Annotated in this window: 57 protein-coding genes and 1 tRNA gene (2 of these 58 running past the window's edge); 31 read left to right on the top strand and 27 right to left on the bottom strand. The window is 50.4% G+C overall.

Annotation, left to right across the window (positions count from 1 at the left end; genetic code table 11):
• Both uhpT and OGY62_RS03820 read left to right on the top strand, forming a co-directional pair.
• Positions 1-1,182 carry the 3' portion of a hexose-6-phosphate:phosphate antiporter UhpT gene (gene uhpT / locus OGY62_RS03825; RefSeq protein ID WP_012000765.1) on the top strand. 210 nt of this gene lie to the left of the window's left edge, so only the last 1,182 of its 1,392 coding nucleotides appear in the window; the start codon falls outside the window, past its left edge; it ends in the stop codon at positions 1,180-1,182.
• Positions 1,183-1,309: 127 nt separating this feature from the next.
• Positions 1,310-1,762 carry a DUF1198 domain-containing protein gene (locus OGY62_RS03820; RefSeq protein WP_012135814.1) on the top strand — a complete coding sequence of 151 codons (453 nt, stop codon included), beginning with the start codon at positions 1,310-1,312 and terminating at the stop codon, positions 1,760-1,762.
• Positions 1,763-1,822: 60 nt separating this feature from the next.
• Here the strand turns inward: OGY62_RS03820 and OGY62_RS03815 are convergent, their stop codons facing one another.
• Both OGY62_RS03815 and OGY62_RS03810 read right to left on the bottom strand, forming a co-directional pair.
• Positions 1,823-2,146: a helix-turn-helix domain-containing protein gene (locus OGY62_RS03815; RefSeq protein ID WP_047460187.1), complete on the bottom strand. Its 324-nt coding sequence runs from the start codon at positions 2,144-2,146 to the stop codon at positions 1,823-1,825.
• Positions 2,130-2,489: a type II toxin-antitoxin system RelE/ParE family toxin gene (locus tag OGY62_RS03810; RefSeq protein ID WP_104867989.1), complete on the bottom strand. Its 360-nt coding sequence runs from the start codon at positions 2,487-2,489 to the stop codon at positions 2,130-2,132. The genes OGY62_RS03815 and OGY62_RS03810 overlap by 17 nt, the downstream gene beginning before the upstream one ends.
• Positions 2,490-2,715: 226 nt before the next feature.
• Here OGY62_RS03810 and nepI point away from each other — a divergent pair, with 226 nt between their 5' ends.
• On the top strand, positions 2,716-3,909 hold the full coding sequence (gene nepI, locus OGY62_RS03805; protein ID WP_286459133.1) for a purine ribonucleoside efflux pump NepI: 1,194 nt from the start codon (positions 2,716-2,718) through the stop codon (positions 3,907-3,909).
• A 39-nt stretch (positions 3,910-3,948) separates the two neighbouring features.
• Here nepI and OGY62_RS03800 read toward each other — a convergent pair whose 3' ends face one another.
• Complete coding sequence (locus OGY62_RS03800; RefSeq protein ID WP_024131070.1) at positions 3,949-4,242, bottom strand: YicS family protein; 294 nt, start codon at positions 4,240-4,242, stop codon at positions 3,949-3,951.
• A gap of 188 nt (positions 4,243-4,430) precedes the next feature.
• On the opposite strand from OGY62_RS03800, the gene dagR reads away from it, so the two are divergent.
• The 14 genes from dagR (at position 4,431) to OGY62_RS03730 (ending at position 20,100) form a co-directional block, all read left to right on the top strand.
• Complete coding sequence (dagR, locus tag OGY62_RS03795; RefSeq protein WP_286459130.1) at positions 4,431-7,229, top strand: transcriptional regulator DagR; 2,799 nt, start codon at positions 4,431-4,433, stop codon at positions 7,227-7,229.
• A gap of 226 nt (positions 7,230-7,455) precedes the next feature.
• Complete coding sequence (locus OGY62_RS03790) at positions 7,456-7,881, top strand: PTS sugar transporter subunit IIA (protein WP_024131069.1); 426 nt, start codon at positions 7,456-7,458, stop codon at positions 7,879-7,881.
• An 11-nt stretch (positions 7,882-7,892) separates the two neighbouring features.
• Entirely contained in the window at positions 7,893-8,378 is a 486-nt protein-coding gene (locus tag OGY62_RS03785; RefSeq protein ID WP_042323421.1) for a PTS sugar transporter subunit IIB, read from the top strand.
• A gap of 23 nt (positions 8,379-8,401) precedes the next feature.
• On the top strand, positions 8,402-9,151 hold the full coding sequence (locus OGY62_RS03780; RefSeq protein ID WP_012135807.1) for a PTS mannose/fructose/sorbose/N-acetylgalactosamine transporter subunit IIC: 750 nt from the start codon (positions 8,402-8,404) through the stop codon (positions 9,149-9,151).
• Complete coding sequence (locus OGY62_RS03775) at positions 9,148-10,008, top strand: PTS system mannose/fructose/sorbose family transporter subunit IID (protein ID WP_012135806.1); 861 nt, start codon at positions 9,148-9,150, stop codon at positions 10,006-10,008. The genes OGY62_RS03780 and OGY62_RS03775 overlap by 4 nt, the downstream gene beginning before the upstream one ends.
• 3 nt (positions 10,009-10,011) lie before the next feature.
• The gene (dgaE, locus tag OGY62_RS03770; RefSeq protein WP_286459128.1) at positions 10,012-11,121 is read left to right on the top strand and encodes a D-glucosaminate-6-phosphate ammonia lyase; all 1,110 of its coding nucleotides are present in this window, start codon (positions 10,012-10,014) and stop codon (positions 11,119-11,121) included.
• On the top strand, positions 11,108-11,851 hold the full coding sequence (gene dagF, locus OGY62_RS03765) for a 2-dehydro-3-deoxy-phosphogluconate aldolase (protein ID WP_071259151.1): 744 nt from the start codon (positions 11,108-11,110) through the stop codon (positions 11,849-11,851). Before dgaE ends, dagF begins: the two co-directional genes overlap by 14 nt.
• A gap of 160 nt (positions 11,852-12,011) precedes the next feature.
• Positions 12,012-12,830: a lipoprotein NlpA gene (gene nlpA, locus OGY62_RS03760; protein WP_049008078.1), complete on the top strand. Its 819-nt coding sequence runs from the start codon at positions 12,012-12,014 to the stop codon at positions 12,828-12,830.
• A 901-nt stretch (positions 12,831-13,731) separates the two neighbouring features.
• Positions 13,732-14,289 carry a fimbrial protein gene (locus tag OGY62_RS03755; RefSeq protein ID WP_012135801.1) on the top strand — a complete coding sequence of 186 codons (558 nt, stop codon included), beginning with the start codon at positions 13,732-13,734 and terminating at the stop codon, positions 14,287-14,289.
• Positions 14,290-14,341: 52 nt separating this feature from the next.
• Complete coding sequence (locus OGY62_RS03750) at positions 14,342-15,088, top strand: fimbria/pilus periplasmic chaperone (RefSeq protein WP_012135800.1); 747 nt, start codon at positions 14,342-14,344, stop codon at positions 15,086-15,088.
• A 94-nt stretch (positions 15,089-15,182) separates the two neighbouring features.
• Positions 15,183-17,603: a fimbria/pilus outer membrane usher protein gene (locus tag OGY62_RS03745; RefSeq protein ID WP_223849112.1), complete on the top strand. Its 2,421-nt coding sequence runs from the start codon at positions 15,183-15,185 to the stop codon at positions 17,601-17,603.
• Positions 17,604-17,617: 14 nt separating this feature from the next.
• Positions 17,618-18,703, top strand: coding sequence for a fimbrial protein (locus tag OGY62_RS03740; RefSeq protein WP_115614297.1), 1,086 nt, complete (start codon positions 17,618-17,620; stop codon positions 18,701-18,703).
• A gap of 10 nt (positions 18,704-18,713) precedes the next feature.
• Positions 18,714-19,445, top strand: a complete 732-nt coding sequence (locus tag OGY62_RS03735) for a fimbrial biogenesis chaperone (RefSeq protein WP_286459125.1) — start codon at positions 18,714-18,716, stop codon at positions 19,443-19,445.
• A gap of 16 nt (positions 19,446-19,461) precedes the next feature.
• On the top strand, positions 19,462-20,100 hold the full coding sequence (locus OGY62_RS03730) for a helix-turn-helix domain-containing protein (RefSeq protein WP_286459123.1): 639 nt from the start codon (positions 19,462-19,464) through the stop codon (positions 20,098-20,100).
• A 44-nt stretch (positions 20,101-20,144) separates the two neighbouring features.
• Here the strand turns inward: OGY62_RS03730 and OGY62_RS03725 are convergent, their stop codons facing one another.
• The 3 genes from OGY62_RS03725 to OGY62_RS03715 all read right to left on the bottom strand — a co-directional run bounded on the left by OGY62_RS03725 (position 20,145) and on the right by OGY62_RS03715 (position 23,364).
• Positions 20,145-21,047 (bottom strand): carboxylate/amino acid/amine transporter, encoded by a 903-nt coding sequence (locus tag OGY62_RS03725; protein WP_024131066.1) that lies wholly within the window; start codon positions 21,045-21,047, stop codon positions 20,145-20,147.
• Between the two features lie 93 nt (positions 21,048-21,140).
• Positions 21,141-22,229: an AAA family ATPase gene (locus tag OGY62_RS03720; protein ID WP_286459122.1), complete on the bottom strand. Its 1,089-nt coding sequence runs from the start codon at positions 22,227-22,229 to the stop codon at positions 21,141-21,143.
• 127 nt (positions 22,230-22,356) lie between these two features.
• Complete coding sequence (locus OGY62_RS03715) at positions 22,357-23,364, bottom strand: zinc-binding alcohol dehydrogenase family protein (protein WP_286459120.1); 1,008 nt, start codon at positions 23,362-23,364, stop codon at positions 22,357-22,359.
• 111 nt (positions 23,365-23,475) lie between these two features.
• Between OGY62_RS03715 and OGY62_RS03710 the strand changes: the two genes are divergently transcribed.
• Positions 23,476-24,384: a LysR family transcriptional regulator gene (locus OGY62_RS03710; RefSeq protein ID WP_286459118.1), complete on the top strand. Its 909-nt coding sequence runs from the start codon at positions 23,476-23,478 to the stop codon at positions 24,382-24,384.
• Positions 24,385-24,528: 144 nt separating this feature from the next.
• Here the strand turns inward: OGY62_RS03710 and OGY62_RS03705 are convergent, their stop codons facing one another.
• From OGY62_RS03705 to gmk, 9 genes are all read right to left on the bottom strand, one after another.
• Entirely contained in the window at positions 24,529-25,566 is a 1,038-nt protein-coding gene (locus tag OGY62_RS03705; protein ID WP_115626097.1) for a virulence RhuM family protein, read from the bottom strand.
• 392 nt (positions 25,567-25,958) lie between these two features.
• Positions 25,959-26,053 (bottom strand) — tRNA-Sec (locus OGY62_RS03700).
• Positions 26,054-26,302: 249 nt separating this feature from the next.
• Positions 26,303-28,012: an AsmA family protein gene (locus OGY62_RS03695; RefSeq protein ID WP_219936413.1), complete on the bottom strand. Its 1,710-nt coding sequence runs from the start codon at positions 28,010-28,012 to the stop codon at positions 26,303-26,305.
• Between the two features lie 121 nt (positions 28,013-28,133).
• Positions 28,134-29,525 carry a xanthine/proton symporter XanP gene (gene xanP / locus OGY62_RS03690; protein WP_024131065.1) on the bottom strand — a complete coding sequence of 464 codons (1,392 nt, stop codon included), beginning with the start codon at positions 29,523-29,525 and terminating at the stop codon, positions 28,134-28,136.
• A gap of 103 nt (positions 29,526-29,628) precedes the next feature.
• Positions 29,629-31,710, bottom strand: coding sequence for an ATP-dependent DNA helicase RecG (gene recG, locus OGY62_RS03685; protein ID WP_286459117.1), 2,082 nt, complete (start codon positions 31,708-31,710; stop codon positions 29,629-29,631).
• A 4-nt stretch (positions 31,711-31,714) separates the two neighbouring features.
• Positions 31,715-32,404, bottom strand: a complete 690-nt coding sequence (trmH, locus tag OGY62_RS03680) for a tRNA (guanosine(18)-2'-O)-methyltransferase TrmH (RefSeq protein ID WP_049011031.1) — start codon at positions 32,402-32,404, stop codon at positions 31,715-31,717.
• Between the two features lie 4 nt (positions 32,405-32,408).
• Positions 32,409-34,520: a bifunctional GTP diphosphokinase/guanosine-3',5'-bis pyrophosphate 3'-pyrophosphohydrolase gene (gene spoT / locus OGY62_RS03675; RefSeq protein ID WP_012135784.1), complete on the bottom strand. Its 2,112-nt coding sequence runs from the start codon at positions 34,518-34,520 to the stop codon at positions 32,409-32,411.
• An 18-nt stretch (positions 34,521-34,538) separates the two neighbouring features.
• Complete coding sequence (gene rpoZ / locus OGY62_RS03670; RefSeq protein ID WP_000135058.1) at positions 34,539-34,814, bottom strand: DNA-directed RNA polymerase subunit omega; 276 nt, start codon at positions 34,812-34,814, stop codon at positions 34,539-34,541.
• A gap of 54 nt (positions 34,815-34,868) precedes the next feature.
• The gene (gene gmk, locus OGY62_RS03665; protein WP_071259166.1) at positions 34,869-35,492 is read right to left on the bottom strand and encodes a guanylate kinase; all 624 of its coding nucleotides are present in this window, start codon (positions 35,490-35,492) and stop codon (positions 34,869-34,871) included.
• A gap of 256 nt (positions 35,493-35,748) precedes the next feature.
• Between gmk and ligB the strand changes: the two genes are divergently transcribed.
• Complete coding sequence (gene ligB / locus OGY62_RS03660; RefSeq protein ID WP_286459116.1) at positions 35,749-37,431, top strand: NAD-dependent DNA ligase LigB; 1,683 nt, start codon at positions 35,749-35,751, stop codon at positions 37,429-37,431.
• Here the strand turns inward: ligB and OGY62_RS03655 are convergent.
• The 3 genes from OGY62_RS03655 to OGY62_RS03645 form a co-directional block, all read right to left on the bottom strand.
• Entirely contained in the window at positions 37,428-38,045 is a 618-nt protein-coding gene (locus OGY62_RS03655) for a trimeric intracellular cation channel family protein (RefSeq protein WP_012135781.1), read from the bottom strand. The genes ligB and OGY62_RS03655 overlap by 4 nt on opposite strands.
• A gap of 303 nt (positions 38,046-38,348) precedes the next feature.
• A complete protein-coding gene (locus OGY62_RS03650) occupies positions 38,349-39,416 on the bottom strand; it encodes a hypothetical protein (RefSeq protein ID WP_286459114.1) in 1,068 nt (355 codons plus the stop codon).
• A gap of 152 nt (positions 39,417-39,568) precedes the next feature.
• The gene (locus tag OGY62_RS03645) at positions 39,569-39,799 is read right to left on the bottom strand and encodes a helix-turn-helix transcriptional regulator (RefSeq protein ID WP_186412857.1); all 231 of its coding nucleotides are present in this window, start codon (positions 39,797-39,799) and stop codon (positions 39,569-39,571) included.
• 231 nt (positions 39,800-40,030) lie between these two features.
• On the opposite strand from OGY62_RS03645, the gene OGY62_RS03640 reads away from it, so the two are divergent.
• The 6 genes from OGY62_RS03640 to OGY62_RS03615 all read left to right on the top strand — a co-directional run bounded on the left by OGY62_RS03640 (position 40,031) and on the right by OGY62_RS03615 (position 45,428).
• On the top strand, positions 40,031-40,615 hold the full coding sequence (locus OGY62_RS03640) for a hypothetical protein (protein ID WP_186412858.1): 585 nt from the start codon (positions 40,031-40,033) through the stop codon (positions 40,613-40,615).
• A 709-nt stretch (positions 40,616-41,324) separates the two neighbouring features.
• The gene (locus OGY62_RS03635) at positions 41,325-41,909 is read left to right on the top strand and encodes a hypothetical protein (protein WP_186412859.1); all 585 of its coding nucleotides are present in this window, start codon (positions 41,325-41,327) and stop codon (positions 41,907-41,909) included.
• Positions 41,910-41,937: 28 nt separating this feature from the next.
• Positions 41,938-42,750 (top strand): lysozyme inhibitor LprI family protein, encoded by an 813-nt coding sequence (locus OGY62_RS03630; RefSeq protein WP_286459109.1) that lies wholly within the window; start codon positions 41,938-41,940, stop codon positions 42,748-42,750.
• A gap of 71 nt (positions 42,751-42,821) precedes the next feature.
• Positions 42,822-43,181, top strand: a complete 360-nt coding sequence (locus tag OGY62_RS03625) for an acyl-CoA dehydrogenase (protein WP_286459108.1) — start codon at positions 42,822-42,824, stop codon at positions 43,179-43,181.
• 290 nt (positions 43,182-43,471) lie between these two features.
• A complete protein-coding gene (locus tag OGY62_RS03620; protein ID WP_286459107.1) occupies positions 43,472-44,551 on the top strand; it encodes a hypothetical protein in 1,080 nt (359 codons plus the stop codon).
• Between the two features lie 316 nt (positions 44,552-44,867).
• On the top strand, positions 44,868-45,428 hold the full coding sequence (locus OGY62_RS03615) for a hypothetical protein (protein WP_286459105.1): 561 nt from the start codon (positions 44,868-44,870) through the stop codon (positions 45,426-45,428).
• Between the two features lie 175 nt (positions 45,429-45,603).
• On the opposite strand, the gene OGY62_RS03610 is transcribed toward OGY62_RS03615, so the two are convergent.
• From OGY62_RS03610 to OGY62_RS03595, 4 genes are all read right to left on the bottom strand, one after another.
• Positions 45,604-47,181, bottom strand: a complete 1,578-nt coding sequence (locus OGY62_RS03610) for an LA2681 family HEPN domain-containing protein (protein ID WP_286459104.1) — start codon at positions 47,179-47,181, stop codon at positions 45,604-45,606.
• 180 nt (positions 47,182-47,361) lie between these two features.
• Positions 47,362-48,153: a DUF4393 domain-containing protein gene (locus tag OGY62_RS03605; protein WP_286459103.1), complete on the bottom strand. Its 792-nt coding sequence runs from the start codon at positions 48,151-48,153 to the stop codon at positions 47,362-47,364.
• 227 nt (positions 48,154-48,380) lie between these two features.
• Complete coding sequence (locus OGY62_RS03600) at positions 48,381-49,649, bottom strand: tyrosine-type recombinase/integrase (RefSeq protein WP_186412866.1); 1,269 nt, start codon at positions 49,647-49,649, stop codon at positions 48,381-48,383.
• Positions 49,650-49,842: 193 nt separating this feature from the next.
• Positions 49,843-50,706, bottom strand: a complete 864-nt coding sequence (locus OGY62_RS03595; protein WP_012135780.1) for a YicC/YloC family endoribonuclease — start codon at positions 50,704-50,706, stop codon at positions 49,843-49,845.
• Positions 50,707-50,831: 125 nt separating this feature from the next.
• Between OGY62_RS03595 and rph the strand changes: the two genes are divergently transcribed.
• Together rph and pyrE are read left to right on the top strand one after the other, a co-directional pair.
• Positions 50,832-51,548, top strand: coding sequence for a ribonuclease PH (rph, locus tag OGY62_RS03590; protein ID WP_012135779.1), 717 nt, complete (start codon positions 50,832-50,834; stop codon positions 51,546-51,548).
• Between the two features lie 64 nt (positions 51,549-51,612).
• Complete coding sequence (gene pyrE, locus OGY62_RS03585; protein ID WP_024131063.1) at positions 51,613-52,254, top strand: orotate phosphoribosyltransferase; 642 nt, start codon at positions 51,613-51,615, stop codon at positions 52,252-52,254.
• Positions 52,255-52,329: 75 nt separating this feature from the next.
• Here pyrE and slmA read toward each other — a convergent pair whose 3' ends face one another.
• The 3 genes from slmA to coaBC form a co-directional block, all read right to left on the bottom strand.
• Positions 52,330-52,926, bottom strand: coding sequence for a nucleoid occlusion factor SlmA (gene slmA / locus OGY62_RS03580; RefSeq protein ID WP_012135776.1), 597 nt, complete (start codon positions 52,924-52,926; stop codon positions 52,330-52,332).
• A gap of 109 nt (positions 52,927-53,035) precedes the next feature.
• On the bottom strand, positions 53,036-53,494 hold the full coding sequence (gene dut / locus OGY62_RS03575; protein WP_006687626.1) for a dUTP diphosphatase: 459 nt from the start codon (positions 53,492-53,494) through the stop codon (positions 53,036-53,038).
• Positions 53,472-54,692: a bifunctional phosphopantothenoylcysteine decarboxylase/phosphopantothenate--cysteine ligase CoaBC gene (gene coaBC, locus OGY62_RS03570; protein WP_286459169.1), complete on the bottom strand. Its 1,221-nt coding sequence runs from the start codon at positions 54,690-54,692 to the stop codon at positions 53,472-53,474. Before coaBC ends, dut begins: the two co-directional genes overlap by 23 nt.
• 173 nt (positions 54,693-54,865) lie before the next feature.
• Between coaBC and radC the strand changes: the two genes are divergently transcribed.
• The 4 genes from radC (at position 54,866) to mutM (ending at position 57,077) form a co-directional block, all read left to right on the top strand.
• Complete coding sequence (radC, locus tag OGY62_RS03565; protein WP_275376105.1) at positions 54,866-55,528, top strand: RadC family protein; 663 nt, start codon at positions 54,866-54,868, stop codon at positions 55,526-55,528.
• A 216-nt stretch (positions 55,529-55,744) separates the two neighbouring features.
• Positions 55,745-55,981, top strand: a complete 237-nt coding sequence (gene rpmB, locus OGY62_RS03560; protein WP_003024071.1) for a 50S ribosomal protein L28 — start codon at positions 55,745-55,747, stop codon at positions 55,979-55,981.
• A gap of 20 nt (positions 55,982-56,001) precedes the next feature.
• A complete protein-coding gene (rpmG, locus tag OGY62_RS03555) occupies positions 56,002-56,169 on the top strand; it encodes a 50S ribosomal protein L33 (protein ID WP_001051798.1) in 168 nt (55 codons plus the stop codon).
• 98 nt (positions 56,170-56,267) lie between these two features.
• On the top strand, positions 56,268-57,077 hold the full coding sequence (gene mutM, locus OGY62_RS03550; RefSeq protein WP_012135772.1) for a bifunctional DNA-formamidopyrimidine glycosylase/DNA-(apurinic or apyrimidinic site) lyase: 810 nt from the start codon (positions 56,268-56,270) through the stop codon (positions 57,075-57,077).
• 51 nt (positions 57,078-57,128) lie between these two features.
• Here mutM and coaD read toward each other — a convergent pair whose 3' ends face one another.
• Positions 57,129-57,608, bottom strand: coding sequence for a pantetheine-phosphate adenylyltransferase (coaD, locus tag OGY62_RS03545; protein ID WP_012135771.1), 480 nt, complete (start codon positions 57,606-57,608; stop codon positions 57,129-57,131).
• 8 nt (positions 57,609-57,616) lie between these two features.
• Positions 57,617-57,671, bottom strand: partial view of a lipid IV(A) 3-deoxy-D-manno-octulosonic acid transferase gene (gene waaA, locus OGY62_RS03540; RefSeq protein WP_012135770.1) — the final stretch only. The gene runs 1,223 nt beyond the window's last position; 55 of the gene's 1,278 nt are visible here — the last part of the coding sequence; its start codon lies beyond the right edge, outside the window; the stop codon is at positions 57,617-57,619.

Below are 57,671 nucleotides of genomic sequence, written 5' to 3'. Positions count from 1 at the left end.
GGTCTGGGCTTCTCGATCACCTATGGCGTAGGCAAAACGCTGGTTTCCTACTATGCCGACGGCAAAAACACCAAGCAGTTCCTGCCGTTTATGCTGATTCTTTCCGCTATCTGTATGCTGGGCTTCAGCGCCAGCATGGGGAGCGGTTCCGTTAGCCTGTTCCTGATGATCGCCTTCTACGCGCTGAGCGGTTTCTTCCAGAGTACCGGCGGGTCGTGCAGTTACTCCACCATCACCAAATGGACGCCCCGTCGTAAGCGCGGCACCTTCCTCGGCTTCTGGAATATCTCCCACAACCTCGGCGGCGCTGGCGCGGCAGGCGTGGCGCTGTTCGGCGCGAACTACCTGTTCGACGGCCATGTGATCGGCATGTTTATCTTCCCGTCGATCATCGCGCTGATTGTGGGCTTCATCGGCCTGCGCTTTGGCAGCGACTCCCCGGAATCTTATGGTCTTGGTAAGGCGGAAGAGTTGTTCGGCGAAGAGATCAGCGAAGAGGACAAAGAGACCGAAGAAAATGAGATGACCAAGTGGCAGATCTTTGTGGAATACGTCCTGAAAAACAAAGTGATCTGGCTGCTGTGCTTCTCCAACATCTTCCTGTACGTGGTGCGTATTGGTATCGACCAGTGGTCTACCGTTTACGCATTCCAGGAACTGAAACTCTCAAAAGAAGTGGCGATTCAGGGCTTTACCCTGTTTGAAGTGGGCGCGCTGGTCGGCACGCTGCTGTGGGGCTGGCTGTCGGATCTGGCGAACGGTCGTCGCGCGCTGGTGGCCTGCGTTGCGCTGGCGCTGATTATCGCCACCCTCGGCGTTTACCAACATGCCAGCAACCAGTACGTCTACCTGGCGTCCCTGTTCGCGCTCGGTTTCCTGGTGTTTGGCCCGCAGTTGCTGATCGGCGTGGCGGCAGTCGGCTTCGTTCCGAAAAAAGCGATCGGCGCGGCGGACGGCATTAAAGGCACCTTCGCTTACCTGATCGGCGACAGCTTCGCCAAGCTGGGGCTGGGGATGATTGCCGACGGTACGCCAGTCTTTGGTCTGACCGGCTGGGCGGGCACCTTTGCCGCGCTGGATGCCGCTGCCATTAGCTGCATCTGCCTGATGGCGATGGTCGCGGTGCTGGAAGAACGTAAAATTCGCCGCGAGAAAAAAATACAGCAACTGAAAGTCGCTTAAGTGTGTATTGGTAACGTTTTGCCCGGCCTGGCGCCGGGCTTTTTTATTGCGCGCAGGGTGATGCTCCACATTGCCTGTCGAGAATTTGTCGTTATGATGGACGTCCTGTTGAGTAACGGATGTGCGCATGATTTGGATTATGCTGGCCACGCTGGTCGTGGTGTTTATTGTTGGCTTCAGGGTGCTCACCTCGGGGGCCCGGCGTGCGATTCGTCGGTTAAGCGAGCGTCTGGGCATCAGCGTGGTGCCGGTGGAATCAATGATCGACCAGATGGGCAAAGCGCCTGGAGAGGCGTTTTTACAGTACCTGCATCGTCCTGATGAATCACATCTGCAAAATGCCGCCCAGATATTGCTAATCTGGCAGATCGTGATTGTGGATGGCAGCGATCAGAACCTGCAACAGTGGTATCGTCAGCTGCAAAAAACGCGTCTGGCCGCGCCAATTACTGACGCGCAGGTACGCCTGGCGCTGGGGTTTCTGCGCGAAATAGAACCGGATATGCAAGAGATTAACGCCTTCCAGATACGCTACAACGCCCTTTTTCAACCTGAAGATGGCGTGCACTGGTTGCATTGAGAACGGTATGTGCCATTTTGCATATAACGAATGGTGTTAATTGCTTATCAGCGAGACTCATCAGGCCAGCACTTTTAGTCCGTGCTTTTGCACAATGGTAAGAAGCTTCAACGCTATACCGCCGGGGCGCTTTGCGCCGCTCTCCCATTTTTGCACTGTAGAAACGCTGGTATTCAGATAGCGCGCGAAAACGGGCTGGCTGACGTTCAGCTTCTCGCGTAGTGCTTTGATTTCAAGCGGCTGAAGATCCTCCACGCTACTGAGGCATGCTTTGTCAAAGTTGCGCATCGTTTCCTGGGGAATGGCGTCAACGCTGAATAATCCAGAAGCTGCGCTGTGAATAGCTTCAAAAGCAGGGCTTTTGAATTTATTTTTTGCAGTCATGGCAAATCTCCACCAATTCTTTACTTTTAATCAATGCCGTCATTTTATCTTCAGCGAGACCAGCATAATGCTTTGCTAACTCGCGGAACCCGGCTAATTCACCGTTGTCGATGTTTGCCATATCCTGTTTGGCATATAAAAATGTATAAAACCAATGTATACCGCCTTTTGCGAGGATGATCGCGCGATCGCGATTCTGATTGAGGCGTTTTTTGTAAACCCCACCACCGAGATCCTCCACTTTTCCCTGCATTGCTGCTGCAATAACCTTACATAACTCTTCGTCTTTGATTGCATGGGACTTTGCTTCCCTGGCAAACCATTTGGTTTTAAATACACGCATCGGGTTGACATCCTGTAACCGTAAATATAGCACTTGGTGCTATATTATGTCCTTTTCTTCCCACTGTGAATGCGAAGGCGCGCGAATATCATGGCGCATTTTTCATCATGCGATCGGGTAAGCATATTTCCCTGCAACAAAGGAAAGTTGCTAAAACGTTAAATGCGTCACACTTTAGATGTTACACTGCACGGCTTTTCTGGCAGAGAAAGACGCAGGTAACGAAATGAGTGCAAGAATCGAAGAACAATCCCATGCTGAGACGATTATCCGGCCAAACTGGTCGGCTGTTTTCGCTGTGGCGTTCTGTGTTGCCTTCCTGATCACCGTTGAGTTTTTGCCCGTCAGCCTGCTGACGCCGATGGCGCAGGACCTCGGAATCTCTGAAGGCGTCGCCGGGCAGTCGGTAACGGTAACGGCGTTTGTCGCCATGTTTGCCAGCCTGTTTATCACCCAAATTATTCAGGCGACCGATCGTCGCTATGTGGTGATCCTGTTTGCCGTTTTATTAACGCTTTCCTGTCTGCTGGTCTCGTTTGCAACTTCCTTCACGCTGCTGTTGGCCGGGCGTGCCTGCCTGGGGCTGGCGCTGGGGGGATTCTGGGCGATGTCGGCTTCGTTGACGATGCGTCTGGTGCCGCCGCGTACCGTGCCTAAAGCGTTGTCGGTTATTTTTGGCGCGGTCTCCATCGCGCTGGTGATCGCCGCGCCGCTGGGCAGTTTTTTAGGTGGGATTATTGGCTGGCGTCATGTTTTTAACGCGGCGGCGGTGATGGGCGTACTGTGTGTTATTTGGGTAGTGAAATCGTTACCTTCGCTGCCTGGCGAACCGTCTCACCAAAAACAAAATATCTTCAGTCTGTTGCAACGTCCCGGCGTAATGGCGGGGATGATCGCCATCTTTATGTCCTTTGCCGGACAGTTCGCGTTCTTTACCTACATCCGCCCGGTGTATATGAATCTGGCGGGCTTTGATGTCGATGGCCTGACGCTGGTGCTGCTGAGCTTTGGCATCGCCAGTTTTGTGGGAACGTCGCTCTCCTCTTTTATTCTTAAACGCTCGGTCAAACTGGCGCTGGCAGGCGCGCCGTTGGTTCTGGCCGTCAGCGCGCTGGTGCTGACGTTGTGGGGAAGCGAAAAAGTGGTGGCGGCAGGGATCGCGATTGTCTGGGGGCTGTCGTTTGCGCTGGTGCCGGTAGGGTGGTCAACGTGGATCACCCGTACGCTTGCCGATCAGGCGGAAAAAGCCGGGTCCGTTCAGGTTGCGGTGATCCAGCTTGCCAATACCTGCGGTGCGGCTGTTGGCGGTTATGCGCTTGATAACCTTGGTCTGCTGTCGCCGCTGGCGCTCTCCGGCAGCCTGATGTTGCTGACGGCGCTGCTGGTGACGGTAAAAGTTCGCATACAAACGACGCGATAATACATCAAAAGGGGTGACGATTCGGTCACCCATGACGTTTTACATATCCGGGCATTCGACTTTGCCGAGCGCTTCCCAGTAGTTATTCTGGTTGTTCCTTTCTATCGCCACGATGGCTTCGCGGATGTGCTGTTGATTACTCTCATTCGACATGATCATCTTCTCCCATGCCTCATCCGACAGCGATGCCTGCGGCGTACACATTTTGCGTAGCTCTTTCAGGACGGTGCTTTTTTCGTTAGCGGTCTGAAGCGAGCTATAAGGCGAGTTAGCCAACGCAATGCCTGGCAGCGCGAGAAGGGCGGTAAAGAGCAGCAGAGCGGTTTGTTTCATCGTCATCATCCAGTATTCAAAGTTTAAGCATAAGTATAGACAGAACACGACTCTCTCAGCGGTCCGCATTACTTCGCAAAACCGTCTCGTCTGTAAGTTGTAGGCGGATTCTCCCCGCTCTCTCACTTTCTTGCGCAGCAGAATAGTGTATGTTCTGAACAATCATTTATTTCTTAAGCGGTAAAGAGATGAGACGGATTGAGGTAATACTGGGGGAACTCGAACGGCTGACGCGCGGGCTGAATCTTGCCGATCTGGCGCAGGAGACGGCATTTACGGCGGAAGCCATTGGCTTTAACCTCGGGCTGGCGCGCAACTCGGTCAGTAAAGATCTCAATCAACTCTGCAATGATGGTCTGGCGATCAAAAGCCGGGGCCGCCCGGTGTTTTTCCTGCACCGTCAGGCGCTGGAAACGCTGCTGGGGCGTAAGCTGGATGACGCCGAACGTGAAGTACGTACGATTGCCGATCTGTTGCCGCGTCAGCAAGGACACACAATCGACGATCCCTTTACCGGTCTGATTGGCTACGATCGCAGCCTGCGCGATGCAGTAGAAAAAGGCCGCGCCGCAGTGCTTTACCCCCACGGGTTGCATGTGTTGCTGACCGGACCTTCCGGCGTTGGTAAAACCTTCTTTGCTGAACTGATGCACCGCTTTGCCTGCGAGCACGCCGCAGGCCCCCTGCCGCCGCTGGTCTATTTTAACTGTGCGGAATATGCCCATAACCCGGAACTGCTCTCTTCGCACCTGTTCGGTCATCGACAGGGGGCGTTTACCGGAGCAAGCGAGAATAAACCCGGCCTGGTGGAGCAGGCGGACGGCGGCTATCTGCTGCTGGATGAGGTACACCGTCTGCCATATGAAGGGCAGGAAAAGCTGTTCTCCATTCTCGATAAAGGTGAATACCGTCCGCTGGGGGCAAGCAGCAAGGCGCGTTCGATATCGGTACGCCTGATTTGCGCGACGACAGAACCGGTAAGTTCGGCGTTGTTACGTACTTTTCAGCGGCGTATTCAGGTCTGTATCGATCTGCCGGGCATTCGCCAGCGTTCAATCGAAGAACAGGTGGAGCTGATTGTCGGCTTTTTGCAACGTGAAAGTCGCAAAATTGAGCGCACGGTGAGTATCGACAAGACGCTGTTGCTCTGGCTGCTGAATAAGCCGCTGGAAGGCAACATCGGCCAGCTCAAGAGTGATATCCAGTTCCTCTGCGCTCAGGCGTGGGCGTCGGGGATGACGGAGCATAACGATACGCTGCAACTGGATAAACGGCTGGCGGAAATGCCGTTTAACGCCACGCCGGAGCAACGTCTGCTGGTGGACACGCTGTTTGATGGCAAAGAGCGCTTGAACGTTGACGCGCGCACGTTGCCCGCCTTGAAAACGTCGCTGGCGACGGGTGCCGAGATTGAAGAGAGCGATCTCTTTTACAGCTTCCTGACCCGCGAATACGTCAATCTGCGCAACAGTAACGTGCCTCCGGCGGAAACGCTGGCGATCCTGAAAAATAAGCTCAGCTCGATTTTTGAATATGGCCTCTACAGTCGCGACAATATTGCGCATCCGCCGCGTTATGGCGACCAGATTGAGGAACGCGTGACGCTGCTTATTGGCTGCGTGGAGCAGGTGCTTACGTTTACGCTGCCGGAGAACCTGGTAAATCCGCTGCGTAAACATTTTCTGGCGCTGATTGGCTACGTTCAGCGCGGCCTGATTCCGCAGCTTTATTCTTCCAGCCTGATCCTCGATCGTTGCAAAGATGAGTACGACAACGCCACATTGTTGTGCCGAAAAATCAATGAATTGCTGCATATTCAGTGTCCGGCGACGGAAGTGGTCTGGCTGTGTCTGTTCCTCAAAGAGTGTCGTCATTATCGTCAGCGTATCGACGCCAGCCCGGACTGCGGGGTGATCCTGATTGCTCACGGCGCAACGACGGCCACAAGCATGGCGCAGTATGTGAATCGGGTGCTGGAGCGCGAGTTGTTCAGTGCTATCGATATGCCGTTTGAGCAGTCGGTGCATGACACGCTGGAAACCCTGACCCAGATGATTCAGACCCGACGTTATCAGCGGCTGATCCTGATGGTGGACATCGGCTCGCTGGTACATTTTGGCAGTACGATCAGCAAATTATTCCAGATTGACGTTCTGCTGATGCCAAATATAACCCTGACCAGCCTGCTGGAGGTGGGGCTGGATTTAAGCTATGAAACCAGCGACCTGCCGCAGCTGGCGGCGTTAATGCAGGGTAAAAGCATCCCCTGCCAGCTTTGTACGCCACAGCAGGAAAACGGCGGCAAAGTGCTGGTTATCTCCTGTATTACCGGCATGGGCACGGCGGAAAAAATCAAAAAGGTGCTGGAGGAGAGTTTTGGCGAGCTGATGTCGCAGGACACGCGGATGGTGATCCTCGATTACAACGATGTTCGCAGCCTGGAGCGCGTCCAGCAGCCGCTGCATGCCAGTGAACGACTGGCGGGTATTGTTGGCACCTTCCAGCCGGGGCTGCCGGATATTCCATTCATTTCGCTGGAGGAATTGTTCTCTGAGCAGGGGCCGGAACTGGTGTTGAGCCTGTTAACGCCGGACCTCACCAGCGCTGAACGTCGCCTGGAAATGGAACGCAGCGCAATGCGCTTTATCAGCGCGCTGACGATGGAGAGCATTATCAACCATATTTCAGTGCTTAACCCGCAGCGTATTCTGAAAGAAATGGAAGGGGTGCTTAACCATCTGACCACCGCGCTTTCGCTGAAACCAAGCCGCCAGGTGACACTGCGCTTCCTGATCCACTGCTGCTGCATGGTCGAGCGTATCGTGATTAACCGAAAACCGTTACAGATGGCGCTGGAAAACAAACCGGATCTGGATGCCCGCGCTTTTAGTGTCATCAAATCGGCTTTCCTGCCGATTGAAGAGGCTTATGCCATCCGTTTATCGGACGCGGAATATTTTTATATCTACGAATTACTCTATAGCTGATCCCTTATCTGGCGTGGCGCTGCGCCTCGCCAGACCTCTCTTCTCCCCTCGCGTGACACTAATCCTGGCACAGCCTTTGCTCTTACTTTGATGAGTTTTGCCGGATGGCGTTTGCTATTCGTAGGCCCGGTTCGTAGGCCCGGTAAGCGTAGCGCCACCGGGCAATGTGTGCCGGATGGCGCTATCGGGCATTGCCAGTCTCATGTAATCGAGCCAGGAGGCCATTTTGACTACCACTGAATCCTTGCCCCAGATCCTGCTGCTGACGCATGGCGGCTGGGGACAACAGCTCTGCAACAGCCTTCGCATGGTGATGGGGGAAATTAAAGGCGTAACAGAAATTGCGCTCATGCCCGTGGATACGCTGGGCGAGTTTTATCAACGTGTCGAAGCCGTGGTGAAAACCATGCCGGAAGGCTCACTTATTCTGACCGATTTTGTTGGCGGCACGACCTCCAACGTGGCGGCACGACTGAGTGCAGATTATCCGGTAGCGGTGGTTTCCGGGCTGAACGCCTCGCTGCTGCTGGAGGCGCTGGACCGGCGCGAACACGGCCCGCTTACCGCCTGCGTGAGCGGTCTGGTGGAAGCCGGGCGCAGCAGTTGTCTGGATGTCGTCGCCCATGTTCGTCAATTACAACAATCACAATAAGGAAAATCATTATGGCAAACATCGTGTTATGTCGCATCGACAGCCGTCTGATTCATGGGCAGGTCGTGACGAAGTGGGTCGGACAATCCCAGGCGAACCGGATTGCCGTGGTCAGTGACGAACTGGATGCCGATCCGTTTATGAAAAACATCTACCTGATGGCCGCGCCGCCAAACATCAAAGTGGATTGCTACAGCAACCAGAGCTTTGCGGCATCGTGGAAAGAAAACCAACTCGGCGACGGCAATGTGCTGGTGTTGTTCCCGTCTCTGGCGGCCATTCAACAGGCCGTGCAGCAGGGATTTGATGTCACCACCATTCAGGTTGGGGGCTTAGGCGGTGGGCCAAACCGCAAAGCGGTTTTCCAGAACATTACGCTCGATGAAAAAGACGTTGGCATTCTTAACGACCTGAAAAGTCGTGGGATTCAGGTGTTCTTCCAGACTATCCCGGAAGATAAACCACAGTCGCTGGACGATATCCTGAAAAAATTCTAACCCTCTGATAATGGGATAACACTATGGATACTTTAGTCTTTGCAAGCCTGATGGGGTTGTATTACTGGTTTGCCCGATTACGCCTTGGCTACACCTTCTCCGCCATGCTGCTTCAGCCGGTGGTTGTCGCGGTCTTTGTGGGGCTGCTGCTCGGGAACATGCAGACGGCGATGATCATCGGGGCGGGTATGCAGCTCGTCTATCTGGGCGTGACCTCGACGCCGGGCGGTAACGTGCCGTCAGATCCGGCGCTGGCGGCCTGTATCTCGATCCCCATTGCGGTTAAAGCCGGAATGGACCCCAACCTGGCGATTGCGCTGGCGATTCCGTTTGGCGTGATCGGCGTATTCCTCGACCAGCTACGCCGTACGCTGAACGCCGCCTGGGTACATATGGCCGACAAACACGCGGAAACGGCAAACATGGCGGGCATTATGCGCTGCGCTTTCCTTTACCCGGCGTTACTCGGTCTGGCGCTGCGTTTCCCGGTGGTGTTCGCCGCCAACTATTTCGGCCAGAACGTAGTAGAAAGCTTCCTCAAGCTGATGCCGCACTGGCTGACCCACTCCTTTGAAATCATGGGCGGGATCCTCCCGGCGCTGGGCTTCGCCATCACCATTATGGTGATCGGCAAAAAGAGTCTGCTGCCGTGGTTTATCGGTGGATTCTTCGCGGTGCTGTACCTCAAGGTCGACATCATGGCGATGGCAATCTTCGGCACCTGTGTGGCCTTCCTGATTAAAGGCCTGGCGAAAAATGAAGGAGCAGCATGATGAGCAGCGACGTAATGCAACATGAACTGGTTGAGCGTGCGCGGGAAACCGGAGCGCTGACCAAAGCGGACATCACCAGGGCGTGGTTTATCTACTGGCTGGGTGCGGAGGTTTCTAACTCCTATGAACGTTTACAGAGCCTGATTTTCTGCGCCTCGATGACGCCGATCATCAAAAAACTCTACCCGCAAAAAGAGGAACAGGTGGAAGCGCTGAAGCGCCATCTGAACTTCTTTAACTCAGAACAGACCTTTGGCGCGGTGATCCAGGGCATCTCCATCGCTATGGAAGAGCAGAAAACGCGTGGCGAACCGATCAGCGACGCCTCCATCACCGGGATTAAAACCGGCCTGATGGGGCCGCTGGCCGGGATGGGCGATTCCATCGTCTGGGCGGCGGTGATGCCGCTGTTGATTGCGATTTTTATTCCGTTCGCCGCCAATGGCAGCGCATTCGGGGGTATTGCGCCGCTGATTCTCTATCCGGCCATTACGCTGGCGATCAGCTACGGCCTGATTCACAAAGGCTATACGCTGGGGCGTGATTCCATCGTCGGGCTGTTGCAAGGGGGGCGAATCAAGGAACTGATCTACGGCGCTAACGTGCTGGGGCTGATCATGATGGGGGCGCTGTCGGCGAGCTACGTCAAGATCACCACCCCGCTAAAAATCAGCGCCCTGAAAGGTTCTGAAGTGGTGGTTCAGCAGATCCTCGATTCGATTGCGCCTGGCCTGCTGCCGCTGGCGGCAGTATTTGCCATCTATATCTTTCTGGTGAAGAAAGGGCCGCGTTATACCACCATTCTGCTGTCGATTGTGGCGCTTAGCGTGGTCTGCTCGCTGCTGGGAGTGTTGTAAGCCATGACACAGAATATCTATCAACAGCTGGGGCTAAAGCAGGTGATTAACGCCTGCGGCAAGATGACGATTCTTGGCGTTTCCAGCGTCGCGCCGGAGGTGATGCACGCCACGGCGCGTGCGGCCTCCGCTTTTGTCGAGCTCGACAAGCTGGTGGAAAAAACCGGTGAGCGGGTCTCCCGCTATACCGGCGCTGAAGACAGTTATGTCACCTCATGCGCCTCGGCGGGAATTGCGATTGCCGTTGCCGCCGCCATTACCCGTGGCGACCCGTTCAGGGTGACACTAATGCCGGACAGTACCGGTATGGCCAATGAAGTGGTGATGCTGCGTGGGCATAATGTGGATTACGGCGCGCCGATCACCAGCGCGATCCGTCTGGGTGGCGGGCGCGTAGTGGAAGTGGGGTCGAGCAACCTGGCCGCGCGCTGGCAACTGGAGAGTGCGATTACCGATGACACCGCCGCCCTGCTGTATGTGAAATCACATCACTGCGTGCAGAAGGGGATGTTGGGCATTGAGGACTTCGTCCAGGTGGCGCAGATTCACAACCTGCCGTTAATTGTTGATGCCGCTGCCGAGGAGGATTTGCACGTCTGGGTGGCGAGCGGCGCGGATATGGTTGTCTACAGCGGCGCGAAAGCCTTCAATGCGCCAACCTCTGGATTTATCACCGGCAAGAGAACGTGGATCGCCGCCTGCAAAGCGCAGCATCACGGCATCGCCAGAGCGATGAAGATCGGTAAGGAGAATATGGTCGGGCTGGTATATGCGCTGGAGAATTATCACCAGGGGCAGACGATAGTCACCGCCGAACAGCTTCAGCCGGTAGCCGACGCCATTTCAGCGATTCGTGGGTTGAGTGCGGATATTGAGCAGGATGAGGCCGGGCGCGCGATCTGGCGTATTCGTATTCGGGTGAATGCCCGTGAACTGGGGCGGGATGCCCGCGAAGTCGAAGCTCAGCTGCGCGGCGGCGATATCGCCATTTATGCCCGTCGCTATAACCTCCACCAGGGCGTTTTCAGCCTCGATCCGCGAACGGTCGCAGAAGGGGAAATGGCGTTAATCGTGGCGCGACTGAAGGAGATTGCCGACCATGCAGCAGATTAATTTTTATCGTAATCGTGTGGCGATTAACGTACTGGCGAAAGATATCGCCAATGCCAGGGAAATCTATGATGCTGCCGAAGGCCATGCGGCGATTGGCGTCCTCTCCGCACAGTTTGCCTCAGTGGAAGACGGTGTTCAGGAGGTAAAACGCTGGATGGCGGAGGTGCCGTGCATCTCCGTGGGGCTGGGAGCGGGCGATCCGGCGCAATACTATAAGGCGGCGATGATTGCTGCAAAGGTACACCCGGCGCACGTCAACCAGACCTTTACCGGATGTGGTTTTGCCGCTGGCGCGCTGGCGGCAACGGGCGGCGAAAAAACGCATATCAACGCGCTGGTCAGCCCGACAGGCACGCCGGGCGAGGTGCTTATCTCCACTGGCGTTCGCAGCAGCCAGGGGACGCCGGCCCGCGTTTCCTGCGATGCAGCGGTACGCATGATGCAGGATATGGGGGCGCACGCGGCGAAGTTTTTTCCGATGGGCGGCGAGACGTCGTTACCGGAGCTGTATGTGCTGGCAACCAGCGCAGCCCGCAACGGGATGACGCTGATCGAACCGACCGGCGGCATTTCCCTGGAAAATTTCGGCGTTATTTTGCAAACCTGTCTGGAGGCGGGCGTGCCGCGCGTGATGCCGCATGTTTACAGCTCGATTATCGATCCGCAAACCGGAAACACCCGGCCTGACGATATCGTCAGGTTAATGGAGATCGTGAAAGCGCTGGTTTGATGGCGTAGTTTACGTAGGCCCGGCAAGCGTTCGCGCCACCGGGCTTTTTGTATATGCCTTTTTCTTCTTGCTGATGCCTTTTCGTTTTTTAAACCGCAGCGGCCTTCCCGCTATAGTCATTTCATTACCCATCAGATGGTTATTTAATAAGGATAAAAACGTGAAATTGACGATATCTCATTTACGGGCAGGGGCGGCGGTACTGTTGGCGGGCATATTGCTGGCGGGGTGCGATCAGCAAAGCAGCGACGCGAAACACATCAAAGTCGGCGTGATTAACGGCGCCGAGCAGGATGTGGCGGAAGTCGCGAAGAAAGTTGCCAAAGAGAAGTACGGTCTTGATGTGGAACTGGTAGGATTCAGCGGTTCATTGCTGCCTAACGATGCGACCAATCACGGCGAACTGGACGCCAACGTGTTCCAGCATCGACCGTTCCTCGAACAAGATAACAAAGCCCATAACTACACGCTGGTAGCGGTAGGCAACACCTTTGTTTTCCCGATGGCGGGCTACTCGAAAAAAATTAAAACGGTTGATCAACTGAAAGACGGGGCGACGATCGCCATTCCTAACGATCCGACTAACCTCGGGCGTGCGCTCCTGCTGCTGCAAAAAGAGAAGTTGATTACCCTGAAAGAGGGGAAAGGTCTGTTACCAACGGCGCTGGATATCACTGACAACCCACGTCATCTGAATATTATGGAACTGGAAGGCGCGCAGCTGCCGCGCGTACTGGACGATGCGAAAGTGGATGTGGCGATCATTAGCACCACCTACATCCAGCAAACCGGACTTTCGCCGGTGCATGACAGCGTCTTTATCGAAGATAAAAACTCGCCGTATGTGAACATACTGGTGGCGCGGGAAGACAACAAAGATGCTGAAAATGTGAAAGCGTTTTTACAGTCTTATCAGTCGCCGGAAGTTGCGAAAGCCGCAGAGACTATCTTTAACGGTGGCGCGGTGCCGGGGTGGTGATCGGTAACGCTTTAAGTTAAATGAACTTTATCGCCAGAGACTCTTTTCTGGCGATAACATGCAGCATGGTATTTCCCGCTTAACGACAATAGCGAAATTTCTCTTCTTTTTTCCCCGTTCGGAGTTTTCAACAAACTTTCCCCTTCCATTCTTTTTTGTGCTCAAAAAAGCCGATTCTAATAGTGGATTGTCCTTTTTTGTAAGGTTGTGGTAAGCAATCTTTAGATTTTTATACTGAGAAATAGTAGGTGATTAAAAGAAAAGATCGTTCCGGTAAAATTCCTGGAAATGGTATGTATTGTAACCTTAGCTTAACAATAGTTACGTTTAGAATCTAAATAGGATTATTCTTGTAAAAAATTAAAAAAATGATTTGTTTGTAATAACTCATTAATTATTAATAAATTATATAAAATACTTTAGTCGTATTGTCAGGATTATTCTCGTAATTCTAAAAGTGGTGTTTTCTGGCTAATAATGCAGCAATAAATGTAATCGTTTTGTTTTTGTTTGTTTGATATTTGGTTTTTATTGTGTTTTTTATATGTTTAAATTTCGACTGTTTTGGGTTGTGCAGTGATCTGGATCAATTTATTTGATTTATAAAATTTTATCTTTTTTTAACTGATACTGTCTTATAAAAACCTGGTTATCGATATATTTTGCATGGTGAATAGCGCAGATATTATGCGGTACTTTATTTTCCTGTAAGCATTTGGATTTGATTTCTTTTGGTTGAAAAATCCTAATATTGCGGATGAAAGTTTTGCGTATATTATGTCAATGGAACCGGAAGGTGTTATTCAGTACTCATTTTTGATAATGGGATGAGGTTTGTTTTGCCTTAATAACACATTCAATACGTCGTTCATTTATATCAACAACACCAGGGGAATTTATTATGCGTAAATATAATTATGCGTTATCCGCGTTAGCAATGGTTATCACTTCCGCATTTACTGCTTCAGCATTTGCGGTGGATGGAACTATTACAATTAACGGACAAATTACTGATACAACTTGTACTATTTCTGTCGACGGTGGCAGTAATGATGCAACGGTAACGCTGCCAACCGTTTCGTCTACTACGCTCGGCGCAGCAGGCGCAACGGCAGGTGCTACGCCGTTCACTATCTCGCTGAGTAACTGCTCAGGAACATCTTTAAATACCGCCAGCACCTACTTCGAACCTGGCGCTTATGTTGATAGCACAACCGGTCGTCTGAACATTGATTCAGCAGCGGCAGATGCAGCGACTAACGTGCAGGTTCAATTATTAAACGCCGATCGTGACGCCATTGTTGCAGGGGCTTCAGTAGCGAATGGTCAGAATGATATCCCTGTCGATATCTCTTCTGGAAACGGTACGCTGAATTACTTTGCGCAATATTATGCTACTGGCGCATCTACTGCGGGCTCTGTAACGACTCAGGTCGATTACACCATGGTTTACGAGTAATAAAGACAGGAGTAAAGGCGGCGTCCTTTACTCCTGATTATGAGGTGATGAGATGTTAAAGATATTATCTTCCGGGCTGGTATTGTTATTTTCGGCGTTCTCACTGAACGCTATGGCTGACGTTGTGATTAACGGAACACGCATTGTATTTAATGCAAAAGACAAGGAATCAACGGTACAGTTAAAAAACCGGGGGAATAATCCTTATCTTTTACAAATATGGATGGATGATGGTAACCCAAATGCAAAGCCTGGGGAGATCACGGTTCCGTTCCTCATTGCTCCTCCCGTTGTTCGTATTGATCCGGCGAAGGGGCAAGCTGTGCGAATCATGGCGACGAACCCGTCATTGCCGCAGGACAGGGAGTCCTTGTTTTGGTTCAACATGCTGGAAATTCCGCCAAAAGCACAGGATTCAACGTCGGGCAAAACGCATATGCAGTTGGCATTTCGTACCCGAATAAAATTATTCTACCGCCCGGATAATCTGCAACCAACACCATTACAGTCTTATAAAGAATTAAAAATATTCCAACAAGGGAACAACATAAAAGTAGTAAACGACTCTCCCTATTACATCACTTTCAGCAAGGTTGAGATTCGTCGAACAACAGGGTCAGCTGTATTAGCTGCTGTAGAAAACTTCCCCCAGCGTATGGTGAAGCCAAAAAGCGAAATAGTATTCCCGCTCGCTAATAAAAAATCGACGCAATTGAGCGGTGCTTCAGTTTTTTACAGTGTAATAAATGATTATGGTGGAGAAACAACAAATGAGCAAAAATTACAAAGTAGCCCATAACGTTATTTCTTGTCCTCTGAGATTAACCCGCATTGCTCAATTCGTTGTTTTATCTTTTATTTCTGTTCAGGTTGCCTTCGCTGAAAATGATGAAGTGCAATTTAATAGCGATTTTTTACGCTCAGCGATTGATGTTAGCAACTATTCTCAGGGAAACCCGGTTCCGCAGGGACAATATAATGTCGATCTGTATGTGAACGACAAATGGCGAGGGCGTGGTGAAGTTAAGTTCGAAAATGATAAAAGCAATGCCGTGGTAGCCAAACCGTGTTTTACGCTGAAGCTGATATCAACGCTGGGAATCGATATTGATAAAATTGATCCAATGCTGCGCCAGTCGTTAAAGAATAATGAAAGTTGTGTGCGTATTGGTGATATATCTTCTGATTTAACAGCTTATTACGATGTGACGACACAGCGCATCAATGTGCAGGCGCCTCAGATATGGCTGCTTCGCCAGGTTCGCGGCTATGTTAATCCTGAATTATGGGATAACGGTATTCCTGCTGCGACGTTGCAATATGATTACAACGCATGGCATGCAGAGATGTCTGGAACGGACTCTATGTCATCTCAGTATCTGAGCCTGATGGGAGGGCTCAATTGGGATGCCTGGCGCTTACGCTATCGCGGTGTTTTCAACTGGAACAACGATCAGGGTTGGCATTATGACTCAACCAGCACTTATCTTGAGCGCGGCATTATTCCGCTGCGCAGCAAACTGGTGATGGGTGATTCCACCACGGATGGCCAGGTCTTCGACAGCGTTGGTTTTCGGGGCGTAATGCTGACTTCTGACGATCGTATGTATGAGGATTCCCAGCGAGGCTATGCGCCAGTCATTACTGGTGTTGCAAACACCAACGCACTCGTCAGCGTGAGTCAGCGCGGCGCGCGTATCTATCAAACGACGGTTCCGCCTGGCGCGTTCCGTATTGATGACCTGTATCCCAATGGCACCGGCGGCGATCTGCTGGTAACGATTAAAGAGGCAGATGGGAGTGAGCACAGTTTTACCGTGACCTATGCTTCCATTGCTGAACTGCTCCGTCCGGGAACCAGTCGCTATTCGCTGATGGCGGGGCGCTATCGGAATACCTCCGTGAATGAGAAACCACAGATTGCGATGGGGACATTCCGTCATGGTTTTACTAACTTACTGACCACTTACACTGGTGCGATGGGCGGGGAGGATTATCAATCGGTCGCAGGTGGCGTCGCGCTCAATACGCTCATTGGTGCGCTTTCTGCTGACATAACGCATGCGCGAACGACGCTTGCGGATAACAGTAAGCGTGAAGGCCAGAGCATCCGCTTTTCATTTGCCAGGATTCTGCCCGTCGTTGATACCAATATCACCCTGGCGAGCTATCGCTATTCCAGCTCCGGTTATTATGATATTGACGATGCGATGTTGATGCGTGATTTAGAGCGGACAAATAAAGGGGCTTATTCCAGCAGTATTAACCGCAAGAATCGTCTGCAACTCAGCGCAACGCAAACTATTTCCGAGACGCTTGGGAGCATTAATCTCAGTGCCAGCACTCAGGATTACTGGAACAAAAGCGGGCGTGATACCGAGTATCAGTTGGGTTACACCAATGCGTTCAAGTGGTTCAATTTTAACCTCAACGCCAGCCGTACCCGCGATTTAGTGAAAGACAAATGGGATAACAAAATCGCGATAGGGATTTCCCTGCCGTTAGGGAACAGCGCGCGCTCGGCTTATCTCAGTACCACCTATGTTCAGGAAAGCGGGCATCGGGGGCTGCAAAACTCAATCGCCGGCACCTCCGGGGAGAACCGTCAGTATAACTGGGGCGCGTTCGTCAATCAGGATGACTACGACCATAGCAGCAATAAAACCACGGGTGGCGTCAGTGGTAACTGGACTTCGCCGTGGACCAGCATGGGCGGCAGTTTCTCAGCAGGCCAGGGCTACCAGCAATACGGCATGAACCTCTCTGGCGGTGTTGTCGCCTGGCAAAATGGCGTTGTGCTGACGCCGATCATGGGGGACACCATGGCGGTCATTGAAGCGGAACATGCGGGAGGCGCAAAGGTGGCAAACAACAGCAGCCTTAGCCTTAACCGCAATGGTAATGCCGCAGTGCCTTACCTCTCACCCTATCGCCAGAACACGATTGAGCTCGACCCCCGGGGGCTATCGAATGATATCTCCCTGGACGTCACCAGCCAGAACAGCGTCCCTACCGCAGGCGCCGTGGTGTTGATGAAATACGCCACGGATACAGGGTATTCCGTGCTTTTCACTCTCCGCCATGCCGGTGATGTGCTGCCTTTTGGCGCCGATGTGGTCGATGAGAGCGGCAATACTGTCGGTTACATCGCCCAGGGCGGGCAAAGTTTTGCGCGCGTTAAGAATCTGGCGGGCAAATTGCGCGTGAAATGGGGAAGTGGATCGGGTCAGGAGTGCCAGTTCAGTTACCGCTTATCAGAGCAGAAAAGCGCAGATGTCGCCGACTTACGTCGGGCTGATGCGGTATGCCAGTAATTAAGGAGTGAAAGATGAAAACTATCGTAACGGGCGTTGCCCTCTCTTTTCTGGCACTGGCGGCGATGTGTGGCGTGGCGCGAGCGGACGGGACGTGGGTGAACTGTGAGCGTACCAATGGCTACTACCAGTACTTTGACTCTACGACCGTACAGGTGGGTAAAGATGCTGCCGTCGGTGATTTGCTGGGGACCTGGGCGACCTCTTACAACCCGACGGCATGGACCTGCTCTCATCGTACCAATTATCAAAGCTACGCCATCCCGATGGCGGTACAGGGGTATCCCCCCTACACCGTTTGGGGAACTACCCAGGTCGATGGGCAAACGTATACTGTCTATAACACGACGGTAAAAACCGGGTTGGGGTATATCGCTCGCTGGCGCTATACGGTAAAAGGGCAAACCAGCGACTGGTATCCTCTTACCATTGCGACCGGAGGGCAGCAGACGCCTTCGCAGTTGTTTACGGTGACAGGCGATGGAAGTTCATGGAATCTCGGCGTGGATGTCCAAATCCGTTTTGTAAAAACCTCGACATCGTTAACCGCAGGCAGCACTTCCGTCTTTGACCCGATGTATATGCGACACTACCAGACATACGGGGGCAGTACGTCTGTTGGCAGCGGCACCTATATGATCGCTGATTTTCTGGCGGGAGGGCTGATCATATCCACCACCGGGGGAACCTGTACGACGTCGGATGTCACGGTTAATTTACCGGCTGTTAGCCGAACTGATTTTAGTGGCATAGGTTATACCGCTGCGCGTACTGATTTTAATCTGAACTTTACAAAATGCCCGGCAGGGTTATCGAGCATCAGCTATTTGTTTACGCCGACCACGGCCATTATTGATAACGCCAACGGTGTTTTTGCGCTGGCGAGCACCTCAACGGCGAGTGGCGTGGGTATCCAGTTGTTGGACGATCAGAATATCCCTCTGTCGTTTAATACGGCATATCTCCTGACGGATTATGATCCGGCTCAGGACAATGCGAATTATACCGTGCCACTGCGTGCCGGTTTATATCAGACTGCGGCAAATGTCTCTTCTGGCGATGTCAGAGGTGCAGTGACATTCACCCTTGTCTATAAATAGAGGAGGGGGCATGGCGAAACGGCTAAAATATGTTCTGAGCCACTTCCTGATTTTACTTTTATTGCCGTCATCGGCTATGTCGGCAACGTATATTAATTACACTCGAGTGATAATTAATGAAAAGGCGCGCGAAACATCATTTACTATTTACAATGAGGGGCTGAAACCTGTTTTATTGCAGTTGTGGACTGAAAAAGACAATATTTTTGATCGTCCCGAGGAGATTAAAACACCGTTTATCATTTTACCTCCGATTTTTCGGCTTGAAGGAAAAACATCCCGGGCGGTGCGGGTGCAGTTTACTGGCGACCAGCATACATTACCTGCTGACAGAGAATCTTTATTCTGGCTGAACACGCTGGAAGTCCCTCCTGTGGCTGATAGTAAAGCGGAGAAGGGCGCGCTACAGGTCGCTTTTCGTACTCGGGTGAAGTTATTCTGGCGGCCCACTGCACTGACAGCAATCACCCTTGAGGAAAGTATAAAAGAATTACACATCTCTTTATCTGATTGTGGAGGAAAACGCTGCCTGTTAGTAAAGAATAACTCACCTTTGTACGTAACATTAATGGATCTTACGTTGAATGACGGTACAGAAATAAAGCAATTACCTGATGATGGTCTTTGGGCGCCATTGTCAACTAAAACGGTTGTTTTACCCAAAAACACAAAAGGGGAGGGCACAGTCAAAACACTCTCATGGATTGATGATTATGGCGTGGTCAATACCTATAACTACTAATGCGAAGGATAACGTTATGCTTAATTTTAACCCTTCATCCTTACGTTTTAAATTTATTTACCTGACGAAAAATATTTATGATGGTATTGCCATTCATACACTTTTTGAAGATGCCCTGCATGAATCAGGATTGAAAATGGGGCTTAATGAAGATATACCCTTTCACCTGATCGATAAGTACAGTAATTTTATTCCGTTTTCATTGCGGTTTGATGCGACGTATAAACAACGCAGTCGCACGCTCGAACACGATATTACCCTCTCGGCAAAAGGGGAAGAGATAAAGCGAATGCGTTTTGATCATATACTCTTTTTTGTCGATATGTATAACCCTGACCATACCTCTTTTCTTTCGGTCGCCGGACTGCATGGCCTTACGGTGGTCAGGGAGCGCATGGATGCTTTCATGGTGCATTGTAATGCGGTGATTAATGGCAATAGAAAATGCCGTTCAAGTAGTTTCTTGTTCACGCTGCGTGAGCAGCAAATTGTGTTTCATCTCTTACAAGGCATGTCGGTTAAAGAAATTGCACTGGAATTAAATGTGAGCGATAAACTGGTTTATCGGGAGCGCTGGGCGCTGACGCGTAAGCTTATCGACCAGAAAAATTGCAGATTATACAAAAGGCTAATAAACATTAACGCGACATTATAAGCGATAAAAGAGTGGACCAGATTATTGGAGTCCACTCTTTTGCCTTATGCCGCCCGGGCGCGACGGCGGGAATCCATTGAAATCAGCACCACCGACGAGAGGATCAGCAATGTACCAAGCCAGTCCGGCAGGGTGAAGCTGATGCCCAGTAACAGCAGCGATAACAACGCGCTGCTTAGCGGTTCCGCGCAGCTCAGAATGCTCGCTTTCGGCCCGCCAATCATTTGCGCCCCTTTCAGATACAGGCTGAAAGTCAGCGATGTGCCGATGACCACCAGATAGAAAAACGCCAGAATCAGGCTGCCGCTGACCACAAAATCCGTTCCCTGCCCGGCATAGAAGGGCAGCAATATCACGCCGCCGATCAACATGCTCCAGCCAACGACAGGAAGCGTGCCGTAACGCGCGATCAGCGTAGAGGGCCAGGTCGTATAAAACGCTGCGGCAAACGCGGAGGCAATCCCCCAGAATAGCGCGGCAGGCGAGATAGACAGCGATGTCGGATTACCGTGTGTTACCAGCAAAAAGGTGCCAATAAGAGAGGTGAGAATGGCCGTCAGCACCAGAATGCCGGGGCGCGCTTTCCGTACCAGCGAGAACCACGCCACGATAATCGTCGGCGATAAAAATTGCAGCACCGTTGCGGTGGCGGCATTGGATTTCTCAATGGTGAGCAGGAAGGTGAGCTGTACGGTAAGCGCTCCCATGATGGAAAAGAACAGCAGGCTTAGGGCGTCCTGGCGGTTTTTGAAAATAGAAAATACTTTGTCGCCGTGAACAAACGAGAGCATCAGCAGAATCAACCCGGCGAATATCAGACGCGTCATGGTCAGAAACTGCGACGACATCTGGCTTTGTTCCATAATGTACTGCGCGCAAACCCCTGAACTTCCCCATAATACGGCGGCAATCAGGACGTTCAGCATCCCTCTTCTGGTGGACCCCATTTTTTCCTCAACATGGTGTTTTGTCTTTTTTATGTGCAGGCATCATAGCAGAGATGGCGGCACAAACGAGACGGGCGTTAGCATCACCCACTTTTACGACAGTCGGGTAAGCTGTGTTTCACCGTCCTCCATCGCCAGTTGATACAGCGAAAACGCGGCATGTTTCTCGATCAGATTGGCCAGTTCAGGCGAATGACTGGTGAGCCAGATTTGCGAATGGCGGCTGGCTTCGGCGATCAGTTGGGCGAGGGCGGGCAACATCTGCGGATGCAGGCTGTTTTCCGGTTCGTTGAGCGCGATAAAAGCTGGCGGTCGCGGGCTTAACAGCGCGACGGCCAGGCACAGGAAACGTAGCGTGCCATCCGAGAACTCCGCAGGTTCCAGCGGACGGGTCAACCCTTCGCGTTTCATCATCAGGCGAAAGCGGCCGCCGCTGTTATCGCTGTAGAACACGCAACCGGGAAATGCCCGATCGAGAATCCGCATCAGCAGCAGTTCATCGCCAATCTCGACGATTGTCTGGAACGCTGCCGCCAGGTTTGCTCCGTCGCTGGCCAGAACCGGTGAGCGGAATCCCACCTGCGGAATACGAATCGCAGAACCAGACGAGACTGAAAACTCATGATAAAAGCGCCAGTTGCGCAGCATTTCTCGCATCTGCGATACCTCCGGGTAGAGGTGTGGCTCTCCCAACTGGCCGAATACCGACTCGTTCTCATACAGCGTGCCGCTGTGGGTGACTTTCTCGTGATGGATATTATTGAGGAATACGACCTGGTTTTTACGTTTCATCAACTGTGAGGAGGGGCGGCGAGCGTGTCCGCTCAACCAGACAGACTCCTCTTTGATGACCGGGTCGAGATCGAACTGCGACGGGTAGGGGAGCTTCTCGACAAACCCTACCTGTAACTCGTATTCATAGGTTTCTGTTTCTACCGCCAGAGTCATGCGCCTCAGCTGGTCGCTGCGCGTTTTCCCGGCCCAGAATACCTTCAGAATACCGCCTTCGTTCGCCAGCGCCTGTGAGAACTGCCCCTGCGCCGCACTGTGCATCAGGTGAATCGCCTTATAGATATTCGACTTTCCGGTGCCGTTAGGGCCGAAGACGATATTGAGCTGTTCCAGTTCCAGAGACTGATGGCGAATCGAGCGGTAGTTTTCGATGTGCAGCGTTTTGATCATGGGCGTTAGCGGTAGAGGGGCGATGCGCCAAGCATAGCGATTTCGTCCCGGAAGAGACAACCCGTTCATATAGTTTTACGCGGCGCATAAAAAAGCAGGGGCGACTTTCTCGCCCCTGGGGGGCTTATCAGAAGCCTTCCAGCACAATCTTGCCGACGGAGCGGCCCGTTTCAAGCTGTGCGTGCGCTTTCTGAATATTCGCCGCGTTGATGGCTCCGTAATGCTCGCCCAGCGTGGTGTGAATCACCTTAGCATCAATGAGCTGCGCCACGCGGGTCAGTAGCTGATGCTGGGCGATCATGTCGTCGGTTTCAAACATTGAGCGGGTAAACATAAACTCCCAGTGCAGCGAAATACTCTTTGTTTTCAGCGGTCGTGCGTCGAGCGTTACCGGATCGTCTATCAGCGCCAGCTTACCCTGCGGCGCCAGGGCTTCGATGAGCTGCGGGTAATGCTTATCAGTGTGGGTCAGGCTGGCGATGTGCGTCACCGTGTTGATGCCGATCCGCGCCAGCTCTTCCGTCAGCGGTTTGCTATGGTCGATGACATGATGCGCACCGGCTTCGCGTACCCATTTCTGGCTTTCCGGGCGCGACGCGGTGCCGATTACCGTCAGTCGGGTGAGTTTGCGGGCCAGCTGCGTCAGGATGGAGCCCACGCCGCCTGCGGCGCCGACAATCAGCAACGTATCCCCTTCGTTGCCGCCTTCTTCAACGCCGAGGCGGTCAAACAACATTTCCCATGCGGTGATCGAGGTCAGCGGCAGCGCTGCTGCGGCGGCATTATCCAGCGTTTTGGGTTTCAACGCGACGATGCGCTCATCAACAAGCTGGAACTCGCTGTTGCTTCCCGGACGGCCCAACGCGCCGGCATACCAGACTTCATCCCCCGGTGCGAACAATGTCACCGCCTCGCCGACTGATTTCACTACGCCTGTGGCATCCCAGCCCAGCACGCGCGGGGTCTCTGCGTTAAAACCCGCGCGTACTTTGGTATCGACCGGGTTAACGGAGATGGCTTTCACCTCAACCAGCAGGTCATGTCCGGCGGCGACCGGAACAGGGAGGTCAATGTCCTGTAAAAACTCAATATTGCTGCCTTCTGGCGCGGCGCGGGTAATTGCGATGGCTTTCATAACGTCTCCGGTGTGGGAACAGGTTTATCGTTTGTATAATTCGATGGTAAACCGCCAGCAGAACGGGAAAAATAGCCTCACGACGACAGGACTTATATTCGGGGAGTGAAAATGTTCCGGCTTGAAGATCTCACGTTGTTTGTTCGCGCGGCGGCGCTAAACAGTTTTAGCGATGCCGCGCGGGAAGCCGGGGTACAGCCTGCCCAGGTCAGTTCCGCCATCAAACGGCTGGAGTCTACGTTAAACATTCGCCTGTTCGCACGCTCGACCCGCAGCTTACGGCTGACGCCGGAAGGCGAGGTCTGGTTGCCCTACGCCAGGCAGATGCTTGAGGTGATGCACGCCGGGCTGCAAAAAATTCAGACGTCGGAAGATGAGATCTCCGGTACGCTGCAAATCGCCGTGCCCTCCGATCTTGGGCGCAATTTACTGCTCCCGGTATTCCAGTCGTTTCGCCGTCGCCACCCTGCGTTGCGCCTGCGGGTGTTTTTCTCCGATCAGGTCGCCGATGTATTTAAAGATCCGGTTGATGTCGCGTTCCGTTACGGCAATACGGAAGATGCTTCTTACATCGCGCTGCCCGTCTCCCCCGATAACCGGCGTGTGCTGGTGGCTTCGCCGGACTGGGTCGCGCAACACGGCGATCCGCGTCATCCCGATGATTTAGCGAATCTGAATGCGTTAACGTTCGTGTTGCGCGGACGTCTGCATGACCGCTGGTCGTTCATCCGCAACGGTGACGTCAGCAGCGTACAGGTCAACGGCACCATGATGAGCGACGATGCTGAAGTTATCCGGCGACTGGCTATCGCCGGAGAGGGGATGGCGTATAAATCCTGGCTTGATGTCTCTGAAGATGTGCGTGACGGGCGATTGCAGCGCCTGATGCCAGATTATCAGGGAGAGAAAGTCCCGCTGAACATGATCTGCCCGCACCGCAAACAGCTTTCGACGGCAGTCCGCCTGCTGCACGAAGCGGTAAAAGCGCGCTGCGAAAGGCTGGAACTCCCACCGATATGAAGGCGATACGCGTTGCCGTTTGTATTTTGTAGGCCGGATAAGCGTAAGCGCCATCCGGCGCACAATATAACGAGGGGAATCAGCGCGTCTTTAATTTCTTTCAGCTTCTGTCGTGCTACGGGCTTATCTACAGACTATGCAGCGTTACTTTTTGGTCTCTTTTTTCCACTGTAGCAAACTGGCAATGTCCCTTTCTCCTTCAGTTTCTTTTAAGCGCCGTCGCTGTTCTGCAAACTGGATATATTCCGCCTGTGCTTTTTCCTCTGCCGTTTTCTTACTGATCTTTCCTGCGCCTTGCAGAACCTCCCGGTCATTAAATTGCAGGAACTGATCCAGCTTATCCTGCCAGTCACGCAGAAACACCTGTTGACGGCGCCGGGCCTGATCTTCGGCAAAATCCAGCCACATGTTGACCACACGGTTGAGTTCGCTGACTTCATCCTGGTTGAGGTAATTTTTTGCCACTGTTACATCGCATTTACGCACCTCTTCGCCTTTATAGCTGGTTAGCCCCATATGGGGTTTCCTGGCGTTAGCACGTTCACAAATAAGTTCAGCTGCCGTATGGCCGGTACAGGCGAAATGCAATTTGTTCTGGATGGTTTGGAAAAACTGCGTTGTCTCTTTAAGCGAGGGCTGATAGTCGGCGGCTAACGCAAAGATCTCTCTAACTCGCAAATAAACCCGACGCTCGCTGGCGCGAATATCGCGGATGCGTTCGAGCATCTCATCGAAATAATCAGGAACGGCCGATGTTCCTACGGGCGGGTTTTTCAGCCGCTCATCGTCCATCACAAAACCTTTGATCAGGTATTCCTGAAGCGTCTGGGTTGCCCACTGGCGAAATTGCGTACCTCGGGGGGAGCGGACACGAAAGCCGATGGCAAGAATGACGGGTAGGCTGTAATGAAGCATATTGCGGCTTACCTGACGATTCCCTTCCTGTTTAACTTGTAAGTAAGACTTACAGGTTGCGTTTTGTTCAAGTTCGCCTTCTTCGTAGATTGCTTTGATGTGCTGCGTTATAGCCTGGGGAGTGATTTGATAAAGGTTTGCAATGGTTGCCTGAGGTAGCCACAGTGTCTCTTGCTCAAAGCGGCATTCAACACGCACTTCACCGTCATCACTGGCAAACATAATAAATTCGCCTGCCGGGGATTGGGTCAAGTGTTTATCCGTCATGCCGCCTCCGCTTTAATCTGACTCACCGTGCCGTAATCCGCTTAGTATGCCAGAGATCCATATTGAAGCTCATTACGTCCAGGTCGTTTATTTTGCGAGTCATATTCCGGGATAACGATTTTCTCCCTTCGGGAAAGTGTGTAGGCCGGATAAGCGTAATATAACGAGGGGAATCAGCGAGCCGCTGCCAGCGCGCTCTTAATCCCTTTTAACTGCTGTTGTGCTTCTTTTAGCTCACCAGGCAATCTTTCCTCCCGTTCGCTCCAGGCCGTCAGGACGATACAGCTATGATCGATTTCTTGATAGTGAGCGAGGGCATTTAAAGATCAGGTCGCAATGAAGGAATGAATTTGGGGAATTGGCTTAAGACCCAGGGGAAGAGTGAGGAACTTTGGCGGAAGATCACAGGAGTCGAACCTGCCCGGGACCGCTGGCGGCCCCAACTGGATTTGAAGTCCAGCCGCCTCACCGGAGACGACGATCTTCCGCGCCCACATTGCTACATGGAGGCGGGGCGCATTATAGCTACTTTCTCAAGGTTTCCACATCCCCCCACTCACTTTTTTCATCAGCCTTTCGCCTTACCATGATCGGTTTCATATAAATCTTCACAAAATCCATGAGTTACCTGTTTTCATATCTTTTGGGAATTATGAGTACACATAACGTCCATGCGACGTTTCGTGAGAAAACCTGTCACAGGCCCGGTAAGCGTAGCGCCACCGGGCAAAACACACTATTGCGCAGGCTGTGGTTGCGTGACTTCCGCTCCTGACACAACGCCTGCCCGCATTATTTGCGTCACCTGCTGTTTATCGGCGTTTACCGCGTGCAACTGGCCGTTTACCGTTGGCTTCAGTGGGGCGTCCGCCTGGATATTACCGCTGGCGGTAAGCTGGATGTTGCCGTCGCCGGAAATGGGCAGCGCAGGCCATCCCCATTGCTGCAATACGTTCATTGGCACGCCGCGTCCGTTCAGGCTGACTTTTGTCTGGCGCTGGGGGAGTTGTGAAACACTGGCCGTGGCTTCTAACAGCCCCTTCTCCGTAAATGCGCTCAGCTCGTTGATGTTAACTGTGCTGCTGTTTGCCGCCAGCGCCAGAGAGGGGCGACGCACGTCCACACGGTTAAACGTCGCGGCTGCCGCGTTAAGCGTTGCGTTCCCGCTCCATACGCCCCATTGATGGTTCTGCACCAGTCCCAGATTCGCGCCATAACCATCCAGCGCGGTGAGCTGCCACGGGAAAGCCGGGTCGATATCAATCACCAGGTTGCGACTGGCGCTGAATTTTTTCAGCGTCAGGCTGTTTAACCAGCCTGGCAGAGGTTTCATCCACTGCTGCTTCCAGTTTTCCGGCAGCGTGTATTCCAGCCCGGCAATGGCGGCATCGTCGAGGATTAGCGCTTTGCCATTACGCAGCCAGTTGCCGGATGTTCTGACCATACCGCCTTCCCAGCGGGTCGTGAACTGGCGTAGCGCAATGCCCTGCGGTGAGAATTCGGCATTCAGAATGGGATCGAAGAAATGCAGAGAACCGTAGATGAACTCGCTGGCATTCATCGACAGTTTGCCCTCTTGCGTCTGCCAGTCATCTTTGCTGAACGTCAGGTTGCGCAAACTGAGATCGAGGTCGGTTACTGCCCAGTCCGGGCCTTGCAGGCGGGCATCGGTCACTTCAAGACGGCCAATTTGCAGAGACGGGATAGCGGTGAGCGGGGCAAAAAAGTTGGTCAGCGATTTATCGCTTTGCAGCCGGATGTCGTTCAGACGCAGATTTTCCACCACCCAACTGCCGTCCGCGTTGCGTCGCGCCACGCCGGTTAAGGCGCCGCGCGCAATGTCTGCGCCAATGTTGCTTAAGATTACCTGTTCCTTATCAATGCTGCCTTCAATCAGCACGTTGGTCGCGGGAACATCATTCAGCGTGAGTGAACCGGCGCTGAGCTGGATCTGCGCCTTATTCCCCAATACCTTGCCCGCTTCGGGACGCCAGGGAACCACGCCGCCGTTAACGCGCTGAGCGCTCAGGTTCCACTCACCGCCCGGGCTGTTAAGCGCCATGTTCTGTAATTGCAGGCGGTCAGCCTGAACAGGAAGCGGTGCGGTTTGCGGGGAGATATTGAGCGTGCCGTCCTGCAACAGGATGGCGTCGACGTGCAGGGGATCGGTTATCTGGCGACTGCTCAGGCCGATATCCACCGTTTTCGCGACTAACGTGGCGGGCTGGCCATCCCGGCCAAACGTGACGTTCTCAAGCAAAACGTGGGACGGTGCGGAAAAGCGGTGATCCATGACATCAAATGTCAGGCTGTACCCGCTGTTCCCTGATATCCAGGCGCTCACATGCTCCGCGCCCCAGCGGGTTTGCAGCAGAAAATAGAGGCCGAAGATCACCACCAAAAGGGCAATCAATATGTAGAGAATCAGCTTTCCAATAAATTTCATGGTCTTCCATCCCGCGAAGTGCACACATCTGAGTTATGCACGATTTACGCGCAATCCTCAAGGCGGGAATGGTGAAAGAGCGTTACAGCGGCGATGATTGTCGATCATCGCCGCATTTCGTTTACGGCTTCTCTGGCGGGAAAATCAGGTTCAGAACGATAGCGGTGATGCCCCCAGCGGCAATGCCGGAGGAGAGCAGGTTTTTCACCCAGTCTGGCGCAAATTGCAGGATCAGCGGCTGCTGAGAAACGCCCAGGCCGACAGCCAGCGACAGCGCGATAATCAGGATAGCGCGGCGGTTCAGCGGTTCACGGGAGACGATACGCACGCCGGAAGCGGCGATGGTGCCGAACATCACCAGCGTGGCGCCGCCGAGCACCGGTTCAGGAATGTGCTGCACAAAGCCGCTTACCGCCGGGAACAGGCCGAGCAGGATCAGCATCAGCGCCACCACAAAGCCGACATAGCGGCTGGCCACGCCGGTCAACTGAATCACGCCGTTATTCTGCCCGAAACAGGAGTTGGGGAAGGTATTGAACACGGCAGAAACAAAAGAGTTCAGGCCGTTAGCCAGCACGCCGCCTTTCAGACGCTTCATATACAGCGGCCCGGAGACCGGCTGCTCGGAGACATCGGAGGTGGCGGTGATATCGCCGATGGTCTCCAGTGAGGTGATCATAAAGACCAGCATCAGCGGCAGCAGCAGGTTCCAGTCAATGCCCAGACCGTAGTACAGCGGCGTGGGCACCATGATTAAGTCTTGTGTTGCCGGTGTGGTGTTTTCCGGCAGCATTCCCATAAACCAGGCCAGCAGATAGCCTGCCGCCATCGCGATCACCAGCGAGGCCACGCGCAGGTAGGGGTTGCGCTGGCGGTTAAGCAGGATGATCAGCGCCAGTACAACGCCTGCCAGCATCAGGTTTTTGGGCGCGCCAAAGGTGTTGTCGCTCATTGCAGCATAGCCGCCGCCAATGGATGTTAAACCCACCTGGATCAGCGACAGACCGATAATCATCACCACCACGCCGGAGACCAGCGGTGTGATAATGCGGCGCGCCAGATGCAGTATGCGGGAGAGAACCATCTCGGTGCAGCTTGCCAGCATCAGCGTGCCGAATAGCGCCGCCATCATGGTGGGGACGTCCGCTCCACCGGTTTTCAGCGCGGTGCCGCCCATAATCAGCGGGGCGACGAAGTTAAAACTGGTGCCCTGAATAGATAACAACCCTGAACCGACCGGACCCCATGCTTTGATTTGAATAATTGAGGCCACACCGGAGGCGAACAGCGACATACTGATAATGTGTTGAGTATCTTGTGCCGGTAAACCGAGCGCCTGGCAGATTAACAGCGCTGGCGTGATGACCGCGACGAACATTGCCAGCAGGTGCTGACAGGCGGCAAACAGGGTTTGAGGGAGCGGCGGGCGATCTTCAAGACGGTAAATCAGTTCGCTGTTTTGCGTCTGCGCAACCGGTTGCGCATTTGCCGACTCGACGGTGTTAACAGACATCAGAGGCAATCCCATGGTGGAAAAGCGGTGATTTTATCTGACCAGATGGTAAAAGCAAACGATTGCATTTATAAATTTTACAAACGGTCTCGGGCAGGGGTTATCAGGCGTTGGAATAACGCTCGGTTTCGGGCATCCAGCGTTCAATCAGGGCGGTTGCCTGTTGCGGATAATGTTCGTGAATGTGACGGGCGATGCGTTGAACATCCGGGATAATGGCCTGATCGCGCAGCAAATCCGCCACTTTGAACTCGGCGTTACCCGTCTGACGCGTACCCAGCAGTTCACCAGGGCCGCGAATCTCTAAATCCTTTTGCGCAATTACAAAGCCGTCGTTGCTGTCCCGTAAGACCTGAAGGCGCTTCTGCGCGGTTTTCGAGAGCGGTGATTTGTAGAGCAGTACGCAATGGGAGGCCACCGCGCCACGGCCCACGCGTCCACGTAACTGGTGTAATTGCGCCAGACCTAACCGTTCCGGGTTTTCGATAATCATCAGGCTGGCGTTGGGGACATCCACCCCGACTTCAATCACCGTTGTTGCGACCAGCAGGTGCAGCTCACCTTGCTTAAAGGCCGCCATCACCGCCTGCTTCTCTGTGGGTTTCATCCGCCCATGAACCAGACCAATCTTCAACTCCGGTAAGGCGAGCCTGAGCTCTTCCCATGTCGCTTCCGCAGCCTGGGCTTCTAACAAATCTGACTCTTCAATCAACGTACAGACCCAGTATGCCTGGCGGCCTTCCTGGGTACAGGCATTGCGGACGCGATCGATAATATCGCTACGACGGGTGTCCGGGATGGCAACGGTAGTGACAGGTGTGCGACCCGGCGGTAGCTCATCAATCACGGAGGTATCGAGATCGGCATAGGCGGTCATTGCCAGGGTGCGGGGGATCGGCGTTGCGGTCATGATTAACTGATGCGGGTGGAACCCCTGCTGCTGGCCTTTTTCCCACAGCGCCAGGCGTTGATGGACGCCGAAGCGGTGCTGTTCATCGATAATCACCAGCGCCAGCCCGTTAAATTGTACCTGCTCCTGGAAAATCGCGTGGGTGCCGACCACCATCTGTACCTGCCCGCTGGCGATGGCTTCCTGCTGCGCCAGGCGCGCTTTTCCCTTCTGTTTACCTGCCAGCCAACCCACTTCAATACCAAGCGGTGCAAACCAGTTGCGGAAGTTACTGGCATGCTGCTCGGCCAGTAGTTCTGTCGGCGCCATCAATGCCACCTGTTTGCCATGAGCAATGGCGCGTAGCGCAGCCAGCGCGGCGACCAGCGTTTTACCGGAACCGACGTCGCCCTGCACCAGACGCATCATTGGCACATCGAGCGCCATGTCGCGTTCTATCTCCGCCACCACGCGCGCCTGCGCACCCGTTGGTTTGAACGGCAATGCGGCCAGTAACTGATTCTTCAGTGAATCGTTCGCGCTAAGCGGCTGGGCGTGAAAACGCTGCGCGCCGGCACGCAGCGCCAGCATGCTCAGGTTATGCGCCAGTAGTTCTTCCAGAATCAGGCGTCGCTGCGCCGGATGCTGCCCGGTTTCCAGATCGCTAAGCTGTAGCGACGGTGGTGGGCGATGCAGCGTGCGCAAGGCTTCCGGCAGGCTCATCATTCCTTGCGCAAGTTCAGGCGGCAGAAGTTCGGCAATGGCGCAGGTATCAAGCAGGTCCAGCGCCTGGTCGGTGAGCTTACGCAGCGTGGCTTGCTTAATGCCTTCGGTGGTCGGATAAACGGGCGTGAGCGTTTCCTGAAGCGCCGGCGTGCTGAGATCGCCCTGCACGCGGTATTCAGGGTGAATCATCTCCGCGCCGTACTTCCCGCGTTTGGCTTCACCATAGGCCAGTACGCGCCGTCCGGTCGCCAGGCTGTTTTTCATTGCCGCGCTGAAGTTGAAAAAGCGCATGGTGAGAATGCCGGAGCCATCGCTAATCTGGCAGGTCATCATCCTGCGACCGCCGAAGGTGATATTGCAGTTCAGCACTTCGCCTTCAACAGTGGCGTAAATGCCCGGCAGCAGTTCGCCAATCGGGTAAAGATGGGTGCGATCTTCATAACGCAGGGGAAGGTGCAACAGGAGGTCCTGCACGGTGTGCAGGCCAATTTTCGCCAGTTTGCTGCTTTGCGCTGCGCCAACGCCGGTCAGGGAATTGAGCGGGATGGCATCCAGCAAACGGCCTTTCATGTGATTACCCTGCCGCCTGCATCGTGGACCACCAGGCGGCGTCGGCCTCGATCTCACCCTGCATGTTTACGTGAGGGTAGGGCAGGCCCTTGCGTTTAGCGACTTTCGCCAGCACCGGATAGCCGCCCTCAAACAGCAGGCGCTGCTGTTCGTCTTCCGGCAGCATGCTGTTTTCACGCAGGTACATGCCTGCGTTCTGCCGCTGGCGCTGTGCTTCGTAGAGAATCAGAGCGGAAGCGACGGAAACGTTAAGTGACTGCACCATGCCGATCATCGGGATGATGATGTCCTGATCCGCCAGGTCTAAGGCTTCCTGGGTGATGCCGGTTTTCTCCTGCCCCATCAGGATGCAGGTTGGGCGCGTGTAATCGATTTCGCGGAAATCAACCGCTTTATCAGAGAGATGAGTCGCCAGAACCTGCATGCCCCGGCCCTTCAAATGGCTGACTGCATCGCCGATGGTACGGTGGGTTTTCACCTGTACCCAGCTATTGCTGCCCGCTGCCGCCGACGCCATGGTGCGCATACGGCTTCCCGGCCAGACGGCGTGAACTTCGTGTACGCCTACTGCGTCGGCGGTGCGAATGATCGCCGAGACATTATGAGGTTTGTGGACCTGCTCCATGCAGACCGTCAGATCAGGCTGACGCCTGGCGAGCATCTCGCAGATACGCGCATAACGCTGTAAGTTCATAAAACTAGTTTCGGTTACGGGTGACTTTTATCACGTCCGGCATCACGCGGATTTTGCGCATGATATTCGCCAGATGCACGCGATCGCGCGCGGTGAGGCGAATAAAGGCGCTATAGACGCGACCATCCTTTTCTTCCGTATTCAGACTCTGAATATTGGAGGTCGTCGTGTTGATTGCCGCCGTCAGGTTGGCCAGCGCCCCCTGATGATTAAACATATCCACCTTAATTTCGGTGATGAACTCCTGCTCCGTCTCTTTGTCCCATTCCACAGCCATAAACTTCTCTGGCTCTTTCTGGTAACCACGGATGTTGCGGCAGGATTCATGGTGGATAACTAACCCTTTACCTGGGCTGACGTGCGCAATGATCGGGTCGCCTGGAATCGGGCGGCAGCACTTCGCAAAGGTGATCAGCACGCCATCCGCGCCTTTAATCGGCAAATGCCCATGATTGGACTGCGTTGTGGCAGGTGCTGCGGCTTCGCCTTGCTGAAGATTTTTCGCCACCACCACGCTCATCGCATTGCCCAGACCAATTTCCGCCAGCAGATCGTCCAGCGTTGCGAGCTTCATTCGCTCCAGTTCGCGCTGGATATTCTCCTGCGGGATTTCAGCCAGTTTACGGCTGCCGCCGAGGGCATGGTTGAGCAGACGGCGCCCCAGGCTGACGGAATCATCACGCTTGAGGTTCTTCAGCAACTGGCGAATTTTGGCGCGAGCTTTTGAGCTGACGACAAAGTTAAGCCATGCCGCATTCGGGCGTGCGCCAGGGGCGGTAATAATTTCGACGGTCTGACCGCTGGTAAGCGGCTGTGACAGCGGGTATGGCTGCCTGTCGACGCGCGCGCCTACGCAGGCATGACCGATATCGGTATGTACGGCATAGGCGAAGTCGACCGGCGTGGCACCGGCAGGCAGCTCAACAATGCGCCCTTCCGGTGTGAAAACGTAAATCTCATCCGGGAAGAGATCGGATTTAACGCTCTCGATAAATTCAAACGAGCTACCGGCGCTCTGTTGCAGCTCCAGCAGGCTTTGCATCCAGCGCTGGGCGCGGATTTGCGCGGTGGTGCTGGTTTCACCGTGCTCTTTATAAGCCCAGTGCGCCGCAACCCCCATTTCCGCCATCTGGTCCATGTCTTCGGTACGGATTTGTACCTCAACCGGAACGCCGTGCGGGCCGATCATCGAAGTGTGTAAAGACTGATAGCCGTTCGCTTTTGGAATGGCGATATAGTCTTTTACGCGCCCCGGACGCGGCTTATACAGGCTGTGCATCTGGCCGAGTACGCGATAGCAGGTATCGGCATCATGCACGATCACGCGAAAGGCGTAGATGTCCATGATGGAGTGAAAACGCTGCTCTTTGAGCACCATTTTGCAGTAGATAGAGTACAAATGCTTTTCACGCCCGCTCACGCGACACGGAATGCCTGCTTCCTGCAAACGCCCTTCGATCTCAGAGAGGATTTTTTGAATCATCTCTTTGCGGTTGCCGCGAGCGGCTTTTACCACTTCTTTAATCACGCGATAGCGGTTTGGGTACAGCGCTTCAAAACCCAGCTCTTCCAGCTCGGTTTTAATGTGATGAATACCTAAACGGTGCGCCAGCGGACTGTAGATCTCAAGGGTTTCACGGGCGATGCGGCGACGTTTATCCGGGCGTAATGAGCCCAGCGTGCGCATGTTGTGAGTGCGGTCGGCAAGTTTGATGAGAATGACGCGGATATCCTGCACCATCGCCATAATCATCTTGCGAAAGTTTTCAGCCTGCGCTTCTTTCTTATCGCGAAACTTAAGCTTATCAAGCTTGGATACCCCTTCTACCAGCTCTGCAACGCTTTTACCAAAAAGCTGTTCCATGTCCTGGTAGGTCGCAGGAGTATCTTCAATCACGTCATGCAGCAGCGCAGCCATCAGCGTTTCATAGTCGAGTTTCATCTCGGCCAGAATACAGGCTACCGCAACCGGGTGCGTGATATAGGGTTCACCGCTTGAACGTGTCTGACCCTCGTGAGCGTCACGTGCAACGAGATACGCCTGCTGAAGACGTTTTATCTGGTCTTCAGGCAGGTAGTTTTGAATCAGTTGATTCAGGCTTTCAAACAGATACAAGGGCGACCCGCTTTGTGATTAACGACGGCCTTCAGCAATAGCGGTAACGGCTTGTAATTCAGCGGCTTCCTGCTCTTGCTGTTCCTGGCGCTCACGGACGTCGAGGATCTGGTTGTTGATCAGACCTTCTTCGATTTCGCGCAGCGCGATTACGGTAGTTTTATCGTTTTCTTCCGGTACAAGCGGATCCTTGCCGCCTACCTGCATCTGACGAGCGCGACGCGCGGCGACCAGTACCAGGTCAAAACGGTTACCAATTTTCTCTACAGCGTCCTGAACAGTTACGCGTGCCATATTTAAAATGCTCCACAGGTGAAGAAATGACTGGGCATGATACTGAAAGTGGGTTCAGTCTGCCAACAGTTTGCTGATTAAAGCGTCATGACGCTGCTTTTGGCGGCTCATGCGCAGACGTTCGGCGCGAATAATGGTTTTCAGATCGCCCAGGGCGGTGTCGAAATCATCATTCACAATAAGGTAATCATATTCGGCGTAATGGCTCATTTCTGCAACAGCTTGCGCCATACGTTTTGCGATTACGTCTTCGCTATCCTGACCGCGCCCGCGAAGGCGGCGGTCCAGCTCAATTTTGGACGGCGGTAAAATAAAGATACTGCGCGCTTGCGGCATCTTCTCACGAATTTGCTGCGCGCCCTGCCAGTCGATATCCAGAAAAACATCCACACCCGTTGCCAGCACTTGCTCAATGGTTTCACGCGATGTGCCGTAATAGTTACCAAACACTTCAGCGTGCTCCAGAAACGCATCTCTGCCAATCATGGTTTTGAACTCATGATGATCGACAAAGAAATAATGCTCGCCATGCACTTCACCCGGACGCGGTGCGCGCGTGGTGTGTGAAACAGAAACCTGGGTGTCATACAACGGTTGGGTTTTTAACAACGCCTGAATCAGGCTGGATTTACCCGCGCCACTGGGGGCAGAAACAATATAAAGCGTGCCTTGAGCCATGAGTATCTTATGTATGTGATTATCGAAAGAGAGCCTACATACGAGCTTATTATACACGTCGCCGCTATGTGACGTAGCCTTTGTCACACTTTTTGCGTCAGTTTATTGCGTTTTGCGTACCTGTTTCCTGATTTACCGTGTAGTTACTGCAATCAATGAAAATGTCTGGAAGCGTGTTCGCACGATCGCTTTTTGCCTCTCGGTTTTGATGACGCCCCGCGTTATACCTGGCCCGCAATCTACAGCGGAGGTACTGATGAGAAGAGGGAAAAGTATCGTGCTGAGTCTGTTGCTGTGGCATTTCCCGGTATGGGCGGCTTGCCCTGACTGGTTGCCAGCCAGAGCGAATGACGAAATCGCCCGGCTACAGCAGCAGCTCGCCCAGTGGAACGACAGTTACTGGCAGCAGGGGGTTAGTGCGGTAGAAGATGGTGTCTACGATCAGCTCAGCGCGCAATTGGTGCAGTGGCAACGCTGCTTTGGCGGTGATACCGGGGCAGAACTGGCGCCGCCAGTGAGCGGCTCATTGCCCCATCCTGTTCCGCATACGGGTGTGCGAAAGCTTGCGGACAAACAGGCGGTGCAGCAGTGGATGCGTAAGCACAGCGATTTGTGGGTGCAACCGAAAGTGGATGGAGTGGCGGTTACTCTCGTATACCGGGATGGGCGTCTGGTCAGCGCGATTAGCCGGGGGAACGGGCTTAAAGGCGAGGACTGGACGCAGAAGGTGCGTTTAATACCCGCAGTCCCGCAAAGCACAAAAGGCGCGCTTGCCAATAGCACGTTGCAGGGTGAGATTTTTTTGCTGCGCGACAACCATATTCAGCGACAAATGGGAGGAATGAATGCCCGCTCGAAGGTCGCCGGAATGATGATGCGCCAGAATAACTCCTCGTCGCTCCAGTCGCTGTCTGTTTTCATCTGGGCATGGCCTGATGGCCCGGCAACGATGCCTGAGCGCTTGCGTCAACTGTCCGGGGCAGGATTTGGCTTTGCACAACAATATTCTCAACCGGTGAAAAGCGCTGATGATGTTGAACGTGTGCGTACAGCATGGTGGACAACGGGATTACCGTTCGTTACTGATGGAGTCGTGGTAAGAACGGGTAAAGAACCTGAGGCCAGACACTGGATGCCCGGTCAGGGTGACTGGCTGGTTGCCTGGAAGTATCCTCCGGTCGCGAAAGTGGCTGAAGTCACCGGGGTTCAGTTCGCTGTCGGCAAGAGCGGGAAAATCTCGGTTGTGGCGTCGCTTGCGCCAGTGATGCTGGATGATAAACGGGTGAAGCGCGTAAATGTAGGGTCTGTCAGGCGCTGGGAGGAGTGGGACATTGCGCCAGGTGACCACATTCTTGTCAGCCTTGCCGGACAGGGGATTCCGCGTATTGATAAGGTTGTCTGGCGTAGCACTCAACGGGATAAGCCCGCACCGCCGGGGAATCGCTATCACGCATTAACCTGTTTTTATGCGACTGAGGTATGCCAGGAGCAGTTCATCGCCAGGCTGGTCTGGCTGGGGTCGAAGGAGGCGCTGGAGGTTGACGGGATGGGGGAGGCAGGATGGCGTGTGCTTCACCAGTCGCATCGTTTCGAGCATATTTTCTCCTGGCTCGCGTTAACGCAGGAACAACTACAGGCGACACCTGGGTTTAGTAAAGAAAAAAGCAAGCAGTTGTGGCATCAGTTTAACCTGGTGCGGCATCGGCCATTTATCCGCTGGGTGATGGCGATGGGCATACCGTTAACGCAGGCGGCGCTTAAGGCCAGCGGCGATCGTTCATGGGGGCAGTTACTGGCACGCACGGCAGAATACTGGCAACAGCTTCCGACGACAGGGGAGGGGCGCGCCAGGCGGGTCATCCAGTGGCGGGATAACCCGGAAATACGGGCGCTGGGCAACTGGCTGGCTGCCCGGCATATTAACGGCTTTAGCCCTTAGTGACCTTCGTGGCGATAGTAAAACACCGGCAGGCCAAGTTTGAGACGCAGCGCCAGCAAGCGAGCGGTAAAGCCAAAAACCAGCGTGGAGATAACCACGACGTCTTGGTTGGATACGTAGTGTTGTAGCGCGATGTACAACACGGCAGACGCAAAGGAAACACCAGCATACAGCTCTTTCTGGAAGACCAGCGGAATACGTTTGCAGAACATGTCACGCAATACGCCGCCAAATACGCCGGTAATGACAGCCGCCACAATGGCGATGACCGGGCTATGCCCCATATCCAGCGCAACCTGAGCGCCGATAATAGAAAAGACCACTAAGCCCAGCGCATCAAGTACAAGGAACAGTTTGCGTAGGTAAGGCATTACAGGGGCGACGATCGTCGTCAGAACCGCAGCAGAAGCGACAATAATCACGTACTCAGGGTGCTGTACCCAACCGAGCGGATAGTGACCGAGCAGAATATCGCGAACGGAACCGCCGCCAATTGCTGTCGCGGTGGCAATGATAATAACGCCAAATGTATCCATGCGGCGTCGACCCGCAGCGAGCGCCCCGGTCATGGCTTCGGCAGTAATGCCAATTAAGTAGAGAACGTGTAACAGCATGTCTTCCCCCTGGTTTACTGAGGGCAGAGACTAACGATTTGTGCGTAATATCACGATTGAGATTTTCTAAGGTGAAGCAATTTTGATAACTATAGTTTATGTGGATATTGCGATTTATCCGCTATTTATGCGTTATTCATTTTTAATGGATTAGAAAATGGATAAGAAAAAATAATCCGAAAGTGGCGAGAGCAGTACGGAGTGTAAAGGAAGCACGTAGCACCATCGCATCGCGACGGTGCTACGTGGGTGGATCTGAATGTTGAGTGGTGCTATATATTCTTTGATTTACAAGTGTTTTATCTAATCGTCTTTTCGATTAGCTACACCCTTAAGTACACCGTAAGCAGATGCTATGTTGTATATGCTGCTTAATTGCTCAACGCAGCGTGGCCACAGATTCCAGATCTCACGTTCATCGAAAAGCACTGTTTTATGTCTGGTAAGCATGGCAGTCAAGCGTGAACGCCCTGGCTGTTGCTTAAGAGCACTCTTCAAAGCTATGACGCTGGGCTCTTTGGGCAGGGCATGAAGGTATCCTTTGTTAAGCAGCTCCTTCCCTAAGTTCTTAGAGTAGACCTGGAGTCGTTTGAAGGGGTTTCTCATCTCCAGAAGTTGGGACAGCATCAAGGCATCCTTTTTCTTACTGGTTGGTTTAGCACCCGGCATGTATCGAGCTTCGATACGCAAGAAACGCTTATGTTCATCCAGGTTGATATTAATGTATTTGGCACGATTCTTCAGAATGAGTTTTCTGTCGCGGCGCGCATTAACTTTTTCATAGCAATGGATATGTAATATGGAGCGATGGCTACCTATTCTGACTCCTGGTAAACCATTTTCAGTATCGTAATACTTAGTTATTCCTGAACGCTTTAATCCCCATATATAATCATCTAGCTTGCAGTTATACACGTCAAGAGCTACGTCTACTCGCGTGATCCAAGCTCGAACGCGTAGCTGATAGAATGTCTCGCCTAATACACTATTCACCCATGATAGTAGATGATCTATTCTTTCTGTTGTCATATGCTGAGGATGAAAATCAAAACGTACTTCTCCAGTATTAGGATGTATCGGTACATAATCGATATGCAATAGAGCTGGAGTTTGTTTCTTCCTTCTGTAAATGTTTAATGATTTTCGATAAGGTTTTTTTTCTTTGTTTCTAATGTACTTCACCCGATACTTTTCATGTATTCCTTGCCTCATTTCTTCGAATCTATTATATACCTCCTCTTTTTCTTCTATGGTTGAAAAATAACTAACTATAGTTAACTTATCAATCCTTATCTTTAGAGCGTGTCCATGCTTATCTTTTCCGAGCTTTAAAGAACGACACAAATCTATATTTTTTCTATGTAGTAACATAACTATTCCTGTTCAGAATAGTGAGAGTTATTGGCTAATGTGAGATCATGATTAATATATGTATTCACTATCAGTTATTACTCTCACTATTCATATCTATGTGCATATAACGTGCTATTAGAGGGATGGGGATTTCTAATCCATAAGCGTCATCAAATTTTGTTTTCTGCTAACGACACTTTTTGACGATTGGCAATCCATTGCAGTATTTCCTCTTCTCGCCATGCAACAGCACGCGAGGATTCGTTTGTAGCAGCGATTCCACCTGTCAGGCGTACAGGCTCAGGGAAGTGGCCTGCTTTTACCTGGCGATAGACAGTTGCTCGTGAGATGGCACAGTATTCAAGGACTGTTTTCAGTTTGATTAGGCGTGAGGTATGCATGGTAAAGCCTGTTTGTTTAACGCATCCAATTGATGCGACATGGCTTTACAGATTTTAAGATCAATTAATTTTTTGCATTAATATCAGTTGATTACCATCTATTCATGATTGCAAATCTCTCTGAGCTAAGACTTTTTAATCTGAAGATCAGATTTTTCACTTGAATACCATTGGGTTGTTGTTAATCTGATGATCAGATATGGAAGTATGTTGAGTCAGACGGGAGGTATTGTGGTTAAGAAGGTAAAAAAGCGAGAGGAATCTGAGCTGATTCATCGCCGTGAAAAATACATTGAATATCAAAACAGACGTAAGGAAAAATTGGATAAGCTTGGGGAATATAAGCTTTCACTGAGACTGGAAAGATCGGACTACGATAAACTTGCAGATTTATGTGAGAATTTGGGTTATCGACGTCCAGTGTCAGGAAAATATAACCTCGTTGAGACATATTCTGAGGTTATGAAATATTTATTACGAATCTCCGAGAGCTTAATCAGCTATCAGCCAAAATCAGAAGAAGCAATTGGATTACTTCACTTACACCAATTTGTCACTCATTTAAAGCATGATAAAAATTCGGATGATGAAAATATCTTGCAAGAACTAAAAACCAGAGGTGTTAAAATCCCACTTTCATCCCTAAGAAATGAAGTGAAGGAGACAATCAGTGATGAACTTCAGCCTTTGGATAACAAAGTGACCAGTTATGATCACGAAAAGTTTATTGAATATCTTTTGAGTGAAAAATTAGTGGTTAAAAAAATCATGGAAATAGATAAAAAATTTACCATTAGCTCGAAAAAAAATGGCTGAAACAGCTATTGATTGTTATTTGCGCCTATTGTATTTATATCCGATAGGCGCATTTATTTATACACTAAGTAAATCTATATTCAGGAGAGCTTGCAAGATCGTATTTTAAATAAAACAAGATTGTATTATGTTAATAGCCTTAACTATATCTTAAGGTAAACAATAAAATATTTTATCAAGATGATGGATTATTACAAGGTTCACAGTGCAACTGGCTTATAGCTTTGGACGTACAAGTGAGCAGCATATTATCGAAAGTTTCTCACTGTGTGGAAGGTCTTCTATAGGCTTCATGTTTAAGCTTGCTTCGCGTTGATTGACTGCACTTACTGCCGGATGCTTTCTAAATCAAATGATCGATTTTACTTATCAAACACAGGCAATCGATCGATTATTCCTATAGATTATACCGATCGATTTGACTGCTATCGATCGGTTTTAACAATTTTACTGTGCCGCTACTTCCTGAAAAAATCGTTAACCCTACTCTTCATAGAACTTCTTTCTGCTACGCAGGCTAAGTTATAGATAGCCGAACAAAAGACGTCTTCATTAACATTTGAAGCAATCAGGAGCTGCGTTTGAGCCAATATCTGTTTCTTTCAATGATCTCGTTAGCCTCTATCTCAACGCTGGAGTCTGCCTCTGTTGCATGTTTACCTAGTATGTCTGTTGTGAAGCGTGACGTGATTTGTATACGGTATTAGTAATGAGAGCACAAAAAATACTGATTATTGAATCCCGTAGTGATTTGGATATTTATGAGGAAAGAAATGAAGGAAGCACACTAAAGCAAATTTTGGAGTTACAAGGAGTCTATGCAAAAAATTTTGAAGTAGTAAACAGGTCTATGTTTGCTAAAGCATTAAAAATAGCTCAACGAGAACACATAAAGTATGTGCACATCAGTGCTCATGGTACAGATAAGGGGATTATATTAACAGACGAGGGATTTATTACCTGGAAGGATTTCGATCAAATAGCATGGCCAATTTTGCGAGGGAAATGTATTTGCTTTTCAAGTTGTTCTGTTGGGAGTGGAGTTTCGGAGTTATTTGATCTTCATAAATCATTTTGCAATGCAATTGTTGCACCAACAAGAGATATTACATGGAGTGAAGGCCTTGTCGCATATTCAGCGTTCTACCATCGCGCTCAATTATCTGAAAAATCCTCTTACCAGGATGTTCGGGTAATGAATCACATTGTTGGTGCAAGTACATTTAGGCTTATTCAATCTCCATATGTATCTTCAACCTATACGATAGATGGATTAAGAAAGCTCAGCATATAACTTTTATTTAAAATAAAGGAAAATAATTATGACTACCTCATTCAAGAAAATGCTTCTACTTTTGCCATTCACAATCAGTTGTACAAGTTATGCTGCTTCATTTGATTGCACACAAGCAAACTCTGGTGCTGAGAAAATGGTCTGTGCTGATTATAAATTAAATAGGCTTGATGATTTTATGGCTCAAAATTATAAGATCGCTATGAACTCTGTAATGCCAGATAATGTCAAATCGAAGATTAAAAAAAGTCAGATTGAATGGCTTGAAAAGCGAGACTCATGCGGCAATACCCAATGCATTAAGGATATGTACTCGAAGCGTATAGATTATCTCTGGAATGAGTGCTTCGATTATGTTCGCGGAAAAATGGAATATGTTAAATATACCGAAGCAATGGATGTGATTAATAAAGAGGAGAATGCGAAAAACAATAAATCTACAGAAGATATTATTAAGGAGTTTTCTGTTAAGCATAGCGGTCAGGTCCATGATTTAGGATATACAGAATCACAGTTAAAATCTACTATATTTATCAATCTTGCTGGTTATGTGAAATATTCTACTTTAGAAAATTACTTGTCACTAATGTATGAATTACCTGGTTTTAAATCGTTAGATAAAATTGACTATAAAGATTACCTGGGATTTAGGATAAAAATATCAGGACAACCATACACTGGATTTGTGTTAAAAGAAGAAGGTGATGAGCTTTTTTTATCTGGACTTATATCAGGTGATGAAGTCATTGAACCTGTTACAGCAAGAGATGTAAGAGGCCTTTCCAGTGTATTTATGAGTTATGCCAGTTACGCTATCAATAGAGATAAATTCAACCCATAAAACCTTATAAATATAAAAAATAGAAATATAGATTATTAAATATTCACAAAAAGCAAAGGGAATTATTACTAATGAAGAAAGCAATTGTAACTTTTCTGCTGATCGCCAGCTTACCTGTGGCTCATGCTGACGAATATGTAAAGCGTAATGGTGCGTTATCCATATTTCAACACAATGAGGGCATAGAATTTAATATTAATGCATCTCATGGTAATTCTTCAGGTGTTTGTAATATGGACGGTGTTGCAAGAGATGTTGGCGTAGGTGCAGGACAGCGAAATCGCTGGGCATACAGCGACCCAACAAGCGCATGTGTGGCAGTGATTAGCGAATTGAACGATGGTTCTGTTAGTGTGATGACCCATAGTTGCGAAAACTATTGTGGTGTGTCTGCTATTGGTTCTATGGACGGGAAGTATCGGAAGGAATAGTTAGTCTGGCAAGCATCCAGAGCAATGGTGATGCTTGCCTGTATTGAGACATAAATAATAATGCTCTAAGTGGCGTAATTGGTAATCCCTTCAATATCTGCTACTCTAGAGTTACTACGTCAATATTCAAATAAGAGTATCTACAATGAACAAGCATTAGTACATCAATGAAGATTATTTCATCAGATGTTCAGCATAAAGCGGTATATTTTCCTCTTAAAAATCTGAGATTGAACTGTTAATTGCAGATGAGAAGGAAACAGGCCCCATGGTATCACCTGGAACGATACATGTTGGATCATTTAAAATTCAAAATCCGTAACCATTTAAGTTCTAAAATGAAAAAGAAAAGTAGAGATCCTGAAAAATTTGACACATTTGAATTATTTTCATCGCTTTCATTGAAGCATCATTATAGCGTTAATGATCCATTAGCATTAAATGATTTCATATCGAGAATTAAAAAATCCCTTGAAGGAACTGTTAAAAATAAGACGTTAGCTTACGGGAAAAGAACTGAGGCTCTTTTTGCTTACGTTGTTGGAGCATTAGGAGAAGTTGAATTTATTAAGCAAGAGGATTCCGGGGAACTGTTTTTTTCTGGGGAAGAAATACAGGCCCCTGATTATAGATTGATACTGAAGAACCAGGAAAAGATTCTTGTGGAGGTAAAGAATTGTCATAATAAATCCCCAGATCAGAAATTTAAGCTGAAGAAGGATTATCTTGCAAAACTTAAAAGATATGCTGACATTAATGGACTTCCGCTCAGAATTGCCATCTATTTTTCAGAATGGAAAATGTGGTGTCTTGTCCCTTTGCAGGTTTTCAAAGAAAAAGATGATAGCTATCTTATTGATTATAAAACAGCTGGGATCCATTCTCAAATGAATATGCTAGGTGATGCATTCATTTTTATGCACAAGAATAATATTGAATTGCATTTATATTCGGAGGATCTAAGGACTGTTATAGCTATCGGTAAGTTAGAAGGTAAAATAACTTGGGATATAGAGAGGTTTCGGATATTTTCAAATGGAGTTGAAATTACAAATGAAAAAGAGAAAATTGTTTCTTATTATTTGCTGACTCATGGGAAATGGAAGAGTACGTTAATGGAGGGAATGGTTGAGAATGATGTTACATCTGGTTTAAAAATAACTTATCTAAGTAATTTTGGAGAGGTTAATAACTGTGGTCCATATAGTAGGATAATATCATCTGTTTTTAATCAATTCACAACTGATAAAGCGGGAGATATATCTAATCTCGGCTTGGATATTGACCCTGTATTATTTAGTATTTTTGCTCCCAAAGACTATGAAAGTGAAATACTTCCAATTACAAGATTACATATCTCTCTTGAATAGCGATAGGTGTTGCCATTGACTTACTCCCCTAAATCTACATAGTACAATATTAGCGATGCCCGCTTCTACCACAGGACGGACGAACAATAGACCTGAAGGTCCGCTGTGAGCGAAGAGCGGACATTGCTAACAGCGTTCTGTTTGACAATGGGGAGAGCAGGTCAGCGCCTACAGCTACGCAGCCTCCCCTGATACCACATATAGTGGATGCTGGAGTCGGACGCGCCAACACCAGTGCAGAACGAGCCGATTTCACTGCTGCGCTTTAATGATGCCAACAATTGCGCTAAATTTAACGTTTTATGGGGGGACACATATGGACCAAGAAAGTTTGAAGAGACTCACTGAAAAATATCAATCAAAATATGAAAAACATCTAACTCCTGAACTCGATATGACGTCATTAGTATTAAAGGCCCACCTTTTCTTGGAAGAGATTTTGTCCGAAATTGTCTTGCTTCACTGTAAGGTTCCTAAAGCTTTAGAGGGTATTCAGTTCTCATTTCATCACAAATTGAAATTAGCTGAAGCGCTTTACGGAGTTCATATGTATAAGATAGAGTTCCCCAGGGGTATCTGGCCCGTACTTGATGCGCTAAACAAACTCAGAAATGAGTTGGCACATAGAATAGATAGTCCAAAGCTTGAAGATAAGATTGTGAATTTCTTAAGAGCTTCAGAAGAAAACATGATGAAAGAAAAACCATCACGGCATTTTAATGAAATATTATGCGACCCTAAGCTTTTAACGGAAAAAATGCTCAATGTATTATTGTACGTGCTTGGATGGCTTGGTTATATGCATGGTATAATATACTTAAATCCGCCCGAAAAATTTTTATCACCTCTATTTTCAGGAGTTAATAATAAAAGTTAGTTTTTGCTACAGTCCGCTTTTAGTACAAAGCAAAAAAGCTAATTGGGCTGAATCTCCGCTATGTGTGAGGAACGGAAGCGGTTGCTCTGTAGTAGCCCAAGTTTAAACAGTAGACTTCATCGGTAAGGCATGAGTATAAATAGATGCCGGCCTTTGTATTGCCCGATAAAATATACTATAAGACTTTTCTCTCTATGGTGTTTGTAATGACCAATACGTCATCAGGAATATTTCTCTTCCCCTCCATACGCATTGTGAATACAAAAAGAATAATCGCTGATTTCACAATTTTCATAAGTTGTAACAGATGCTTCTCAAATGTTTCTTTTTCAATAAATTTCACTTCATCAAAAAAACCATAAGAATTATATAAATCTGTTAACATACCTTTCTCGTAGATAACTAATAACTTATGCTCTAAATCATTCCTCCAATCTCTATAAAAAGCAAGCTCACCATTTTTATCATTCAAATCCATTGCAATACTAAACAGACCTAACAGCCCTTTATTATTTATTTTGTTTATTTTATCCTTTCTTCTTTCATCACGAACCTGCCAGAAGTTATGAAAGTATATATTCCCTCTATCTGGTTTTAAATCATACAACTTACATAGAGCAACTGCTATTTTATCTAAGACGCCAAAACACGATCTAAATGCTATCCTTAACTTCTCAACATTTTCATATAATATCTCACCGTTATACAACTCAGAAAAACACATCTCAGAATCCTCATAAAAGAACTCACTACCAACCTTATATTCGAAGAACATTTTTCTTGCTAAAGAGTACTCAGCTTTAAGCCTGTTTAACACCATCTCCATTGGCACAATAAAATCCCCAAAGACGCCTTTCTCGGTGGTCGCAATAGTTATATTATCTTTAGATGATGCATAACAATTGCAATATAGAGAATGATCAGACAACATTATATTATTATCTATACAAAACCTCTGATAGTGAGATAAAGCATCATACTCCTCCTGCGTGAGCCTTTCATCTGTAATTATATCCTCAACGGTATCTATACATGACTCACTCAACATATCTTTGTTGTACTTTATTTTTCTTTGATAAGTAGCAATCCATGAAGGAATACATTTCCCTGATTTTATTGCACATTCATAACCTCGAATAACTTCCCTAATCATTGTATATGTATATGTGGTAGATAACTCATTAAGCAACTCTAATGCTTCAGATCTGTTGACCCATGCTTGGGGAATTGAGTCATCAATAGATATGGCTTGTTCATAATAATCCATTGATTCAGATATACGATATTGTCTTTTTAATGCATTAGCTAGGTTTACCATTAACTCTGGATGAGCCCCCCCATCTTCTAAGGAGTATTTATACGATTTCCAGTAATTATTTTTTACTTCATTCAGTTTAATGAAACTATCAATATCTGCATCGCCATGAGGATTAAAATCAAGGACTGCGCCCATGCCATTTGCCACGTTATAGTAATATGATGATTTTGTCATTATGGTCAAAATATCATCTTTGTTATTTATAAATAGACTCAAACCTTCTTCTGCTATGCTTTTTATGTTACTAAAGCTTCCAATATCAATAAGATTCCCAGCCAAATTAGATAAAATAATTATTCTATTTGCATTGATAGTATTTATATCATCTATGACTTTCAGTAGTTCCTTTACATTTTTATGGGCAGAATCAAATTTTCCTGTATTTATAAGATCATTTATATATCCCATTTTTGAAACTACATAGTTGATATCCATTCAATCCTCCAAAAACTAAGCCAACGATGGCTCTCATGACCTGCTCCCTTCAAATTAATGCAGATCGAACTTAGAAACTTCCGCCTCCGGCACTAAACGAGCAGCCTGAAGCACCCGCGGTCTGCTATGAGTGACTTGTGATCGTTAAGGACTCAATAACCGACACAATTTATTGACTTGTTAAATGCTATGTCTGCCGACACACGAATTGACAAAGCCTCGACCAAAACCTGTAAAACTATATTGCCCGCTTTTATAAGAAACTCTATCTAGATGCGAATTCACTCTGCATATTTCTTTTACTTTATCTGATGAGAAAATTCTTTCATGCTCTTCCTTTGGGAAAGATGTTCCTGATGTTGTAGCTAGCAGGCCCAACCGTTTTAAGTTGACGAAATACATAAATGAGTTTTCGGGGGTAACACAACCAGCATCTTCACAAATTAGGTTTACTTCTGGTGTAGTTGATGTGGTTCTTATATTACTATCCTCCGAATCTTGTTGAATTATATCAATCGTTGGTGCATGACCTTTTCTATGGTTTTCTTTATTAAACATAAACCGAAGTATTCTAGCTTCATCCGGCAGGAGCTGCTTGATAATTTCGATGTACGCCGGATGAACACTTTCCGAAGTTTTCTTGTCTAGGCTTGCTGATATTAGATTTGAAAAAAGGCGCTGTATTTCATCTTCATTTATTGCAAATCTGGCCTCATTCAGAGCCTGGAGAGCAACCCTTGGTCGATCGAATGAAATTTGCTTAGGGGGCAATAATGCCAGATTTTCAGCAGTCATCCGCAAGACGTTTGTTACCGCACATACACTGTCTTCCATTAGGAAAACTCCAGAATTTACCATTCTGGCAATAGAGACTAATCCCTTTGATAGCTCTTTAGCAAAAGGGCTCAGTGCATCTTCATAAACCGGAACAGCGAGCTTTTCGGCTACCGCTTTCACGCTCTCATCTATCATATTGTCTCCATTGCACAATGCCTGATTTCACCTGAATTTGATACGCTACCTGTTTTTGCTGCAACTAAAATTGTCCGCAGGTCAAATGCCCAGCGCAACGATTAGTTGAGCACCGCACACTATAACCCCAAGAATTTGAAAACGTCTTGATCAAACGGATATCCTGCTGCAATCGACTCATTCATCTCTTCTATTGGCACATAGCCTCGAATATGTGCCAACAAACTTCACGCTATGCTCTTTCTCAACGGCATCACGTTATAGCCCTCGCCTCTTTCTAATTCTAAGGAAACGAGCAAGTCAGCCCAAAGCTCAAGCGCTTGCTTCCTCTCATCGAAGTACTGATAACGGTTATATATCCCCTCTACACCCTTGATTCTGTGATTCAGGCAGCGCTCTGCAACTACCGGATCAATACCTAATGCCGCCAGATGCGATCGCGCGGTACGTCGAAAATCATGAATAGTAAAATTAGGCACGTCGGGGAGGTTACCCTTCACCTTGCTCAATGCTACAGGCAGCGTGCTTTCCTGAATGTGGGGGATCATGCGGTGCTGCATCTTTCTGGCTGGAAGCACCCACTGGCTATTGCAGGACATCTGGTGCAGTTCTTTCAGCCATTCAAGAGCTACTGCCGGGATAGGTATATCAATCGCATCACCATTCTTAACTCGTTCAGCGGGCAAGTGCCAAACCGCTTCATCAAGATCGAATTCCTCCCATCGGGCACCGCAAAGCTCCATCTTGCGGCAGCAAAACACCAGCAGAAGCTTCATTGTCAGCTCGTTTTGACGTGAGAAGCCTTTTGTCATGGGCATAGCCTGGAAGAGCTTCATTAATTCTTCACGGCTGAGCCAGCGTTCTCTGCTTTGCTCCTGTCCGCCAGCATCTGAGATTTCAAAAGCACTAGTAGGATTGCTTTCAAGCATATGTCGCTTGATACCGAAATCAAAAATACGGCGAGTCCAGCGAAGAACGTCATTAGCAACTGTAGGCGCTCCACGTTGGACGATTTTTTGCAGCATATCGTCGATATGCCAGGCTTTAACCTCTTCGATTCTGAGATGCCCGATATTAGGGTTGATGTCTTTGTCTATGCGACGACGCAGAATGTCAGGGTGCTTCCACCGGTTGAGGATCTGACGCTCAAAGTATTCCGCAGCTAGTTCTGAAACACGGAGCGCATGTTTCTCTTCTTCCATTTTCTTCAACGCTTCAGCTTTGCGTTCTTGCTTCTCTCCTGCTACGTCATGTCCCAGAGCGACACGAGCTGAAAGCTCTTTAGCGATTTCCCGCGCTTTAGCGAGAGAAATGGCGGGGTAGTAGCCAATGAGCATCACTCTGGATTTTCCTGTGATTTTGTAACGAAATCGCCAGAACATCTCTTTATATTTCTCTGGAAAACAAAGATATAGCCCATTGCCATCAGAACGTCCTGCGAAGCGCTCGTTGTTTCTTTTCCATGTGCGGATTTGTATGTCGGTCAGATTTCCCATATGTCTCTCATCATCAGAGGGGGTGTACTTAAATGAGTGTACTTAAGGCTGAGTAAGTACACCGCTAAGTACACGTTAAACACGCGCTGTAGTGATACAATATGAGACTATATAAAACAAAAAAGGCCATGATTTACAATGGCCTTTTTATCCTGACGAGACTTAGTGAGACTACGCGAGATCGCGTGAAACTTTACTCGATATTCTGGATCTGCTCGCGCATTTGCTCGATCAATACTTTCAGCTCAATTGCAGAATTGGTGACATCAGCATTGATGGATTTGGAGGCCAGCGTGTTCGACTCGCGGTTGAACTCCTGCATCATAAAGTCCAGACGACGGCCAACCGCCTCTTTTTTCTTCAGGATGTTGTAGGTTTCTTTGACGTGCGCGTCCAGACGATCCAGCTCTTCCGCCACGTCAATGCGCTGTGCCATCAGCACCAGCTCTTGCTCCAGACGGTTATTTTCCAGTTGTACCTGTGCGTCTTCCAGTTTTGCTACCAGACGTTCGCGCTGCCATTGCAGGATTTCCGGCATATGGGCGCGGACTTTCACTACCTCAGCGCTGACGCCTTCCAGACGCTGCTCAATTAGCGCTTTCAAAGCCTGACCTTCGGTTTCCCGGGCGACAATGAAGTCATCCAGCGTCCCGTCCAGCGCGGCGAGGATCTCTGCGGCAATCGCGTCCAGATCCTGTTCCTGGGCGGCCATGACGCCCGGCCAACGCAGGATATCTACCGGGTTGATTTCCCCTTCATCGCTCTGCATTTTGACCCAGTTCGCAGAGGCAACGAGCTGCTTTGCCAGCTTCTCATTCAGAATGAGTTCGCCTTGCGCGCTGGCATCGGGTTCAAAGCGTAAAGTACATTCGATTTTTCCGCGCGTCAGGCGTGTACGAATGCGTTCGCGTACAACAGGTTCAAGGCTACGGAACTGTTCCGGCAGACGAAAATACGTTTCCAGATAACGCTGGTTTACCGAGCGCATTTCCCAGGTAGCGCTACCCCATTCACCCTTGATTTCACGCCGGGCGTAGGCGGTCATACTGCGGATCATAGACGTTCCTGTTTTTAAAGGAGAGATGGAAGGATTATAGCCATCCATGCCTTGTCAGGATAGGAATAACCGCCGGAAGTCCGTATAATGCGCAGCCACATTCGTTTCAAGCCGGAGATCTCAATATGCGTCCAGCAGGCCGTAGCGCTAATCAGGTGCGTCCCGTAACCCTGACCCGTAACTATACAAAACACGCTGAAGGCTCGGTGCTGGTCGAATTTGGAGATACCAAAGTGCTGTGCACGGCATCCATCGAAGAAGGCGTACCGCGCTTTTTGAAAGGGCAGGGCCAGGGGTGGATCACCGCAGAATATGGCATGTTGCCACGCGCTACGCATACCCGTAACGCGCGTGAAGCGGCGAAAGGCAAGCAGGGCGGCCGCACGATGGAAATCCAGCGTCTGATCGCCCGCGCGCTGCGTGCTGCTGTCGATCTTAAAACGCTTGGCGAGTTTACTATCACTCTGGATTGCGATGTGATCCAGGCGGACGGCGGTACGCGTACTGCATCTATCTCCGGGGCTTGTGTTGCGCTGGCCGATGCGCTGAACAAGCTGGTCGCGAACGGTAAGCTGAAAACCAACCCGATGAAAGGGATGGTGGCTGCGGTTTCCGTCGGCATCGTGAATGGTGAAGCGCTCTGCGATCTGGAGTACGTTGAAGACTCCGCAGCTGAAACCGATATGAACGTGGTAATGACCGAAGACGGTCGAATTATTGAAGTGCAGGGAACGGCAGAAGGCGAGCCGTTCAGTCACGAAGAACTCCTCACCTTGTTGGCGTTAGCCCGAGGGGGAATCGAATCCATTGTAGCGACGCAGAAAGCGGCGTTAGAAAATTGATTTTAAGGCGACCAGCGAGTCGCCTTTTTTTTGTCTGTAATAAAGTGAAATGAGGAGCGAATCCATGAAACCGTATCAGCGCCAGTTTATTGAGTTTGCGCTTAACAAGCAGGTACTAAAGTTTGGCGAATTTACGCTGAAATCCGGGCGCAAAAGCCCCTATTTCTTCAACGCCGGGCTGTTTAATACCGGGCGCGATCTGGCTCTGCTGGGACGTTTTTATGCCGAAGCGTTGGTGGATTCGGGTATCGATTTCGATCTGCTGTTTGGTCCGGCCTATAAAGGTATTCCGATTGCGACGACCACCGCTGTTGCACTGGCGGAACACCATGACAAAGACCTGCCGTACTGCTTTAACCGTAAGGAAGCCAAAGACCACGGTGAAGGCGGAAGTCTGGTCGGGAGCCCATTACAGGGACGCGTGATGCTGGTGGATGATGTGATCACTGCGGGTACTGCGATTCGTGAATCGATGGAGATTATTCAGGCGAATGGCGCAAGTCTGGCGGGGGTGCTGATTTCTTTGGATCGTCAGGAGCGTGGCCGTGGCGAGATTTCCGCAATTCAGGAAGTGGAACGCGATTACGGGTGTCAGGTGATCTCGATTATCACGCTGAAAGACCTGATTGCGTATCTGGAAGAGAAACCAGAGATGGCGGAGCATCTGGCGGCAGTGCGCGCGTATCGGGAAGCGTACGGGGTTTAAGTGAATTGCCCGGCGGCGTAGCGCTTACCGGGCCTGTAAGGCCGGATAAGGCATCGCCGCCATCCGGCTACGCTGTTACTGCAATTGCGCAGCAACCAACGGCCAGCGGGCGTCGAAATCGTCCGTTGGGCGGTATTTGAACTCGCTGCGTACAAAGCGGGACAACATCCCTTCACAAAACGCCAGCAACTGACTTGCCAGCAGGGTTTCATCCGTGGCGTACCCTTCGCCTTCGCGCATTCTTTTTTCCCGCAGAACCTGACGCAGCTGCGCTTCAATGCGCTCAAACAGCTGGTTAATTCGTCCTTGCAGGCGATCTTGTTCAAACATTAACGCATGACCGGTGAGGATACGCGTCAGGCCTGGGTTGCGTTCGCCGAAGCCCAGAATCAACAACACGATTAAACGCAGACGCGCGCTGGTGTCTTTCTCATCTTTTAAGATCAGATTGATACGGGTAATCAGACTGTCTTCGATAAACTCAATCAGACTATCGAACATGCGAGTCTTACTGGGAAAATGGCGATACAGCGCCGCTTCAGAAACGCCGACGGAGGCTGCCAGTTTCGCTGTTGTGATGCGTTGGCTTCCATCGCTGGATTCCAGCATCAGCGCCAGAGACTGAAGTATTTCTTCGCGACGATTCCTTTTCGCAGTTTGTTTTTCTGCCATGTTACAAAATACCCCTGAAAATAAGCACTTGCCAGGCGAGCATCCACACTATGACCGCAAACTCAGCGTTTGCGGCGATGTTATGTCGTTATCAGGATGCGTAAATGTCTTACTTGCGACCAGAATGGCCGAAGCCGCCTTCACCACGGTCGGTGGCTTCAAACTCTTCCACCAGATTAAATTCGGCCTGTACAACCGGTACGAAAACCATCTGAGCAATACGTTCGCCCGGCTCAATGGTAAAGCTGTCCTGGCCACGGTTCCAGATGGAAACCATTAACTGACCCTGATAGTCAGAGTCGATCAGGCCGACCAGATTGCCGAGCACAATACCATGCTTATGGCCCAGGCCGGAACGTGGCAGCATTACCGCCGCCAGAGACGGATCGGCAATATGAATCGCCAGACCGGTCGGCACCAGCGTTGTTGCGCCAGGCGCCAGTTCTACGGCGTCATCGAGACAGGCGCGCAGGTCAAGTCCGGCGGAGCCGGAGGTGGCATAAGTTGGAAGCGGAAATTGCTGCCCAACGCGCGGGTCCAGAATCTTAACGTCGATTTTTTTCATCATAACGGGTCACGATCTCGTCGAGTAATAATTGGCCCAGGAGCGCTTTCCGTTCGAGCGGTAAGGCTTTATCTCCATCCTGCCAGAAAAGGTGTAATGCGTTGCTGTCGCTATTAAATCCTTGAGTTGAAAGCGAAACATCGTTCGCGCAGATCAGATCAAGGTTTTTGCGGATACGTTTTTGCCGGGCGTATTCTTCCACATTATTTGTTTCCGCGGCAAACCCAACGACATAAGGACGCTTGTCTTTGAGTGCGGCGACCCCGGCGACAATATCAGGGTTCTTGACCATTTTTACTGTTAATTCATCGCCCTGCGTCGCTTGTTTTTTAATTTTTTCGCTGGCGACGGCGGCTGCACGGTAGTCAGCAACCGCAGCACAGCCGATGAAAATATGCTGCTTCTGAACCGCAGCCTGGACTGCCGCTTCCATTTCCAGCGCGGTCATCACATCAATGCGCTGAACAAAAGGTGGCGTGGGCAGCGCAACGGGGCCGGAAACCAGCGTAACGTTGGCGCCGCGTCGTGCGGCGGCGGCGGCAATGGCAAATCCCATCTTACCGGAGCTGTGGTTAGAGATATAACGCACCGGATCGAGCGGCTCGCGTGTCGGGCCCGCCGTAATCATGATGTTGAGATGTTGCAGATCGTTGACAGGGGAGAAATGCGCTGCCGCCATATCCACAATGGTCAACGGGTCGAGCATGCGTCCTGGCCCCACGTCTCCACACGCCTGGCTGCCGCTGTCCGGCCCCCAGATAAGCATTCCGCGTGACGCGAGTACATCCAGATTATGTTGCGTGGCGGCGGCGCGATACATTTGCTGGTTCATGGCCGGAAGTACGGCAATCGGGGCGGATGTCGCCAGACAAATCGTTGAAACCAGATCGTTGGCCATACCGGCAGCAACGCGAGCGATCAGATCTGCCGTGGCTGGCGCGAGGATAACTAAATCCGCCCATTTCCCCAGCTCAATATGGCCCATCGCGGCTTCTGCGGCAGGGTCAAGCAGACTGTCAGAAACGGGATAACCCGACACCGCCTGTAGGCTCAGGGGCGTGATAAAGGCTTTTGCCGCTTCGGTCATCGCCACGCGGACGTCGGCGCCGCGTTCGCGTAAACGACGCACCAGTTCAGGGGTTTTATAGGCAGCAATGCCGCCGCTCACGCCGAGAACGATTTTTTTGCCAGCCAGGCTCATCATGATCTTTCCTGTTGGATTGCACCAGAAGGCGGACATTTTATCACAATCCTGAATCCCGTCGTGCAGTTGCCCGTAATTCACTTTGCGAGGCGCTACGCAGGAGTGAAATACGGGCGTCGATTCACCCCAGGAGCTATGCCACCATGAGGCGTGCTTAAGGAGGTGAACGTATGGATGCGCCGGAACGTTTAATGCCCCGGGAAAAAATGTTGAAGTCAGGAATTGGTTCGCTGACGGATGTTGAACTGCTGGCGCTCTTTTTACGTACAGGAGTGCCAGGAAAAGATGTGATGGCTCTGGCGCATGAAACGCTGCAACGCAGTGGGTCGCTCTATGGGTTGCTGTCTGCGGATTTCGCGCAATTTCGCGGTACAGGTATCGGTATCGCTAAGTATGCGCAGCTTAAGGGGATTGCCGAACTGGCAAGGCGCTATTACAAGGTGCGCATGATGAAGGAAAACGCGTTGTTGAGCCCGGAAATGACGCGTGAGTTTCTGCAAAGCCAGTTGACGGGGGAAGAGCGGGAGATCTTCCTGGTGATCTTTCTGGATGCCCGGCACCGGGTGATTAAACACAGCCGTCTTTTTTCCGGCACGCTGAATCATGTCGAGGTGCATCCGCGCGAGATTATCCGCGAGGCGATAAAATTAAATGCTTCTGCGGTGATCCTTGCGCATAATCACCCCTCGGGGTGTGCAGAACCGAGCAAAGCGGATAAACTCATCACCGAACGTGTCGTAAAATGTTGTCAGTTCATGGATATACGAGTACTGGATCACCTTGTGATTGGGCGCGGAGAGTACGTTTCTTTTGCCGAACGTGGTTGGATTTAGAACACTTCGCGCGATCCATCGGGATCTTTGTCTGTTCGGGACTTGAGCACATCGCTTACACAGCGTATACTACGCCACCTTTGAGAATCTCGGGTTTGGCATTTGGGCCTGGCAATCGAGAGTTCACAATGAACTGCGATAACCAGGCTGAGAAGCCTGACGAGGCGCCAATACCCCATACGAAGCTCGAGCTAATTTGATTTTTGGAGAATAGACATGTCCCGAGTCTGCCAAGTTACTGGCAAGCGTCCGGTGACCGGTAACAACCGTTCCCACGCACTGAACGCGACTAAACGCCGTTTCCTGCCTAACCTGCACTCTCACCGTTTCTGGGTTGAGAGCGAGAAGCGTTTTGTCACCCTGCGTGTATCTGCTAAAGGTATGCGTGTAATTGATAAGAAAGGCATCGAAACAGTTCTGTCCGAACTGCGTGCCCGTGGCGAAAAGTACTAAGTACTTAGAGGAAATAAATCATGGCTAAAGGTATTCGTGAGAAAATCAAGCTGGTTTCTTCTGCTGGTACTGGTCACTTCTATACCACCACGAAGAACAAACGTACTAAGCCGGAAAAACTGGAACTGAAAAAGTTCGATCCAGTTGTCCGTCAGCACGTTATCTACAAAGAAGCGAAAATCAAATAATTCTCGCTTTGATGTAGTGAAAAACCTCGCTTCGGCGGGGTTTTTTGTTTTCTGGCCGTCCCCATATTAATGAGACCTGAAACAGAGCCGGAGACGTTATGCCTGAATTACCTGAAGTTGAAACCAGCCGACGCGGCATTGAACCGCATCTGGTTGGGGCAACCATTCTGCATGCCAATGTGCGCAATGGACGTCTGCGCTGGCCGGTATCGGAAGAGATCTACCGCCTGAGCGATAAACCCGTACTCAGCGTTCAACGCCGCGCGAAATATTTGCTGCTGGAGTTACCGGATGGCTGGATCATCATTCATCTGGGAATGTCGGGCAGTTTGCGTATCCTTCCTGAAGAACTTCCCGCTGAAAAACATGACCACGTTGATCTGGTGATGAGCAATGGCAAAGTCCTGCGCTACACCGATCCTCGCCGCTTTGGCGCCTGGCTGTGGACGAAAGAGCTGGAAGGGCATAACGTGCTGGCGCATCTCGGCCCGGAGCCGCTGAGCGACGATTTTAACGGGGCCTATTTGCAGCAGAAATGTGCGAAGAAGAAAACGGCAATTAAACCCTGGCTGATGGATAACAAACTGGTGGTGGGCGTGGGAAATATCTACGCCAGTGAGTCGTTGTTTGCGGCTGGCATCCATCCTGACCGTCTGGCGTCGTCATTATCGCAGGTCGAGTGTGAGCTGCTGGCCCGCGTGATTAAGGCCGTTTTACTGCGTTCCATCGAGCAGGGTGGTACAACGTTGAAAGATTTTCTGCAAAGCGACGGTAAGCCGGGCTATTTTGCTCAGGAGTTGCAGGTTTACGGACGTAAAGGGGAACCGTGCCGGGTTTGCGGTACGCCGATCGTTGCGGCTAAACACGCGCAACGGGCGACGTTCTACTGCCGTCAGTGTCAGAAATAAGATGGATTGCAGGCCGGATAACGCGCTGACGCGCCATCCGGTAAAAGCGTTTTACTTCAGCTTATCCATCAGGGCCTGATGAACGTTCTCCGGTAAGAAGTGGGTAACGTCGCCCTGATGGCGCGCCACTTCTTTTACCAGCGAAGAAGAGATAAAAGACCACTCTTTTGAAGGCATCAGGAAGACGCTTTCAAGCTGCGGCATTAAATGGCGATTCATGTGCGCCAGCTGCATTTCATATTCAAAATCAGCCACGGCGCGCAAGCCGCGAATCAAAATATTGGCCTGCTGAATGCGCGCGAAGTTGGCCATTAAATCGCTGAATCCCATGACTTCCACGTTGCCGAGGTGCGCCGTCGCCTGTTGCGCCAGCGCTACACGCTCTTCAAGGGTAAACATCGGTTTTTTGCTGGGGCTGGCGGCAATGGCGAGGATAACGTGATCAAACATCTGCGTCGCGCGCGTCACGATATCAATATGGCCGTTGGTGATCGGATCGAAGGTTCCTGGGTAAATCGCCCGTTTTTGCATGACAGCCCTCAATGCGTTTTCGGTGGCAGGTAAGGTTCCAGCAGTTGTAACAGACGCTGTAGC

This window comes from Citrobacter sp. CK198 (genome assembly GCF_030333295.1).
Classification (GTDB): domain Bacteria; phylum Pseudomonadota; class Gammaproteobacteria; order Enterobacterales; family Enterobacteriaceae; genus Citrobacter_B; species Citrobacter_B koseri.
The sequence above is the reverse complement of the archived record's forward strand: the minus strand, read 5'-3'. Positions and strand labels throughout refer to the sequence as shown.

Coding starts and splice junctions, on each gene's coding strand:
- OGY62_RS03710 (WP_286459118.1), top strand. CDS start 23,476: ATGTTCCGGCTTGAAGATCTCACGTTGTTTGTTCGCGCGGCGGCGCTA.
- OGY62_RS03815 (WP_047460187.1), bottom strand. CDS start 2,146: ATGACTGCAAAAAATAAATTCAAAAGCCCTGCTTTTGAAGCTATTCAC.
- OGY62_RS03655 (WP_012135781.1), bottom strand. CDS start 38,045: ATGCTGTTACACGTTCTCTACTTAATTGGCATTACTGCCGAAGCCATG.
- pyrE (WP_024131063.1), top strand. CDS start 51,613: ATGAAACCGTATCAGCGCCAGTTTATTGAGTTTGCGCTTAACAAGCAG.
- OGY62_RS03650 (WP_286459114.1), bottom strand. CDS start 39,416: ATGTTACTACATAGAAAAAATATAGATTTGTGTCGTTCTTTAAAGCTC.
- ligB (WP_286459116.1), top strand. CDS start 35,749: ATGAGAAGAGGGAAAAGTATCGTGCTGAGTCTGTTGCTGTGGCATTTC.
- OGY62_RS03625 (WP_286459108.1), top strand. CDS start 42,822: ATGAAGAAAGCAATTGTAACTTTTCTGCTGATCGCCAGCTTACCTGTG.
- dut (WP_006687626.1), bottom strand. CDS start 53,494: ATGATGAAAAAAATCGACGTTAAGATTCTGGACCCGCGCGTTGGGCAG.
- OGY62_RS03735 (WP_286459125.1), top strand. CDS start 18,714: ATGGCGAAACGGCTAAAATATGTTCTGAGCCACTTCCTGATTTTACTT.
- OGY62_RS03740 (WP_115614297.1), top strand. CDS start 17,618: ATGAAAACTATCGTAACGGGCGTTGCCCTCTCTTTTCTGGCACTGGCG.
- OGY62_RS03730 (WP_286459123.1), top strand. CDS start 19,462: ATGCTTAATTTTAACCCTTCATCCTTACGTTTTAAATTTATTTACCTG.
- rpoZ (WP_000135058.1), bottom strand. CDS start 34,814: ATGGCACGCGTAACTGTTCAGGACGCTGTAGAGAAAATTGGTAACCGT.
- OGY62_RS03635 (WP_186412859.1), top strand. CDS start 41,325: ATGAGAGCACAAAAAATACTGATTATTGAATCCCGTAGTGATTTGGAT.
- OGY62_RS03785 (WP_042323421.1), top strand. CDS start 7,893: ATGGCAAACATCGTGTTATGTCGCATCGACAGCCGTCTGATTCATGGG.
- OGY62_RS03755 (WP_012135801.1), top strand. CDS start 13,732: ATGCGTAAATATAATTATGCGTTATCCGCGTTAGCAATGGTTATCACT.
- OGY62_RS03780 (WP_012135807.1), top strand. CDS start 8,402: ATGGATACTTTAGTCTTTGCAAGCCTGATGGGGTTGTATTACTGGTTT.
- OGY62_RS03705 (WP_115626097.1), bottom strand. CDS start 25,566: ATGACGGATAAACACTTGACCCAATCCCCGGCAGGCGAATTTATTATG.
- OGY62_RS03610 (WP_286459104.1), bottom strand. CDS start 47,181: ATGGATATCAACTATGTAGTTTCAAAAATGGGATATATAAATGATCTT.
- recG (WP_286459117.1), bottom strand. CDS start 31,710: ATGAAAGGCCGTTTGCTGGATGCCATCCCGCTCAATTCCCTGACCGGC.
- gmk (WP_071259166.1), bottom strand. CDS start 35,492: ATGGCTCAAGGCACGCTTTATATTGTTTCTGCCCCCAGTGGCGCGGGT.
- OGY62_RS03715 (WP_286459120.1), bottom strand. CDS start 23,364: ATGAAAGCCATCGCAATTACCCGCGCCGCGCCAGAAGGCAGCAATATT.
- slmA (WP_012135776.1), bottom strand. CDS start 52,926: ATGGCAGAAAAACAAACTGCGAAAAGGAATCGTCGCGAAGAAATACTT.
- coaD (WP_012135771.1), bottom strand. CDS start 57,608: ATGCAAAAACGGGCGATTTACCCAGGAACCTTCGATCCGATCACCAAC.
- mutM (WP_012135772.1), top strand. CDS start 56,268: ATGCCTGAATTACCTGAAGTTGAAACCAGCCGACGCGGCATTGAACCG.
- rph (WP_012135779.1), top strand. CDS start 50,832: ATGCGTCCAGCAGGCCGTAGCGCTAATCAGGTGCGTCCCGTAACCCTG.
- OGY62_RS03695 (WP_219936413.1), bottom strand. CDS start 28,012: ATGAAATTTATTGGAAAGCTGATTCTCTACATATTGATTGCCCTTTTG.
- OGY62_RS03605 (WP_286459103.1), bottom strand. CDS start 48,153: ATGATAGATGAGAGCGTGAAAGCGGTAGCCGAAAAGCTCGCTGTTCCG.
- trmH (WP_049011031.1), bottom strand. CDS start 32,404: ATGAACTTACAGCGTTATGCGCGTATCTGCGAGATGCTCGCCAGGCGT.
- OGY62_RS03725 (WP_024131066.1), bottom strand. CDS start 21,047: ATGGGGTCCACCAGAAGAGGGATGCTGAACGTCCTGATTGCCGCCGTA.
- OGY62_RS03620 (WP_286459107.1), top strand. CDS start 43,472: ATGTTGGATCATTTAAAATTCAAAATCCGTAACCATTTAAGTTCTAAA.
- radC (WP_275376105.1), top strand. CDS start 54,866: ATGGATGCGCCGGAACGTTTAATGCCCCGGGAAAAAATGTTGAAGTCA.
- dagR (WP_286459130.1), top strand. CDS start 4,431: ATGAGACGGATTGAGGTAATACTGGGGGAACTCGAACGGCTGACGCGC.
- OGY62_RS03775 (WP_012135806.1), top strand. CDS start 9,148: ATGATGAGCAGCGACGTAATGCAACATGAACTGGTTGAGCGTGCGCGG.
- rpmB (WP_003024071.1), top strand. CDS start 55,745: ATGTCCCGAGTCTGCCAAGTTACTGGCAAGCGTCCGGTGACCGGTAAC.
- OGY62_RS03800 (WP_024131070.1), bottom strand. CDS start 4,242: ATGAAACAAACCGCTCTGCTGCTCTTTACCGCCCTTCTCGCGCTGCCA.
- OGY62_RS03600 (WP_186412866.1), bottom strand. CDS start 49,649: ATGGGAAATCTGACCGACATACAAATCCGCACATGGAAAAGAAACAAC.
- OGY62_RS03820 (WP_012135814.1), top strand. CDS start 1,310: ATGATTTGGATTATGCTGGCCACGCTGGTCGTGGTGTTTATTGTTGGC.
- nepI (WP_286459133.1), top strand. CDS start 2,716: ATGAGTGCAAGAATCGAAGAACAATCCCATGCTGAGACGATTATCCGG.
- OGY62_RS03595 (WP_012135780.1), bottom strand. CDS start 50,706: ATGATCCGCAGTATGACCGCCTACGCCCGGCGTGAAATCAAGGGTGAA.
- OGY62_RS03810 (WP_104867989.1), bottom strand. CDS start 2,489: ATGCGTGTATTTAAAACCAAATGGTTTGCCAGGGAAGCAAAGTCCCAT.
- dgaE (WP_286459128.1), top strand. CDS start 10,012: ATGACACAGAATATCTATCAACAGCTGGGGCTAAAGCAGGTGATTAAC.
- OGY62_RS03645 (WP_186412857.1), bottom strand. CDS start 39,799: ATGCATACCTCACGCCTAATCAAACTGAAAACAGTCCTTGAATACTGT.
- OGY62_RS03615 (WP_286459105.1), top strand. CDS start 44,868: ATGGACCAAGAAAGTTTGAAGAGACTCACTGAAAAATATCAATCAAAA.
- xanP (WP_024131065.1), bottom strand. CDS start 29,525: ATGTCTGTTAACACCGTCGAGTCGGCAAATGCGCAACCGGTTGCGCAG.
- dagF (WP_071259151.1), top strand. CDS start 11,108: ATGCAGCAGATTAATTTTTATCGTAATCGTGTGGCGATTAACGTACTG.
- rpmG (WP_001051798.1), top strand. CDS start 56,002: ATGGCTAAAGGTATTCGTGAGAAAATCAAGCTGGTTTCTTCTGCTGGT.
- coaBC (WP_286459169.1), bottom strand. CDS start 54,692: ATGAGCCTGGCTGGCAAAAAAATCGTTCTCGGCGTGAGCGGCGGCATT.
- OGY62_RS03720 (WP_286459122.1), bottom strand. CDS start 22,229: ATGATCAAAACGCTGCACATCGAAAACTACCGCTCGATTCGCCATCAG.
- OGY62_RS03630 (WP_286459109.1), top strand. CDS start 41,938: ATGACTACCTCATTCAAGAAAATGCTTCTACTTTTGCCATTCACAATC.
- OGY62_RS03750 (WP_012135800.1), top strand. CDS start 14,342: ATGTTAAAGATATTATCTTCCGGGCTGGTATTGTTATTTTCGGCGTTC.